This is a genomic window from Streptomyces inusitatus (assembly GCF_014651115.1).
In the GTDB taxonomy this organism is placed as follows: Bacteria; Actinomycetota; Actinomycetes; order Streptomycetales; family Streptomycetaceae; genus Streptomyces; species Streptomyces amakusaensis.
The window spans coordinates 184,331-239,373 of record NZ_BMWG01000005.1; the positions used below are offsets into that span (position 1 = coordinate 184,331).

Annotated in this window: 52 protein-coding genes, 2 tRNA genes and 1 riboswitch (1 of these 55 cut by a window edge); of the genes, 22 read left to right on the forward strand and 32 right to left on the reverse strand. The window is 72.5% G+C overall.

What is annotated here, in order from left to right; genetic code table 11:
* Positions 1 to 224 carry the final stretch of a VOC family protein gene (locus IE247_RS11990; protein ID WP_190123007.1) on the forward strand. The gene continues 583 nt to the left of window position 1, outside the view, so 224 of the gene's 807 nt are visible here — the last part of the coding sequence; the start codon falls outside the window, past its left edge; the stop codon is at positions 222 to 224.
* 72 nt (positions 225 to 296) lie between these two features.
* Here the strand turns inward: IE247_RS11990 and IE247_RS11995 are convergent, their stop codons facing one another.
* The 4 genes from IE247_RS11995 to IE247_RS12010 all read right to left on the reverse strand — a co-directional run bounded on the left by IE247_RS11995 (position 297) and on the right by IE247_RS12010 (position 3,122).
* The gene (locus IE247_RS11995; protein WP_190123008.1) at positions 297 to 470 is read right to left on the reverse strand and encodes a hypothetical protein; all 174 of its coding nucleotides are present in this window, start codon (positions 468 to 470) and stop codon (positions 297 to 299) included.
* Positions 471 to 563: 93 nt separating this feature from the next.
* Complete coding sequence (locus IE247_RS12000) at positions 564 to 1,049, reverse strand: ATP-binding protein (RefSeq protein WP_308433220.1); 486 nt, start codon at positions 1,047 to 1,049, stop codon at positions 564 to 566.
* Positions 1,050 to 1,141: 92 nt separating this feature from the next.
* Positions 1,142 to 2,386, reverse strand: a complete 1,245-nt coding sequence (locus tag IE247_RS12005) for an FUSC family protein (protein ID WP_373305543.1) — start codon at positions 2,384 to 2,386, stop codon at positions 1,142 to 1,144.
* Entirely contained in the window at positions 2,379 to 3,122 is a 744-nt protein-coding gene (locus IE247_RS12010; protein WP_190123009.1) for a GvpL/GvpF family gas vesicle protein, read from the reverse strand. Before IE247_RS12010 ends, IE247_RS12005 begins: the two co-directional genes overlap by 8 nt.
* A gap of 119 nt (positions 3,123 to 3,241) precedes the next feature.
* On the opposite strand from IE247_RS12010, the gene IE247_RS12015 reads away from it, so the two are divergent.
* Together IE247_RS12015 and IE247_RS12020 are read left to right on the forward strand one after the other, a co-directional pair.
* Positions 3,242 to 4,336, forward strand: a complete 1,095-nt coding sequence (locus tag IE247_RS12015) for a PHP domain-containing protein (RefSeq protein WP_190123010.1) — start codon at positions 3,242 to 3,244, stop codon at positions 4,334 to 4,336.
* 10 nt (positions 4,337 to 4,346) lie between these two features.
* A complete protein-coding gene (locus tag IE247_RS12020; protein WP_190123011.1) occupies positions 4,347 to 4,742 on the forward strand; it encodes a VOC family protein in 396 nt (131 codons plus the stop codon).
* Positions 4,743 to 4,757: 15 nt separating this feature from the next.
* On the opposite strand, the gene IE247_RS12025 is transcribed toward IE247_RS12020, so the two are convergent.
* The 3 genes from IE247_RS12025 to IE247_RS12035 form a co-directional block, all read right to left on the reverse strand.
* Positions 4,758 to 5,462, reverse strand: coding sequence for a class E sortase (locus IE247_RS12025; RefSeq protein ID WP_190123012.1), 705 nt, complete (start codon positions 5,460 to 5,462; stop codon positions 4,758 to 4,760).
* Positions 5,463 to 5,677: 215 nt separating this feature from the next.
* Positions 5,678 to 6,307, reverse strand: a complete 630-nt coding sequence (locus tag IE247_RS12030; RefSeq protein ID WP_190123013.1) for a LysE family translocator — start codon at positions 6,305 to 6,307, stop codon at positions 5,678 to 5,680.
* A gap of 46 nt (positions 6,308 to 6,353) precedes the next feature.
* Positions 6,354 to 7,097, reverse strand: coding sequence for a metallophosphoesterase (locus IE247_RS12035; RefSeq protein ID WP_190123130.1), 744 nt, complete (start codon positions 7,095 to 7,097; stop codon positions 6,354 to 6,356).
* 118 nt (positions 7,098 to 7,215) lie between these two features.
* Here IE247_RS12035 and IE247_RS12040 point away from each other — a divergent pair, with 118 nt between their 5' ends.
* Positions 7,216 to 7,812, forward strand: coding sequence for a CGNR zinc finger domain-containing protein (locus IE247_RS12040; RefSeq protein WP_229869066.1), 597 nt, complete (start codon positions 7,216 to 7,218; stop codon positions 7,810 to 7,812).
* Positions 7,813 to 7,836: 24 nt separating this feature from the next.
* On the opposite strand, the gene IE247_RS12045 is transcribed toward IE247_RS12040, so the two are convergent.
* Complete coding sequence (locus tag IE247_RS12045) at positions 7,837 to 9,561, reverse strand: sensor histidine kinase (protein WP_190123015.1); 1,725 nt, start codon at positions 9,559 to 9,561, stop codon at positions 7,837 to 7,839.
* Positions 9,562 to 9,784: 223 nt separating this feature from the next.
* Between IE247_RS12045 and IE247_RS12050 the strand changes: the two genes are divergently transcribed.
* Both IE247_RS12050 and IE247_RS12055 read left to right on the forward strand, forming a co-directional pair.
* Complete coding sequence (locus IE247_RS12050; protein WP_190123016.1) at positions 9,785 to 10,216, forward strand: Crp/Fnr family transcriptional regulator; 432 nt, start codon at positions 9,785 to 9,787, stop codon at positions 10,214 to 10,216.
* Between the two features lie 102 nt (positions 10,217 to 10,318).
* A complete protein-coding gene (locus tag IE247_RS12055; protein ID WP_190123017.1) occupies positions 10,319 to 10,996 on the forward strand; it encodes a response regulator in 678 nt (225 codons plus the stop codon).
* Between the two features lie 51 nt (positions 10,997 to 11,047).
* Here IE247_RS12055 and IE247_RS12060 read toward each other — a convergent pair whose 3' ends face one another.
* On the reverse strand, positions 11,048 to 11,593 hold the full coding sequence (locus tag IE247_RS12060) for an MOSC domain-containing protein (RefSeq protein WP_190123018.1): 546 nt from the start codon (positions 11,591 to 11,593) through the stop codon (positions 11,048 to 11,050).
* Positions 11,594 to 11,836: 243 nt separating this feature from the next.
* Here IE247_RS12060 and IE247_RS12065 point away from each other — a divergent pair, with 243 nt between their 5' ends.
* Positions 11,837 to 12,583 (forward strand): nucleotidyltransferase domain-containing protein, encoded by a 747-nt coding sequence (locus IE247_RS12065; protein ID WP_190123019.1) that lies wholly within the window; start codon positions 11,837 to 11,839, stop codon positions 12,581 to 12,583.
* A gap of 27 nt (positions 12,584 to 12,610) precedes the next feature.
* Here IE247_RS12065 and IE247_RS12070 read toward each other — a convergent pair.
* From IE247_RS12070 to IE247_RS12095, 6 genes are all read right to left on the reverse strand, one after another.
* Positions 12,611 to 12,684, reverse strand: a tRNA-OTHER gene (locus IE247_RS12070).
* 13 nt (positions 12,685 to 12,697) lie between these two features.
* Positions 12,698 to 12,769: transfer RNA gene (locus tag IE247_RS12075), tRNA-Arg, on the reverse strand.
* Between the two features lie 64 nt (positions 12,770 to 12,833).
* Positions 12,834 to 14,189, reverse strand: a complete 1,356-nt coding sequence (locus IE247_RS12080; protein ID WP_190123020.1) for a hypothetical protein — start codon at positions 14,187 to 14,189, stop codon at positions 12,834 to 12,836.
* Between the two features lie 127 nt (positions 14,190 to 14,316).
* Entirely contained in the window at positions 14,317 to 15,561 is a 1,245-nt protein-coding gene (locus tag IE247_RS12085) for a cytochrome P450 (protein ID WP_190123021.1), read from the reverse strand.
* On the reverse strand, positions 15,551 to 17,854 hold the full coding sequence (locus IE247_RS12090) for an NACHT domain-containing protein (protein WP_190123022.1): 2,304 nt from the start codon (positions 17,852 to 17,854) through the stop codon (positions 15,551 to 15,553). Before IE247_RS12090 ends, IE247_RS12085 begins: the two co-directional genes overlap by 11 nt.
* Positions 17,855 to 18,033: 179 nt before the next feature.
* Positions 18,034 to 18,522 carry a hypothetical protein gene (locus IE247_RS12095; protein WP_190123023.1) on the reverse strand — a complete coding sequence of 163 codons (489 nt, stop codon included), beginning with the start codon at positions 18,520 to 18,522 and terminating at the stop codon, positions 18,034 to 18,036.
* Between the two features lie 212 nt (positions 18,523 to 18,734).
* Here IE247_RS12095 and IE247_RS12100 point away from each other — a divergent pair, with 212 nt between their 5' ends.
* Both IE247_RS12100 and IE247_RS12105 read left to right on the forward strand, forming a co-directional pair.
* Complete coding sequence (locus IE247_RS12100; RefSeq protein ID WP_190123024.1) at positions 18,735 to 19,829, forward strand: hypothetical protein; 1,095 nt, start codon at positions 18,735 to 18,737, stop codon at positions 19,827 to 19,829.
* A gap of 204 nt (positions 19,830 to 20,033) precedes the next feature.
* Positions 20,034 to 21,458: a S41 family peptidase gene (locus tag IE247_RS12105; protein WP_190123025.1), complete on the forward strand. Its 1,425-nt coding sequence runs from the start codon at positions 20,034 to 20,036 to the stop codon at positions 21,456 to 21,458.
* Here the strand turns inward: IE247_RS12105 and IE247_RS12110 are convergent.
* On the reverse strand, positions 21,429 to 22,316 hold the full coding sequence (locus IE247_RS12110; RefSeq protein WP_190123026.1) for a universal stress protein: 888 nt from the start codon (positions 22,314 to 22,316) through the stop codon (positions 21,429 to 21,431). The genes IE247_RS12105 and IE247_RS12110 overlap by 30 nt on opposite strands.
* 216 nt (positions 22,317 to 22,532) lie before the next feature.
* Here IE247_RS12110 and IE247_RS12115 point away from each other — a divergent pair, with 216 nt between their 5' ends.
* Positions 22,533 to 23,618: a DNA polymerase III subunit beta family protein gene (locus IE247_RS12115; protein WP_190123027.1), complete on the forward strand. Its 1,086-nt coding sequence runs from the start codon at positions 22,533 to 22,535 to the stop codon at positions 23,616 to 23,618.
* Complete coding sequence (locus IE247_RS12120) at positions 23,615 to 24,259, forward strand: hypothetical protein (RefSeq protein WP_190123028.1); 645 nt, start codon at positions 23,615 to 23,617, stop codon at positions 24,257 to 24,259. Before IE247_RS12115 ends, IE247_RS12120 begins: the two co-directional genes overlap by 4 nt.
* 33 nt (positions 24,260 to 24,292) lie before the next feature.
* Here the strand turns inward: IE247_RS12120 and IE247_RS12125 are convergent, their stop codons facing one another.
* Both IE247_RS12125 and IE247_RS12130 read right to left on the reverse strand, forming a co-directional pair.
* Positions 24,293 to 24,967 (reverse strand): class I SAM-dependent methyltransferase, encoded by a 675-nt coding sequence (locus tag IE247_RS12125; protein ID WP_308433221.1) that lies wholly within the window; start codon positions 24,965 to 24,967, stop codon positions 24,293 to 24,295.
* 77 nt (positions 24,968 to 25,044) lie between these two features.
* Complete coding sequence (locus IE247_RS12130; RefSeq protein WP_190123029.1) at positions 25,045 to 25,635, reverse strand: hypothetical protein; 591 nt, start codon at positions 25,633 to 25,635, stop codon at positions 25,045 to 25,047.
* A 483-nt stretch (positions 25,636 to 26,118) separates the two neighbouring features.
* Here IE247_RS12130 and IE247_RS12135 point away from each other — a divergent pair, with 483 nt between their 5' ends.
* The gene (locus IE247_RS12135; protein WP_190123030.1) at positions 26,119 to 27,282 is read left to right on the forward strand and encodes an NAD(P)-dependent alcohol dehydrogenase; all 1,164 of its coding nucleotides are present in this window, start codon (positions 26,119 to 26,121) and stop codon (positions 27,280 to 27,282) included.
* 18 nt (positions 27,283 to 27,300) lie between these two features.
* On the opposite strand, the gene msuE is transcribed toward IE247_RS12135, so the two are convergent.
* Entirely contained in the window at positions 27,301 to 27,870 is a 570-nt protein-coding gene (gene msuE / locus IE247_RS12140; RefSeq protein WP_190123031.1) for an FMN reductase, read from the reverse strand.
* The gene (locus IE247_RS12145; protein ID WP_190123032.1) at positions 27,867 to 28,937 is read right to left on the reverse strand and encodes an LLM class flavin-dependent oxidoreductase; all 1,071 of its coding nucleotides are present in this window, start codon (positions 28,935 to 28,937) and stop codon (positions 27,867 to 27,869) included. The genes msuE and IE247_RS12145 overlap by 4 nt, the downstream gene beginning before the upstream one ends.
* A gap of 140 nt (positions 28,938 to 29,077) precedes the next feature.
* Between IE247_RS12145 and IE247_RS12150 the strand changes: the two genes are divergently transcribed.
* From IE247_RS12150 to IE247_RS12160, 3 genes are all read left to right on the forward strand, one after another.
* Positions 29,078 to 29,731: a TetR/AcrR family transcriptional regulator gene (locus IE247_RS12150; protein WP_190123033.1), complete on the forward strand. Its 654-nt coding sequence runs from the start codon at positions 29,078 to 29,080 to the stop codon at positions 29,729 to 29,731.
* Positions 29,732 to 29,835: 104 nt separating this feature from the next.
* Entirely contained in the window at positions 29,836 to 31,704 is a 1,869-nt protein-coding gene (locus tag IE247_RS12155; RefSeq protein ID WP_190123034.1) for an ABC transporter ATP-binding protein, read from the forward strand.
* Positions 31,701 to 33,458, forward strand: a complete 1,758-nt coding sequence (locus IE247_RS12160) for an ABC transporter ATP-binding protein (protein WP_190123035.1) — start codon at positions 31,701 to 31,703, stop codon at positions 33,456 to 33,458. The genes IE247_RS12155 and IE247_RS12160 overlap by 4 nt, the downstream gene beginning before the upstream one ends.
* 37 nt (positions 33,459 to 33,495) lie before the next feature.
* On the opposite strand, the gene IE247_RS12165 is transcribed toward IE247_RS12160, so the two are convergent.
* Complete coding sequence (locus IE247_RS12165; protein ID WP_190123036.1) at positions 33,496 to 36,072, reverse strand: DUF4118 domain-containing protein; 2,577 nt, start codon at positions 36,070 to 36,072, stop codon at positions 33,496 to 33,498.
* A gap of 81 nt (positions 36,073 to 36,153) precedes the next feature.
* A complete protein-coding gene (locus tag IE247_RS12170; protein ID WP_190123037.1) occupies positions 36,154 to 36,837 on the reverse strand; it encodes a response regulator in 684 nt (227 codons plus the stop codon).
* Between the two features lie 531 nt (positions 36,838 to 37,368).
* On the opposite strand from IE247_RS12170, the gene kdpB reads away from it, so the two are divergent.
* From kdpB to IE247_RS12190, 4 genes are all read left to right on the forward strand, one after another.
* The gene (kdpB, locus tag IE247_RS12175) at positions 37,369 to 39,528 is read left to right on the forward strand and encodes a potassium-transporting ATPase subunit KdpB (RefSeq protein WP_190123038.1); all 2,160 of its coding nucleotides are present in this window, start codon (positions 37,369 to 37,371) and stop codon (positions 39,526 to 39,528) included.
* Positions 39,529 to 39,627: 99 nt separating this feature from the next.
* On the forward strand, positions 39,628 to 39,879 hold the full coding sequence (locus tag IE247_RS12180) for a DUF6400 family protein (protein ID WP_190123039.1): 252 nt from the start codon (positions 39,628 to 39,630) through the stop codon (positions 39,877 to 39,879).
* Complete coding sequence (locus IE247_RS12185; RefSeq protein WP_190123040.1) at positions 39,863 to 40,138, forward strand: hypothetical protein; 276 nt, start codon at positions 39,863 to 39,865, stop codon at positions 40,136 to 40,138. The genes IE247_RS12180 and IE247_RS12185 overlap by 17 nt, the downstream gene beginning before the upstream one ends.
* A 194-nt stretch (positions 40,139 to 40,332) precedes the next feature.
* Positions 40,333 to 40,536, forward strand: a complete 204-nt coding sequence (locus tag IE247_RS12190) for a cold-shock protein (RefSeq protein WP_190123041.1) — start codon at positions 40,333 to 40,335, stop codon at positions 40,534 to 40,536.
* 90 nt (positions 40,537 to 40,626) lie between these two features.
* On the opposite strand, the gene IE247_RS12195 is transcribed toward IE247_RS12190, so the two are convergent.
* The 9 genes from IE247_RS12195 to IE247_RS12235 all read right to left on the reverse strand — a co-directional run bounded on the left by IE247_RS12195 (position 40,627) and on the right by IE247_RS12235 (position 51,587).
* On the reverse strand, positions 40,627 to 41,382 hold the full coding sequence (locus IE247_RS12195) for a DUF1838 family protein (RefSeq protein ID WP_190123042.1): 756 nt from the start codon (positions 41,380 to 41,382) through the stop codon (positions 40,627 to 40,629).
* A 91-nt stretch (positions 41,383 to 41,473) separates the two neighbouring features.
* On the reverse strand, positions 41,474 to 42,775 hold the full coding sequence (locus IE247_RS12200) for a phosphatase PAP2 family protein (RefSeq protein WP_190123043.1): 1,302 nt from the start codon (positions 42,773 to 42,775) through the stop codon (positions 41,474 to 41,476).
* A gap of 270 nt (positions 42,776 to 43,045) precedes the next feature.
* On the reverse strand, positions 43,046 to 43,609 hold the full coding sequence (locus IE247_RS12205) for a tellurite resistance TerB family protein (RefSeq protein WP_190123044.1): 564 nt from the start codon (positions 43,607 to 43,609) through the stop codon (positions 43,046 to 43,048).
* A gap of 136 nt (positions 43,610 to 43,745) precedes the next feature.
* Entirely contained in the window at positions 43,746 to 46,280 is a 2,535-nt protein-coding gene (locus IE247_RS12210; RefSeq protein WP_190123045.1) for a PEP/pyruvate-binding domain-containing protein, read from the reverse strand.
* A gap of 138 nt (positions 46,281 to 46,418) precedes the next feature.
* Positions 46,419 to 47,294, reverse strand: coding sequence for a bifunctional 5,10-methylenetetrahydrofolate dehydrogenase/5,10-methenyltetrahydrofolate cyclohydrolase (locus IE247_RS12215; protein WP_190123046.1), 876 nt, complete (start codon positions 47,292 to 47,294; stop codon positions 46,419 to 46,421).
* 22 nt (positions 47,295 to 47,316) lie between these two features.
* Positions 47,317 to 47,403, reverse strand: a riboswitch (ZMP/ZTP riboswitch).
* Positions 47,404 to 47,487: 84 nt separating this feature from the next.
* Positions 47,488 to 48,744, reverse strand: a complete 1,257-nt coding sequence (locus tag IE247_RS12220) for an MFS transporter (RefSeq protein ID WP_190123047.1) — start codon at positions 48,742 to 48,744, stop codon at positions 47,488 to 47,490.
* The gene (locus tag IE247_RS12225) at positions 48,741 to 49,232 is read right to left on the reverse strand and encodes a MarR family winged helix-turn-helix transcriptional regulator (RefSeq protein ID WP_229869067.1); all 492 of its coding nucleotides are present in this window, start codon (positions 49,230 to 49,232) and stop codon (positions 48,741 to 48,743) included. Before IE247_RS12225 ends, IE247_RS12220 begins: the two co-directional genes overlap by 4 nt.
* Positions 49,233 to 49,297: 65 nt before the next feature.
* Entirely contained in the window at positions 49,298 to 49,984 is a 687-nt protein-coding gene (locus IE247_RS12230; protein ID WP_190123048.1) for a flavin reductase family protein, read from the reverse strand.
* 136 nt (positions 49,985 to 50,120) lie between these two features.
* A complete protein-coding gene (locus IE247_RS12235) occupies positions 50,121 to 51,587 on the reverse strand; it encodes an FG-GAP-like repeat-containing protein (protein WP_190123049.1) in 1,467 nt (488 codons plus the stop codon).
* A 649-nt stretch (positions 51,588 to 52,236) separates the two neighbouring features.
* On the opposite strand from IE247_RS12235, the gene IE247_RS12240 reads away from it, so the two are divergent.
* Positions 52,237 to 52,779 carry a hypothetical protein gene (locus IE247_RS12240; protein ID WP_229869068.1) on the forward strand — a complete coding sequence of 181 codons (543 nt, stop codon included), beginning with the start codon at positions 52,237 to 52,239 and terminating at the stop codon, positions 52,777 to 52,779.
* Positions 52,780 to 53,082: 303 nt separating this feature from the next.
* Positions 53,083 to 53,745 carry an HAD family hydrolase gene (locus tag IE247_RS12245; protein WP_190123051.1) on the forward strand — a complete coding sequence of 221 codons (663 nt, stop codon included), beginning with the start codon at positions 53,083 to 53,085 and terminating at the stop codon, positions 53,743 to 53,745.
* A gap of 9 nt (positions 53,746 to 53,754) precedes the next feature.
* On the opposite strand, the gene IE247_RS12250 is transcribed toward IE247_RS12245, so the two are convergent.
* Positions 53,755 to 54,519, reverse strand: coding sequence for a class I SAM-dependent methyltransferase (locus IE247_RS12250; protein ID WP_190123052.1), 765 nt, complete (start codon positions 54,517 to 54,519; stop codon positions 53,755 to 53,757).
* A gap of 172 nt (positions 54,520 to 54,691) precedes the next feature.
* On the opposite strand from IE247_RS12250, the gene IE247_RS12255 reads away from it, so the two are divergent.
* Positions 54,692 to 55,039: a PRC-barrel domain containing protein gene (locus IE247_RS12255; RefSeq protein ID WP_190123053.1), complete on the forward strand. Its 348-nt coding sequence runs from the start codon at positions 54,692 to 54,694 to the stop codon at positions 55,037 to 55,039.
* Positions 55,040 to 55,043: the final 4 nt, after the last annotated feature.

A 55,043-nucleotide genomic window follows, 5' to 3' on the forward strand; every position in this document is an offset into this window, starting at 1 on the left:
ATGTGCTCGCCCGGCTCGGCTCGGGGGCGCGGGGCGCGGCCCCCGACCCGATGGCGCGCCCGCGCTGGGATGTCCATTTCCCGGTCTCCGACGTGGACGCCACCTGCCGGGCGGCGCGCGACGGGGGCGGCACGGTGTTCGGCCGGTGGACGACCGACGCGGATGTGGACGAGGCGGCCCTCGCCGATCCGGACGGCGCGCTGTTCACGATCACCGGCCGCTGACGGGCGGGCGGGGCGCGGCCCGGCCGGTCCGGTCCGGTCCGGTCCGGTCCGCGTGGCGCTGTCCGCGTGGCGTTACCGGCCCTCCTGCCTGCGGCGGCGGGCCTCCTTCAGCGCGGCCTCCTCGCTCCGGCCGCTCTCCTTCTCGCGCAGCCCCTCGGCCCGCAGCCGCTCATTGTGCAGCGCGATGCCGTCGGCCTCCTTCTTGCGGCCTTTCACCTGCTTCAGCTTCGCCTTCACCCAGCCCATGGCCCGGCCTCCCTCGTACATCCGGTGGTGTGCCGTACCCCCAGTGTGGCCCGAGCCGTTCCGTAACGCCGGGTGGCCCGGCCGGGCCGCCCGTCAGCGGGGCGGGGTGATCTCCGCCCAGACGACCTTGCCGCCGTCGACGGGCTCCGCCCCCCACTTCAGGGAGAGCCGGTCGAGCACGATCAGTCCGTGGCCGCCGGGCTGCGAGACCGCGCGGGGGCGGCGGCGCGGGAGGTCGGGGCTGGGGTCGGACAGCTCGATCCGGAGGCGGTCGGGGGTGTGGCGCAGGACCAGCTCTGTCGGGCCGCCTGCGTGCAGACAGGCGTTGGTGACCAGTTCGGAGACGAGGAGGAGGACGTCCTCGGTCCGTTCGGCCCGCCCGCCGCTCTCCGGGGTCCAGCCCCAGTCGGCGAGCGCGCGCTCGGTGAAGTCGCGGCAGCGGCTGACCACCCGGGCCGTTCCGGACAGCGGCAGCCGTCTGGTCTGGCTCTGGCTCTGCCGCTGCTGCTGTCGCTGCTGTCGCTGCTGTCGCTGCTGTCGCTGCTGTCGCCCGGAACGAGCCGGGTGGTCCGTGCTCATCGGTCTCCTCCGGCCGTCGCTCTGTCGAGACTGGCAGGGCGGGGTCCGTACCGCCAGTGGGACCCGGGCGTCCGCCGGGGCGGGGCGGCGGTTCAGTGCCGTGCGGTACGGCGGTGCTTCCGCTCCTCGGCCCTCCGGCGGAGGGCGTCCAGCCTCGGATGCTTCTCGCGCTGTTCCCTCGCGCCCCGGTCCAGCTCCTCCAGCAGCCGCCGGGAGCGGTGCCCGGGGTCGAGTTCGTCCAGGATCCGGTCGATCTCGGTGAGCAGCGCGCCGTGGAGCTGCCAGTGGCGCGGATCGCGGCGGACGCCGTCGAGGAGCAGTTCCGCCGTGCGCTCGCGGGCGGCCGAGGCGGAGGCCAGCTCTCCCGCCAGCCGCCGCTCCGCCGCCTCGGCGCTGGCGCTGACCTGGCTGGTGACCAGGACCGCGAAGCTCACCAGGGCGTCGGCGACATGGGCGAGCAGCTCTTCGAGGGCGCGCCCCACCTCCGTCGGGAAGAGCCGCTCCTCGCGGCGCTGCACGGCGAGGTCGGTCATGGTCCGGGCCATCACCCGCAGCACCACCGCGCAGATCTCCAGCGTGTCCAGGCCGGTGCGGAGCACCACCCGGTTGAGCAGCCCTTCCCTCACCCTGGGGTTGAGCCTGAGACTGTCCTCGGCCTGCCGCAGGGCGGCGTCCACCTCGGCGATGTCGTCGTCGATCCGGCGTGCCTCGTGGAGCCGGGCGGCGGCGGTCTCCACGGTGGTGGGGCTGCTCAGCTCCTCGCCCATGCTGAGCAGCAGTCCGCGCATCCGGCGCGACAGGCCCGCCAGGGACTCCCCCGCGCTGCCCACCCACACGGGCGGCAGCAGCACATTGAACAGCAGCCCCACCACCGCGCCGATGAGCGTTTCGAGGACCCGGTCCCACGCGGTGTCCGCCACTCGGGTGACTCCGAGGACGAGCATCGCGCTGATGGCGACCTCGGGGACGAACTCGCCGACGCGGACCGTGTATCCGACGGCCAGCGAGGCCAGGATGATCAGCCCGAGGCTCCACCAGGAGAGCCCGACGAGCACGCTGAAGGCGCTGGCGATGAGCACGCCCGCGACCACGGAGTTCACCCGGCGGATACCGGTGGTGAGCGTCGAGTACAGCGTCACCTGGACCACCAGCAGGGCGGTCAGGGGCGCGGTGAGCGGGGCGGGTTCGCTGCTCAGCCAGAGGGCGACGGCGTACGCGATGGTCGCGGCGGCGGTGGCGCGCAGGGTCTGGACCACGGCGGGCTCGCCTCGGCACCTTCTGATGAAGGTGGCGATCCGCTCGATCCGCCCGCCCGCCGGCTTTCGCGTCTCAGCCAATGCCGCCACCCGGGTGCCTCGGGGAGCCGGCCGGGCTCCCCCCGCCCGCCAGGGTCACGAAGGAGTACGGGGCCCGGGGGCCCGAAAGCACGACGCGCACGCCCGGCGCGCGGGGGATCAGCCGGTTGAACTCCTCCACGAACGCGGCGCAGGCCGCCCGCCGTACGAGATAGGCGGCGTCCAGGAGTACGGGACCGGACTCGCCGGACTCACCAGGCTCACCGGTCTCACCGGGCCGGGGCGTTCCGGGGCCCGTGCGGACGGCCTCGGCGTGCCGGGCGAGCCGCTCGTGAAGCAGCCTCGGCACCGCGCCGACGGGCTCCCCGGTACGCCGTCCGAACCCCTCCGGGTAGACCGTCACTCCCCATTCGAGCCGCCCTTCGAGCCGCTCCAGCGTGGGGACGAACCGGGCGCGGCCGTAGGCGAGCAGCTCGCGCACGGCGTCGTCGTCCGGGCGGACGGTGGCGAGCCGCAGCGGCAGCGGGGAGGTGACGGAGACCAGGGCGGCCACCACGTTGTCGTGGGCGCGGGTCAGTTCGGCGAGCCGGACGGGGTCGTCGAGGCGCCGCCGCAGCGGGACCTCCGCGAAGTCGGCCTCGGGTACGGAGGACACCACGGCGACCAGGCCGCCCTCCGCGACGGTGTGGGCCGGGGCCCCGGCGACGCCGGTGAGGGCGACGGGCAGCGGCGCGCGGAAGGGGCGCGTCACGGCGTACACATAGCGCACGGTGCTCATGCCGGACTCCCATCCGTTCCACGTCCCCCTCGGGGTCCTTCCAGTGTGCCGGTGGCCGCCCGGGGCGCGCCGGGTGAGAGTGGGAGAGGACGGTGGGCGGGCGGCGGGAAGGAGCGGCCATGGATCCCCGGGAGGCACTGGACCGGATCGCGTTCCTGCTGGAGCGCTCGCTCGCGAAGACCTATCGGGTACGGGCGTTTCGCGGCGCTTCGGCGGCGCTCGCCCCGCTGTCCGACGAGGAGATCGCGGCACGCGCCGCCGACGGGACCCTGGAGGCGGTCAAGGGCGTCGGGCCCAGGACGGCCGGGGTCGTACGGGAGGCGCTGGCCGGGGAGGTGCCCGAGTATCTCCGGCGGCTCATGGAGGAGGCGTCCGTGCCGCCGGCCGAGGGCGGGCGGGAGCTGCGCGCGCTGCTGCGCGGGGACTGCCATCTGCACTCGGACTGGTCGGACGGCGGCAGTCCGGTCGAGGAGATGGGCCGGACGGCGATCGCGCTGGGGCACGAGTGGGCCGTGCTCACCGACCACTCGCCCCGGCTGACGGTCGCGAACGGCCTGTCGGCGGCCCGGCTGCGCGAGCAGTTGGAGACGGTGGCGGAGCTGAACCGGGGGTGGGCCCCGTTCCGGCTGCTGACCGGCATCGAGTGCGACATCCTGGCGGACGGTTCGCTGGACCAGGACCCGGAGCTGCTGGACGAGCTGGATCTGGTGGTCGCCTCGGTCCACTCCGAGCTGCGGATGGAGCCGGTGAAGATGACCCGCCGGATGGTCCGGGCGGTGAGCAGTCCGCTGGTGGATGTGCTGGGGCACTGCACCGGGCGGCTGCTGATCGGCCGTGAGCGGACGGGCCGGGGCCGGTCGGGGACCAGCGGCACCCGCCCGGAGTCGCGCTTCGACGCGGCGGCGGTCTTCGAGGCGTGCGCGGCCCACGGCACCGCCGTGGAGATCAACTGCCGTCCGGAGCGGCTGGATCCGCCGATGCGGCTGCTGGACACGGCGCTGGCGGCGGGGGTGTTCTTCGCCGTGGACACCGACGCGCACGCGCCGGGGCAGCTCGACTGGCAGCTCATCGGCTGCGACCGGGCGGAGCGCGCCGGGGTGGAACCGGAGCGGGTGATCAACACCTGGAGCGCCGGGGAGCTGCTCGACTGGACCCGGGGCCGACGGCCCTCACCGGACGGGCGGCCGGGGTCTGGTCCCGGCGGCCGGGGGTAGACGAGCCGGTATGACGGTCGCGAAGACAAGTGTGCTCGTACTGGACAGTGCCGAGCCGATGCAGCTGGCGGAGTTCTACGCCGCGCTGCTCGGCGCGGACCTTCATCGCGGGGACGACCCCGAATTCATCGAGATCATCGGCCAGCGCGGGGTCCATCTGGCCATCCGCCGGGATGCCGGCCACGCCCCGCCGAGCTGGCCCCGCCCCGAGGGCTCCCACCAGGCCCATCTGCGGATCCTGGTGGACAGCGACGACATGGACGAGGCGGAGCGGGAGGCGGTCGGGCTGGGTGCGCGGCCGGTGGACGCGAAGGAGAACAGCGGACCGCGCGAGGTCAGAATCTACGCCGACCCGGCGGGCCACTCGTTCTCGCTGGCGGTCTCCCCGCCGCCGCTGCCAATCTGACGGCGGACGGCGGGACTACGGGGTGCCCGGCTCGCGGAGCACGCCGATCTTGTCGATGCGGTGTTCGGGGTTGCCGTGCTCGTCGCGCCAGAAGTTCCCGGCGGCGTCGTCCTCCGGAGTGGCGCAGGTCGAGATGGTGATCATGGCTTGGGTGGGCCGCTCGCCGGGGTGCCCGGGGACCGGGGCGCGCTGTTCGGCGAGGGAGCGGGCGGACCGGAAGGAGGTCTGCCGGGTCTCGGTGATCTCGTACGTATGGCTCCGGCCGCCCGCCGTGACGGTGACGGTGTCGCCCGCGCGGAGTTCCGGCAGATCGCGCAGCGGGCCGCCGGCGGTGAGCCGGTGCGCGGTCACCAGGTAGTTCCCCTTCTCACCGGGGCCGACTCCGCCGTGTTCCCCGTAGGGGCTGGCGGCGTCGCCCCGGTTCTGGATGCGGGTGCCCTCGGTGTCGTCGGTGGTGCCCTCGTAGGGGACCACGGGCAGATCGTGGAGACCGATCGCGGGGATGGACAGCTTGGCGGTCAGCGTCCGGGCCTCGCTCTCCCGCCGCTCGGGCGAGGAGGAGGAGGAGGCCGAGGACGACGGTGTGGGTGTGGGTGTGACCGCCCGCGCGCTGGTCGCGGCGGCCTCCGCAGGTCTCGCGTCCGCCACGGTTCCGCAGCCCGCGATCAGCGCCAGCAGTGCGGAGGCGAGGGCGAGCGGCAGGGCTCGGGGTGCGGCCATGGGCGGTCCGGAGGGTCGGCCGGCGGGGGCCGGGCACATGTCGGCGGGAGCCGTGGCGACGGGTCGGTCAAGTGTTCCCGTACTCACTCCACCATGCCGAACCCGGCAGGCCACGGCAACGCCGGAAGCGGGGAGCCGGGCCGGACCCCGGACCGGGCCCGCCCGGGAAAGCCGCCCGCGTGGCGCGACACCTTCCGAGAGCCCGGCCGTGGACGTCACACGAGGGCGGTGCGGACCCCGAGGGCGAGGAGCACCACGGCGGTGACCCGGGCGATCGCGCGTTTGAAGCCGGGTTCGCGCACCAGGCGCGAGGCCCGGCGGACCAGGAGGGTCCAGAGCAGCAGCCAGAGGGCGATCAGCAGCACGTGCGCGGTGGCCAGGGTGAGGATCTGGCCACCGAGGCCAAGAGAGTGCTGACGCACGACGAACTGCGGGGCCAGGGTCAAGTAGACCGACGCGGCCTTCGGGTTGAGGACATTGGCGAACAGCGCCTGGACGTAGACGGAGTCCGAGCCCTTCGGCGTACTCCGGCGGGAGGGGGCGGGCGCCGCCCTCCGGGTGGCGGACCGCCAAGTCCACAGGCCCAGGCAGATCAGATAGGCGGCGCCGATGAGCTTGACGGCGGTGAAGGCCCGGGCGGAGTTCGTGACCAGGGCCGACAGACCGACGGCGGCGAGGGTCGCGTGGATGTACAGGCCCGTGGCGGTGCCGAGGACGACGGGCAGCGCCCGGCGGCGGCCCCCGTCGGTGACGTGCTGGATCAGCAGGGCGAGACTGGCCCCGGGGGTGACGGTCAGGGGAAGGACAGCCGCCAGGAACCCGGCGGCGGCGTAGAGGGTGACCACGGCGTCTTCTCCGGGGCTCGGGCAGTGGGCTCGGACTCGGGGCGGGTCAGGGCACGACGCGGTAGTGCGTGGTCAGCCGCCGGTCGTCGCCCAGGAGATGGAAGGCGAGGCCGGGCGGCTGGTCGCGGTCCGCCGGGTTCTCGCCCTCCCAGGGCATCCGCAGGGTCCAGGTGACGGCCGGTGCGACGATCAGCGGACGCCCGGCGAAGGTCGTGGCGGCGGCGGTGTGGGCATGGCCGGTGAGGACGGCGGCGACCCGTGGATGCGCTTCGAGCAGGGCCGCCAGTTCCTCGGGCCGCTGGAGCCGGCAGGAGTCGGGCAGCGGATGGTGGAGTTCCACGGGCGGCTGGTGAAAGGCGATCAGCGCCGGGGCGTCCCCGGGCAGTCCGGAGAGGGTGGCGTCCATCCAGGCGAGCGTCTCCGCGTCGAGGAGCCCCTCGTCGCGGCCCGGGATGGTGGAGTCGCACATCAGGATGGCGGTGCCGCCGATGTGGTGGACCGTGTTGACCGGGCCGTCACCGGCGGGCGCGCCCAGCAGCGCCTTGCGGTAGGCCGGGCGCGTGTCGTGGTTGCCGGGGCAGCTGAGCACCGGGAAGGGCACGTCGAGTATCCGGGCCGCCTCCTCGTACTCGGACTCCTCGCCGTGGTCGGCGATGTCCCCGGTGACCAGGAGTGCGTCGACCGGGCGGGGCAGGGCGCGCAGATGGTCCACGACCCGGACGGCACGCCGGGTCGACCTCTCGTCGCCGTCCAGATGCAGATCACTGATGTGCGCGAGCAGCAGCGTCATCGTTCCGTCCACCCCATTCTCTAATGGAAGTTCTCGGTTATCCATTAGGAACTGTAGGGTCTGTGGACGGAGTTGGCCAGACGGGCCGATGATTCGGCGAGTGGGAAGGGGGCGTTCTGTGGAGCACAGGCCGGTGCTGGAACTGGTGAGCACGATCCGCCACGACGGGGACGGCGGTGTCGCCGACGACCTGGCCACGGTCGGGGGGACGGCCCGCTGGGTCGGGCGGCGGGACCCGGCGGGAGAGGTCGCGGCGGACGAGGAGCTGCGGCTTCGGCTCGTCGAACTGCGGCGGGCGGTAAGGGCCCTGTTCGCCGAGGCGGTGCGTCCCGCTCCCCCCAGCCCGGCGGACGCCCATCGGCTGATGCCCCTCGACCGGGCGCTGGCGCATCTCAACGCGGAGGCGGCGCGGGAGCCCGTCGCCCCCCGGCTGGAGTGGCCGGACGGCCGGGCGCCCTCGGTGCGGACGCTGTCGGCGGAGCCGGATCCGGGCGTCCGGCTGGTCGCCGCCCTGGCGAGGGACGCCATCGACTTTCTGGGCGGGCCCGCGCGCGAGGGGCTGCGGGCCTGCACCGCGCCCCGCTGTGTGCGGTATTTCCTCAAGAGCCACGGGCGGCAGGAGTGGTGCAAGCCCGCCTGCGGGAACCGCGCCCGGGTCGCCCGTCACTACCGGCGGCGCGGCGGGGACGGGGAAGCGACGCCGAATACGCCTTGAGCCCTCGTACGGTCGGCGCGGACCCTACAGCGGGACCCGCCACACCAGGCGGGCGCCGCCGGTCTCACCCGGCGCCGTCGTCATCGTGCCGCCGAGGCGCTCCGCGCGCTCGGCCAGATTGCGCAGACCGCCGCGCCGACCGCCCCCGCTCGCGTTCCCGTCCCCGCTCGCACTCGGGTCGAGGCCCACGCCGTCGTCGGTGATCTCGGCGGTCAGCGTGCCGGTGCGTACCACGAGCGAGACCTCGGCCCTGGAGGCGCGGGCGTGCCGGGCCACATTGGTGAGGGCCTCCCCGAGGACCGCGAGAACCTCGTCGGCGACCGGGCGGGGCACATCGGTGTCGATCAGGCCCTCCATCCGCAGCCCGGGGGCGAATCCGAGAGTGCGGGCCGCCTGTTCGAGGGCGCGGACGGTACGCACCCGCAGGCCGGGCGAGGCCTGGGGGTTCTCCCGCTCGCGGAGCCCGAAGATGGTGGATCGGATGATCTTGATGGTGTCGTCCAGGTCGTCGATCGCCCGGACCAGCCGCTCGGTGGCCTGGGGGTGCTCGACGAAGCGGCGGGCGCTCTGGAGCGTCATCCCGGTCGCGAACAGCCGCTGAATGGCGAGGTCGTGAAGGTCGCGGGCGATCCGGTCGCGGTCCGCGAGCAGTGCCATCTGCTCGGAGTCCCGCCGCCGGTCCTCCAGTTCGAGCGCGAGCGCTGCCTGTCCCGCGAAGCCCGGCAGCGGTGCGGTCTCCGCCTCGGTGAACGCGGGCTCGCCCGCCCGGCGGGCGAGCACCAGTACGCCCCTGGCCCGTCCCGTACCGCCCACGGGGACGGCGACGGCGGGTCCGGAGCCGGGCCGGCGGGCCGGGCCGCCGGGCGTCTCCCCCTCCGGGGGGGGGGTCCGCGCGCCCCCCGCCCCCGCGGCGGGCCCCCGGCCCCCCCCGTCCCCCCGGCCCCGGGCCCTGGGGGGTCGCTCGCCTTTCTCCCCGAGCGCGAGCGCCTCGCGCAGCTCTCCGCCGGGCCCTGTGAGATAGACGACGCCCAGCCCGGAGGAGGTGATCCGGCGGGCCCGGTCGGTCATCATCTCCAGGACCTCGATCTCGGAGGATCCGGCGAGCAGCGCGCTGGTGAAGTCGGCGCTCGCGGTCAGCCAGCGCTCCCTGAGCCGGACCTTCTCGAAGAGCCGGGCGTTCTCGATGGCGATGCCGGCCGCGACCGCGAGGGTGGTGAGGACCGACTCGTCCTCGGCGTCGAACTCGCCGCCGCCGCGCTTCTCGGTCAGATAGAGATTGCCGAAGACCTCGTCCCGGACCCGGACGGGCACACCGAGGAAGGAGTGCATCGGCGGATGGTGGGCGGGGAAACCGGCGGACGAGGGGTGTTCGGACAGCTCCGCGAGCCTCAGTGTCTCGGGGTGCCGGATCAGCTCGCCGAGCAGTCCGTGGCCGGACGGCAGCTCGCCGATCCGCCGCCGGTCCTCCTCGCTGACACCGGCCGTCAGAAAGCTGGTGAGGTTCCGCTCCTCGCCGACGACGCCGAGCGCGCCGTACTCGGCGTCCACCAGGACGACCGCCGCCTCCACGATCCCGCGCAGCACCTGCGGCAGATCGAGTCCGCGTCCCACCGACAGCACGGCCTCCAGCAGGCCGTTGAGCCGGTCGCGGCTGCCGCGCACCTCTTCGACGCGCGAACGGAGTTCGCCGAGCAGTTCATCCAGCCCGAGGCGCGCGATGTCGCCCGCGCCGCCCTCGTCCGCACCCATGAGCCCTCCGAGACTCTCCACCCGACCCGGCCTGCCAGGAGCGCTTTCACCGTATCGCCCGTGCCCGCGACCCTCGCGGGCAGGGCCGTTCGGCCCTGTGGCCCGGTCCCGCCCGGCCCGCGCGGCGCGGGGGTCGCCCGCAGGATCCTCGAAAGCGTCAACCGGCCGCCGGAGGGCGGGTTCCCGGAGGCGGGATCGAGTACGGAGAGGGACGGTGGGCACCATGAGGACCACGATGAGCGCTCTGTCGACGGAGCATCGCGGCCGGCTGCTGGACATCGCGCGGGAGGTCCGCTTCGAGCAGGGGGCGAGGATTCTGGACGAGGGCGGTGTGCCGGACCGGTTCTGGATCGTACGGACCGGGCTCGTCACCCTCGATTTACGGGTCCCCGGCCGCCGAGCGGCGGTGGTCGATTCGCTCTCCCACGGGGAACTCGTGGGCTGGTCCTGGCTGTTCCCGCCCTCGGGGTGGCAGCTGGGCGCGGAGGCCATGACTCCGGTGCGGGCCCTGGAGTTCGACGCGGCCCGGGCCCGGCGGCTGTGCGAGGCGGACCCCTGGCTGGGCCGCGAGGTCGCGATGTGGGTCGGCTCGGTCCTCGCCCACCGGCTGCGCGCGGCGCGGACCCGGCTCCCGGCGATGTACGCCCCGCACTGAAACGGAGCCTTCCAGGACACACAGGGCCGAACGGCCCCTGTCGCCCACGCCGGTGACCAGGCACTCTCGTAACGTACAGTCAAGATCCAGGGAGCCACTCACGTGACCGCGACACCCGCCTTCTCTCCAGAGCGCCCCATCCGGGTCTTCCTCCTCGACGATCACGAGGTGGTACGGCGGGGTGTGCACGATCTGCTCGGCTCCGAGCCGGACATCGAGGTCGTCGGCGAGGCGAGCACGGGCGAACAGGCGCTGGTACGGGGTCCGGCGCTGCGCCCGGACGTGGCGGTGCTCGACATCCGGCTGCCGGACGGCGACGGGATCACGGTCTGCCGGGAGCTGCGGTCGCGGCTGCCGGGCACCGTCTGTCTGATGCTGACCTCGTTCGACGACGACGACGCCCTGCTCGACGCGATCATGGCGGGCGCGGCGGGGTACGTCCTCAAGCAGATCAAGGGCTCGGACCTGGTGACGGCGGTCCGTACCGTCGCGGCCGGGCAGTCGATGCTGGACCCGGCCACCACGGCCCGGCTGATGAACAGCCTCCGCGCGCCGGAGGAGCCGCCCGCCGGGGAGTCGCAGCTCGGCCATCTCTCCGCCCGGGAGCGGGAGATCCTGGCCCTCATCGGCGAGGGGCTGACCAACCGGCAGATCGGCGAGCGGCTCTATCTCGCCGAGAAGACCGTCAAGAACCACATCTCCCGGCTGCTGGCCAAGCTCGGCGTGGAGCGCCGGATCCAGGCGGCCGTCCTCGCCACGCAGTTCGGCCACCCGTCGTAGCGCGGCGGCCGATCCCGGGGACGGGCCCGCCGGTGACCGCGGGAGAAGGGTTCAGACCCGTTCCAGCGGGCGGTGGGGAAGGGGCGGGGCCTCGACCCGGACCGCATCACCGGGGCGGACGGTCCCGCCGTGGCGGACCACCGCCATGACACCGGACTTGAAGGTGAACCCGCCGGACACGGGGTCCATGGCGAAGACCTCCCCGAGGAGCCCCTTCCGGAAGTCGTTGATCTTCGCGCAGGGGTTGCGCAGCCCCGTCACCTCCAGCACCGCCCGCTCTCCGAGGTGGAGCAGGGCTCCGGTGGGCAGGCCCAGCAGATCCACCTCGCGTGTGGTGATGTTCTCGCCGAGCTGCCCGGCGGAGACCTCGAAGCCCTTGCGGGCGAGTTCGTCGAAGAGTTCCTCGTGCATCAGATGGACCTGGCGCAGATTGGGCAGGTCCGGCTCATAGGTCATGCGGAACTGATGGCGGATCGTCTTACCCGCGTGGACGTCCCCTTCCACCCCGAGTCCCGCGAGCAGCGTGATGGAATCCCGATTGGTCTTGCTGAACGTGTACGTCTCATCACGGCTCACAGCGGTTATCCGACCAGTCATCGCCTTCTCCTGCCTGTCGTCGTTCCCCCGGTCGATCCCGACGATACGGCGGCGCGGGGAAGCGTAGGGGCGTACGGAAAACCGGTTTCGCGACCAATCCCCGGGGCGGTACGTTGCCGATCATGAAGTAACGCATCACGCAGGCAACTCGGCCCCGCCGAACGCCGTCCGAGCCCTCGCTCCGGCGTTCGTCCGCCGTGCCCCGAGCGCGTCCGTACGTCACTTCACACGATCAGGATCCTTATGAACGACGCTGTTTTTGTCTCCCGTGTCGCCGAACGGCTCGCCGCGCTGCCCTCCGTGGAGGCGGTCGCCCTCGGCGGCTCGCGTGCACAGGGCACGCACACCCCGGAGAGCGACTGGGACTTCGCCGTCTACTACCGGGGCGGCTTCGACCCGGACGATCTGCGGGCCGTCGGCTGGAAGGGCGAGGTCTCCGAAGTGGGCGGCTGGGGTGGCGGGGTCTTCAACGGCGGGGCGTGGCTCACGGTCGAGGGGCGGCGGGTCGATGTGCACTACCGGGATCTCGACGAGGTCGAGCACGAGTGGGCCGAGGCGCGGGCCGGGCGGTTCCGCTGGGAGCCGCTGATGTTCCATCTGGCGGGCATCCCGAGCTATCTGGTGGTCGCCGAACTCGCCCTCAACCAGGTGGTGCACGGCGCTCTGCCCCGGCCCTCCTATCCCGGGGCGCTGCGCGCGGCGGCCCCGGGTGTGTGGCGCGAGCGGGCGGAGCTGACGCTCGGCCACGCGCGGGACGCCCATGCTCCGCACGGTCGGACGGCCGAGGTAGCGGGGGCGCTGGCGACGGCCGCGATGCTGACGGCGCACGCGGTGCTGGCGGCGCGCGGGGAGTGGGTCACCAATGAGAAGCGGCTGCTGGAGCGGGCGGGGCTGCGGGGGATCGACGCGATCGTGACCGGGCTGCGGCCGGGGGCGAAGGCTCTGGCGGAGGCGATCGGGGAGGCGGAGAAGCTGTTCCGGGCCGGGTGACCGGGCCCCGGAGGGGGAGGCGTGCCATGGACACCGGAGCAGGATTCGAACCTGCGTCCACCCGGGTACAGCCGGGCGCTCCACCGCAGAGCTTCCCGGTGTCCATGAGCCGTACGACGGGGGCAGGGCTCGAACCTGCGTCCAACCGGTCCGCAGCCGGCCGCTCCACCGCTGAGCTTCCCCGTCACGGGCAATCCTGCCCGCCGGGCCCGGAGGGCGTCAAAACAATTGACCGGTCGCGGATCGCGGATCAGGGGTTCGGGGACTTCCCGCCGCGCCCGGAGAAGAATCCGGCGGAGCACAGCAGGGTCGCGAGCATCGGATTGGCCACGGTCACCCCGTGGACCAGCTCGGGGGTCGGCCGGAACGGGACCGGGCGCACGGATCCGCGGGCGCGGGTCCAGCCGTCGCGCTCCGGGTCGACGCCGTGGCGGCGGCAGACCTCGGCGACGAGGGACTCGGGGCACTCCTCGCGGCCGTGCAGCACCTCCCAGGGCAGCGGGAGTTCGGCCCACACCGCGGTGTCCACGTGCAGTCCGCCGCCGGTGGAGCGGTGCCAGGCCGCCACGTCCGCCGCGACGAGCATCAGCACCTTGCCGGGGCAGATCCGCTCGACGACGTCCTCGGCCCCCATCGCCCGCAACAGGGAGAGCCAGTGGCCGCGCGCCTGATTCCAGGCCCGGGCCGCCTGGTTCCAGGTGGTGGAGTCGTCGCCATGCCGGACGATCATGCTCGTACGCTCCAGCGGCCCGCGCCGCCAGACGGCTTCGAGCTGTTCGGCGACGTCGAGCAGGATCCGGTGCCAGCGGCCGAGCAGCAGCCCGCGCTGTTCGTCGGTGAGCTGCTTCAGCACCTGCTCGGTGGGGTGGACATGGGCGATCGCGAACCATCCGGCCGTCCGCGGATCCAGCCGGTCGAACAGGGCGGCGGCGACCTTGTCGTACGGCTGCTGCTGGCCGAAGACGGTGAACTCGCTGCGGAGATTGGCCCGTGCGGTGAGGTAGGCGACGAACGCCGCCGTGCCGTGGTCGGCCGCGAACTCCTCGTACGACAGCCGGGTCGCCAGCCCGCTCTTGCCGACCATCGTGATCTCGCGCTTGCGCTGCTCGGCGATGATCCGGGCGAGTTTGGCCTCCATCCGGCGCAGCAGCCGGAACCGCTTGTTGTACTGCCGCTTGGACATCTCGCCGAGTCCGGCCTCGGCGCGCTGTTCCCGGTTGAGCCGGTCGGCGTGGAAGTCGCTGTGCCCGTACTCCTTGCGTATCTCCTCGCCGGCGGTCCTGATCACGGCCTCGATCCGCTCCGGGTCGTCGCCGCAGGACTCCGGGAGGGCCGGGACGGCGCGGAACAGCCCGGCGGAGGTGGCGAGCTGGCGCTGTGCGCCGACCGGCCGGGCGAAGTCCTCCATCATCGAGGTGTATCCGTGCCACAGATTCCGCAGCGAGGTGCGGGTGGCCCTGTCGAGGGCCTTGCCCGTCGGCCGGTCGAGCGCGCCGGGGGTCGCTTCGAAGAGGTCGCGGATCAGCTGGGCCACGTCCTCGGGGCGCTTGCGCAGACCGAGCGAGGCATGCAGCTCCCGCAGGAGCTGCTCGGTGTTCGGGGACATGCGGGCAATCTTGACATCCGGGACCGGTCGGCTCCAGCGGATATGGTCCGCCGCCGCCCGGCCCCGGGGGCTTCGAGGGGTGTACGGCGGGGCAGGGCGGGGCTTCGAGGGCACGGCGGGGCGGGGCTCAGCCGCCGTCCCCCGTGTTCACCTCCAGCACGCAGTGGCGCAGTTCGTAACTGCCGATGGCCTCGATGAAGCCGACCGTCGGCGGGCTCGCCATCCGCACCCCGGGCAGGGCGAACAGCCGGCTGAGGAAGACATCCGTCTCCAGGAGCGCGATGTGCAGCCCCGGGCACTTGTGCGGACCGTCGCCGAAGGCCAGCCCCGGCACCCCGGCGCCCTTCATGGCGCGCCCGGGACGCAGACAGCCCGGCCGCGCCCCGACGGTCCGCTCGTCGGCGTTGGCCCGGTCGAGCAGGATGTCGATCCGGTCGCCGGCCGGGACGGTGAGTCTCCCGCCGTCGGCGCCGGGCAGCTCCAGGGGTTCGGTGGTACGGCGGCTGAGACGGCCCACCACCGGTTCGAGCCGCAGGATCTCCCCGAGCACCGCGAGTCTGCCGGGCTCGTCCGCCGCCCGGTAGTGCGCCAGCAGACCGGCGTCGGAGAACAGATGCCAGGCCGCCGCGCCGATGAACTCCCGGGTGGTGACCATGCCCGCCGCCGCGAAGGTGAGGCACTCCCCGAGGATCTCCGTGTTCGAACAGCCGTCGTCGATGAGGTGGGAGATCAGATCGTCCCGCCGGACGCGGCGGCGGGCCCGCACGGCGGGGCGCACATCGCCCAGGTACACCCGCAGCCAGTTGGTGTTCTGCCGCAGCGTCCAGTGGAGACCGTGCCAGCTCGTCAGTCCCGGTGTGCCGAACCGCTCCGGGAAGAAGCGCTCCAGCCGTTCCTTGATGCCGGGTCTGCCGTCCGTCAGACCGATGACCGCGCAGGCCACCTCGATCGCGAGATCGAAGCTGAGGTCGGACAGCCGCGCCCGGCCGTCGGCCCGGAGCCGGTCGATCCGCGCCTGTGCGACACGGACCATGATCTCGCGGTAGTGCTCGTCGACGCGGCGCGGGGTGAAGAACCGCGCGGTCTGACGGCGGTGTTCGCGATGCTCGGGACCGTCCCGGTAGAGCACCGGCCGCCGAACGCCCTTCGGCAGCTTCTCCACCATCTCGATCCCGAGCCCCGCCTGCACGGTCGCCGTACTGCGCAGCACGGTCCGCGCCTCCTCGTACCCGCGTATCTCCCACACCCCGTCGTCGCCCCGCACGACGGGACACTCCCCCGCCGTCCCGTCCCGCTCGATCCTGCGGAACCCGAACCCCTCGTCCGCCCCCGCCCCGGCCCCGGCCCCGAATTCACCCGGCTCACCGCCCATGTGCGGCACCTCCCTCTCCCGGGTGGTTCCTTCCCGCCGCGACGGCGCGGGAAGCGGGTGACGGCGGGGGCAGGGGGACCCGGGCCAGATGATGCTGGAGCCGGGCGTGGCGGAACTGGTAGAAGGCTCCGTTGCGGCGCAGTACGCCCCGTTGGCGGGCGTCCTTCAGGAAGGCGCTCACGGCCCATGGCAGCCGGCCGGTCAGCGGCAGCCAGCCGCGCGCCAGGATCACCCAGCGGCCCCAGGCGGTCAGCGCGAGCGCGGCCCCGAGCGCGCCCCCGAATCCGGCCAGGGCCCCGTTCCGCAGCCCCAGGGCGGGGGTCCACACCATGGGGCTGCCCCAGAGGTACTGGGGCAGCAGACCCGCCATGATCCAGCTCCCGAGCAGGATGAGAAGCCCGAACACCGCTCCGAGCACCAGCGCCTGACGGAGCACCGTCGCGCGGTTGGTCCTCAGCAGACCGGTGGGGCTGGTGGCCTCCTCCGTGTCGATGGGCTCCTCGAACCAGGCCGTGGAGCCGAGGACGAGCGCGGCCGCGATGCCGACCACCAGGCCCCAGAATCCCGCGTTCAGCACCCTCTCCAGTATCCAGAACGGCTCCTGGCGGGCGACCGCGTCCACCGCTCCGGAGAACAGATGGCTGGTGGCCGGAGCCGTCATCCCCGCCCCGAAGCCCGCCATGAACCGGGGCAGGGCCCTCGGGCGGACCCGCCCGGTCCGCCGGCCGCGGAGGCTCAGCCGTACGCGGGACGGCTGGAAGATGCCGCCGGTGAACCTGGTCGCGGCCCCGTGCGCGAGGCCGAGGGGCAGCCCGGTCACGGCCCCATTGACCAGCCCGCTCACCAGGATGGCCAGGAGTCCGTACCCGCCCACCCCGTTGACCAGGCAGGACAGCAGTCCGTACACCAGCGCGGTGGCGGTCCCGACCAGCACCATGCGCGAGGCGAGGGACATGGTGGTGCCGAGCTGCCACCAGGCCAGATCCTGGGTACGGAGCTCGTCGAGATGCCGGGCGAGGAAACTCAGCCAGCGGTGGGCCTCCTCGCCGCTCCATCTCCGGGGGTCCTCGGGAAGATCCCGGGAGTACACGGCCGGGACGAGGCGTCGCAGCAGGTGTTCCTCCACCGCCGTCCGGTCGGCGAAGCGGCGGACCCCTCCCTGTTCGGCGAGGAGTTCCGCGGGATCGGCCGCGGTGTCCGCGTAGGCGGTACGGGCGAGCCATGCCATCAGCGGGGTGGACAGCGCCTGGGCCACCGGTCCGCCGGGGGCGCTCTCCATCTCGGCGAACAGGGGATCCCAGCCGGCGGTTCGGGCGGGGATCGTGCTCACCCGCAGATAGGCCCGCAGCTCGGCCGGGTCCAGCGGGCACAGCTCGACCACCGCGGCGGCCTTGAGCACCGCGCCCTCCACTGTCCGCTGGTACTCGTCGGCCCGGCAGGTCAGCACCAGCGGCTCGCCCCGCCCCAACTGCCGGCCCAGGGCCGCCAACGCCTCCAGCCGCACCTGCGGGGGCATCTCGTCCAGCCCGTCCAGCACCGGCAGCACCCGTCCGGAGGCGATCAGCTCCCGGCCGAGGGTCGCTCCCGAACCCGACCGGGTGCGCAGCGCGGGGTCGTCCTCGGCCAGCCGGCGGGCCATCCAGGAGTACAGGGTCTCCCGGGCCGGGTGCCAGGACCCCAGCGAGAGGAGAACGGGCACCCGGTCCCCCTCCTGGCGGTGGTCGAGGAGGTGCAGCACCAGATTCAGGGCGAGGACGGTCTTGCCCGCTCCCGGTGCGCCGAGGATCACGAGCCGCTGTGAGGCCACCCGGTGGAAGACGGCCGCGATGCCGTCGTCGTCCGTCCGGCCGTCCCCGTGCAGCCGTCCGGACAGATCCACCGGTTCGCCCCGGTCGGGGGCGCCGTTGATCGCCTCCCAGTGGTCCATCACCGGCCGTGCGGTGTTCTCCCATCGCAGCGGGAGCGGCCAGGGCGCCTGGAGCTGGAGGGCCGTCTCCTCCCTGCGCCACTGCTCGGCCACCGCGGTGGCCAGTGTCTCGGCCAGCTCCGCCACCGGCCGCGGTCCGTTCGGCTGTCCGGCCATGGAGCCCAGTACGACGAGGGCCGTGGCCGCCATCAAGAGGAGGACCGCGAGGGTGGTGCGCTGTTCCATCCAGGCGATGAACGGCGGCGGGCGCTCCTCCATCCACTCGCTGAGAGGGCCGAAGTAGATCGGCAGCCACATGCCCAGCACCGCCGTCGCGATGAGCAGTCGGCGTCGCCCCCGTGGACGGCCGGGACGGTTTCTACGCACCCGCTGCTCCGGCCCGTCCGCCGGAGCCGTCCGCCTCACGCACAGTCAACCGCGCCCCCGTCTCTCCGCTCCGGGCGATGGCGCCCGGCCCGCCGACTCCCCATCGGCTTTCTCATTCTGTCCGGCCGCCGGTACCGGAAGGACGGGAATGCCTGATTCGTTATACGGAGGCCGGACTGTCAGGGTTTCGCGGGGTCTCCGTCCCCCATGGCGACCCACCAGATTCCGTCGTCGCGGGTCAGCTCGACGACCTGCCGACCGCCTCCGCCGAAGCGGAGTTCCACCTGGGCCAGGTGAGGGACGACAGGCTCCCGCACGACGGCCCGCACGGGGTGTTCGGCGGCCTCCCCGTATTTTTTGATCCAGTCGCGGGCCTGCGCCTCGCGACCCGTGAACCAGGGCGCGCCGACTTCGGCCAGCTGATCGCCGTCACCGGTGAGCAGTCGCTGAACGTAGACCCTGACCAACTCGCCGACGTCCTCGGCGGTTTCCCGGGTGTCGGGGTAGCGGGAGTCCTCGGCGCGGACCTCGACCCGTACCGCCGGACTGTCCCGGAGGCCGTAGGGCGTGGTGTCCCTCGCGACCCACCAGAGGCCACCGGCGGTGCCGATGCCCGCGAAGGCGACCGCGACGGCGGCCCGGCGGCGGGCGGGAGTAGTCAGTAACATGCCGGCTTCACTCTCACGATCATTTCTTGGGGGCCTTTGCCGCACGGGGAGATGCGCTCGCCGGACAACTGGTTCGGACGACCGGCATCACGGATCGGTGTCATCGCCGACCTGGTGTCGTTCGGCGCGGGTCCCCGGAGGGCGCCATGAGACGATATGTCTGATGATCTTGAGAGAGGCGCCGTGACCGTGGGCGGCGTGAGGAGTCGGGTGTGAGTGCGGGTGGGGGGCCGGGCGGTTCGTCCGTGTCCGACGAGGAGTGGGAGCGATTCCTGCGGGAATCGGTGGACGGCGCTCCGGGCGCGCCCGAGGAGCCGTCGGCGCGGGCCAGGCTGGTGACACGGCGGCTGCGGGAGAACCCCGGGAAGCCGGAGGCGTGGCGTGCGTACACTCCGGCCCGGCCGAGGCGGAGGCTGAGGCTGAGGACGGCGTCGTACGCGGCCGGGCTGGTGTGCGCGATCGCCCTGCTCGTGGTGGCTCTGGCACCGGGGCGGGTGGCGGGCTGGTTCGGCGGTGACGGAGCCGGGGCCGGAGCCGGGGAGCCCCCGGCCGCGGAGGCGGAGGCGGCTCCGCGGCCTTCGGTCGAGGAGCCGTTCAGGGGGTCACCGGCGGCGCGCTGGGCGAGCGGCACGGCCGGGATCACGGTGCCCGCGGCCCGGGCCACCGGATGGATGAGCGCGGCACAGGTCGAGCGGGCCCTCGGCCGGAGCCTGGACTTCCTCGCCGCGTCCAGCCTGGATCCGGCGGTACTGCGCGGCGAGCGCCCCGAGCGGGCGATCGCCCTGATCAACCCGCGTCAGCAGGACGTCAAAAGCTATCTGTCGACCGCGTTCCGGGCCCCGGACGAGAAGAACGACCCGCTCCTGCTCTTCAGCCGGTTCGACGACACCCGCGTCCGCCTCGTCGGCGACGAGGTCAGAACCCGCGGCCGCATCACCTATCGGGAGGGCGAGCGCGGCGCCCTCCGGGTGACCGCCGACGTCACCTATGTGTACCCGGTCGGACCGGCCGCGGGCGGCGACGAGGTCACCCGTACGATCGTGCGGCGCGAAACGGTGCTGAGCTGGGACGACCCCGCCAAAGTGCGCACCGGTCCCGGGACTTTCTCCCTCGTCTCGTACTCGGCCGACATGACCAACGGCGGCTGCGGCCCCACCACCGGCTACCTCACCCCGCGGTTCGGCGCCGACCGACCGGCCGAGGCCGGGGCAGGTCCCGAGGTCGACCCGTACGACCGCGGTACGCCCATGGCCGAGCGGATGCGTGAGTCCGACGGCGGGGAGTGCGGGATCGCCACACGGTCCTGAGCGTGCGGCGAACGCGATCCCGATCCCGACTCCGGCGGGCGCCATGCCGTGCACCGCTCCGGTCGGCGACATGCCTCCCGAGTACTGCCGGTAGCGGGGGCCGGCCCCACACCCGATCGACCGGACAGCCGGATGGCCGGGAGAGCGCCGTGTCGGCGACGGTGAGGGCTGTCCCGGTAAATCGCCCACAGTAAAGGTGAGATCGTGCGCATTCTCACGGCCGCCGCCGTCGCACTGGCCCTCGTCGGCGGAGCCGCGCCGACCGTGACCGCGGCCGCCCCGCACCCGACCGCCGACGGAATCTGGCGCATGGACGGCTACGGCACAGTGCTGTCAATCCGGAACGGAACACTCCAGGAGTACCAGACCACCGCCGTCGGCTGTCTTGAGGGCGACTCCGCGCAGCGGACCGGTCCCGGCGCCTACACCACGCCCGACGGCACGGTCCTCACGGTGCGGACCCGAGGGGATCGCGACCGCGGGTCCGTGCGGGCGGACGGCTCCGTCGGCGACCGGAACCTGCGCCGGATACCGGAGTTGCCTGACGTCTGCACCCGTCCGGCCCCCAAGGGGCCACTCGCCGCCTTCGACGTCTTCTGGCAGTCCTTCGAGGAGAACTACCCCTTCTTCTCCGCCAAGGGCATCGACTGGCACGCCGTCCGCGACCGATACCGGCCCACCGTGCACACGAGGACGACCAGGGACGAGCTGTACGCCGTCTTCAGCGAGATGGTCAAGCCGCTCCACGACTCCCATGTCGCCGTTCAGGACGGCGACCGCGTCTTCGCACAGGGCCGCCCCGGCACCGTCCTGCCCACCCCGGAGTTGGACGCCAAGGTCAAGACGTTCATCGTGACGCACAGTCTCAAGAACGCGCGGAACCTCCAGGACTTCGCCAACGGACGCATCACCTACGCCGACCTGCCCGGCGGGCAGGGCTACTTGCGGATCTCCGGCTTCGGCGGATACGCGGGCGCGGGCGCCCCCTACGCCGCCCAGCTGGCCGAGCTCGACAGGGCGCTGGACACGATCCTCAGCCATGAGCGCACCCGGCGTCTGAAGGGCCTCGTCATCGACCAGCGGGTCAATGGCGGCGGCTCCGACGCCCTGGGCATCCGCATCGCCGGACGTCTCACCGACACCCCCTACCTCGCCTACTCCAAACGAGCCCGCAACAACCCCACCGACCCCACCCGGCACACCCGGCCCCAGCCCGTATATGTCACACCCGCCCAAGGTCCCCGTTACACCGGGCCGGTCGCCATGCTGACCAGCGGCTCGACCGTCAGCGCGGGAGAGACCTTCACCCAGGCCCTCATGGACCGGCCCGGCGGAACGGTCCGGATCGGGCAGCCCACACAGGGCGTCTTCTCGGACGTCATGATGCGGAGGCTCCCCAACGGCATGTCCGCCTGGCTGCCGAACGAGGAATTCCTGACCCGGTCGGGCAGGACCTTCGACGGCACGGGCATTCCACCGCACCTCACTGAGCCGGTCTTCACCGAGGAAGAGTTCGACAAGAAGCGGGACTCGGCCTTCTCCAGGGCTCTCGACGTCCTGCGGACGCCCCGGCGTGTGGACCCCGAGCGCCCGGGTCCGTCACTGGTGGGGGATCACCGCGACGGGTGAGGCCGCGTGGTGGAGGGCGGCGTGGGCGACGGATCCGATGCGGCCGCCGAAGGGGGTGGCCCGGCGGATGCGGCGGCCGACGATCAGGAGGGAGGCTTGGCCGGAGGCGTCGACGAGTTGGTCGACGGCTTTGCCGGGGAGGGCCTGTTCGACGACCTCGACCGAGGGGTGGCGCCGCCGCCAGGGGTCCAGGACGGTGCTGAGGGTGCGGGACTCGATGTCGCCGAGCTGGGCGTTCAGCTCGGGGTCCGGGGGCAGTCCGTAGGCGAAGTAGGGCGGGAGGTTCCAGCTGTGGACGACATGGAGAGGGGATCCGGCGCGTACGGCGGCCTCGAAGGCGAAGTCGATCAGGGCCTCGTCGGGGGCGTTGGCGTCGAGACCGAGCACGACGGGGCCCTCGGCCCGCTCGGCGGCCGGCTCCTCCTCGCCCTGGGGTGCGCGGACCAGGACCACCGGCCGCTCGGCGCGGGCCACGACCGCCTGGCCCACGGATCCGAGGAGGAAGCCGCCGAGGCCGCCGAGCCCCCGGGAGCCCAGGACCAGCAGCTCGGACTCCTCGGCCGCCTCGGTGAGGATCTCGGCGGGACGGCCCGCGACCTGCTCCCAGGTGACATCGAGTTCGGGGTGGCGGCGCAGCAGCAGCTCGGCCGTCTCCCGGGGGATCCGCTCGGTCACGGACGCCTCGGGCCACGGCTGGGTCTCGCCGCCGATGAAGGGCGCCTGGAGCAGGGGGGTCGTCTCGCGCACATGGATCAGTCTCAGCGGCAGCCCGCGCAGCTTCGCCTCGTGGGCCGCCCATACGGCGGCGGCCAGGCTCTCTCGGGAGCCGTCGAGACCGGCGGTGACGGTGCGGGACATGGTGCACACCTCCTGGAACGATGGGATCCGTCGCTCGATCCCCTCTTCTTCCAGCATGCGGGCACCGCCGCACCGCTGCGAGGGCCACAGGTCCCCGTACGGCGGACGCGGGTCCCGGGCCAGGGACCGGACGGCCCGTCCGAAGGGCCCCGGAGAGGCTGCGGGCGGGCGGCGGAGCTTGACCTTCAAGTCGGCTGAAGGCCCAGAATCGCGGGCATGGACGGCACCACCGAACGACTGACCATCAGCGCCTTCGCCCGACGCGTCGGCCTCGCGCCGAGCGCGCTGCGCTTCTACGACGACTGCCGGGTCCTCCCGCCGGTGTCCGTGGACGAGACGACCGGCTACCGCTACTACAGCCCGGACCAGGAGGAACGCGCCGTGCTGCTGCGCGGGCTGCGCGGCGCCGGGCTGCCGCTGGCCGAGGTCTCCCTCGTCCTGGACGGTGATCCGGCGCGGGCCCGTGCCGTGCTGGAGCACCACCGGGAACGGGAGCGGGAGCGGACCCGGGCGGCCGATGCCACGATCGCTTCGGTGCTGCGCGCGCTGGGCGGGGCCGGGGAGCGGACCTGGGCGACGCTCGGCGGCGCGGAGCTGGCGAGCGCGGCCCGTCAGGTCGCGCCGGCGGCGGGGCGGGATCCGGAGCGTCCCGTCCTCGGATGCGTACTGGTCGAGATCGACGACGGCGAGGTGCGGTTCGCCGCCACCGACCGCTACCGGCTGTCCCTGCGCACGCTGCGGCCCTCGGCGGTACGGGGACCCTCGCGGCGGCTGCTGCTGACGGCCGCCGACCTCGTGGCGCTGGGGGTCTGGGCGGCCCGGGCCGCCGATGTGACCCTGGAGGCGGGCCCGGACGGGATCGTCGCCCACGGCGGCGGCCGAAGTCGCGAACTCGAACCCGCGGAGGGCGGGTTCCCCGCGTACCGCGAGATGCTGGCGGCGCTGGCCCCGCCCGCGCACCGGCTGATCGTGGACCGGGCCGCGCTCCTCGGCGCCGTCGAGGGCAGCGGCGATGCCCGTGCCGTCGTGCTGCGGCCGGGGCCCGACCGGCTGTCCGTGGGGCTGCCGGACGGATCCCGTACGACCGTGCTGCCCGCCGTGCGCCAGGACGGGGGAGCCCCCCGGGTCGCCTTCGACCCCGCCGTGCTGGGGCCCGCCCTGGAGGCGGGCGTCGGCCCCGACGCTCTGCTGGAGATCGCCGCCCCCGATCGGCCCGTCGTGGTGCGCTCCGCCGACCAGGGCGATTTCACCGCCCTGGTCATGCCCGTCGCGCTCGACACCCCCGGAAGGACTCGCTCGTGAACCCGGAGAACCCCGTCGTCCGGCTGTGCGCGCGAGGCATGCGGGCGGAGGCGGAGGGCCGCGCCGACGAGGCCGCCGGACTGTTCCTGCGGGCCTGGGAGGCGGCCGAGGACGACTACGAGGCCTGTGTCGCCGCGCACTATCTCGCCCGGCACCAACCCACGGCGGAGGAGACCCTGCGCTGGAACCAGGAGTGCCTGGACCGGGCCGACCGGGTGGGCGACGAACGGGTCCGGCCGTTCTACCCCTCGCTGCACGGCACGATGGGCAGGGCCTGGCTCGATCTGGGCGACGCGGTGCGCGCCCGGGCGCACTTCGAGGCGGCGGCGGCCCGGCTGGACGATCTGCCGCCGGGGCAGTACGCGGAGTGGCTGCGGCTGTGCGTCGCCCGGGGGCTGCGCGCCACCGCCTGGGAGACGGCGGCGGACGAGCCGCTGAGGGCGCTGCTGGAGCGGCTGTGCGCCCGGGCCGATCTCGATTCGCTGGGGCTGCTGCTCCCGGCGTATCTGGGTGGTCTGGGCCGGCCGGAGGACGCGGAACGGCTGACCGCCGCGCTGCGCATGCTCCACTCGGAGCGCCGGCTTCCGGAGGCCGAGCAGTCCGCGCTGGGCGAGGCGATCGCCCAGCGGGAGGCCGGCTGAGCCCCGCGAGCGGGACGGGCCCGTGCCCGGAGGTCACTCTCCGGGCGCGGTCTCCGGGGCTTCCGGGGTCTCCGGGGTCTCCGCGGCCTTCTCGAAGACGAGCCGGCTCCAGCGCACCCCGCTCCGGCCCAGCCGGTCGTCGCCGCCGGACCGGTGTATCCGCCGCAGCCCGTGCTGGGCGGCGAGCGCCTCCGTCTCGTCGGCCGAGACGTCGAACATCCGCCGGTCGCGCGGCGGTTCCCCGTGCCGGAGGGTCATGAGCAGCCGGCCGCCGCCGGTCAGCAGCCCGGCGACGCGCTCCATGGCGAACGGCCGCTCGTCCTCGTCGAGATGCATCCACACCGCGGAGAGCAGCAGCAGCTCGAACGGCCCCTCGACCCGGCTCAGTCCGGGCAGCGCGTCGGCCACCCACTCCACCGGCTGCTGATGCAGCCGGGCCGCGACCGCCCTCATCTCGCGCACGGGCTCCACCGCCGTCACCCGGTATCCCCGCCGGGCGAGCGCCGCCGCGTCCCTCCCGGTCCCCGCGCCGATGTCCGCCGCCCTGGCGGGCGCGCCCGGCAGGAACGACAGCATCCCTTCGTACAGCCCGTCAAAGGTGAGCGCCTCATACCGGTCCGCCAGCGCCTGCGCGTACTGCTCGTAGTACCACTGCACGCCGGGCTGCGCCTCTGTGTACGTCCCGCCCGTCTCCCCCATGCTGTTCATACCCCCAACCCTACGAGCCCCCACCGACACCGGCCAGGCCCGGCCCCCCGGGGGGCCGGTCACGGCGGCGGCGGAATTCACGACGTCGCGCCGGAGCGCCCTCCGGGCCAGACCGTGATGTCGAACGTGACGAACTTGCCATCGTTACGCGTCTGCGGGGCCTCCCGGACGGTCACGAGAGCCACATGCTCGTTCCTCTGCACACAGATGCGGGTCCCGCCGGTCAGTGCGGAGTTTCTGATGACATCGGTGTACCTCGTGTCGGCCCGGCATTCCTCCAGCGTGCCTTTCTGTCCCGGGTCGAGTTTGACCATCTGCCCCCTGGACCGGAGCCCGACACCGCTGTTGTAGGAGAGGTCGCTGTTTCCCCCCTCGCGCAGTTGGATCGGGTTGTCCGAGAGCAGCAGGTAGTAGCCGGTGGGCATCCTGATGTCCGTCTTGGTGACTGGGGCGGCGCCCCCCGCCGACGATCCGTCCGAGCCGGAAGAGGCGGTTCCGGCAGAGCCGGTGGGAGATGAGGCGGGAGGCTCGGCCTCGATCGTCCGGGTCACCGTGACCGTGGGCTGGGCCGTCGGCGCGAGAGCCCGGGCGGTCGGCGAGTTGACGACCACCGGAAGCCCGAAGAACCCGAACAGCAGACCGGCCACGCCGGTGAGTGCGGAGAGCACGGCCGCCCACTCTCCGATACGCCGGGCCGGAGGCTGCCCGTGGGCAGCCGGCGGCGGACTGCCCGGCGGCGGCGAGGCAGGAGGTGACCCGGGGCCGCCGGCACTTGATCCGCTCATCCACGTTCTCCTTCGGTAGAGTTACACCATTCGATGACACAACTTGGCTGCACAATGGCCCAGTTGAACTCTATTGAGACAGTCGCCCTCCCGGCACGGTTTCACTCACCCCGGCCGAGGGAGATCACCCCGCGACACGGAGCAACACGGTCCGGGCGAAAGCCTCCGCCTCGGGCCGACGACACCCCGGGCTCGTGGACGGCCGAGCGGCGCGCACACGGAGGCACTCCCCCGGTCGGGTGATTCGCCCCTCGTCCGGGAGGCCGCCGGGATGCGGTGCCGGACGGCGGGAGGGACCGTGGTCACCAAAGGCCGCCCGCCGCCCCGCCCGGGGCGGCGTCCGACGGGGAGATGGGGAGATGGAACATGGCGACAGCACAGGCCGCGCCCGCGCCGCACGCACCGGGGGGCCCCGGCCCGGCGGCCGTCCCCGTCAGGGCCGCGGTGGTACGGGGGAAGGGGGAGCCCTTCGCACTGGAGGATCTCGAACTCGACGCGCGGATGCGGCCCGACGAGGTGCTGGTCAGGGTGGTCGCCACGGGCGTGTGCCAGACCGATCTGCACGCGCGCGACCAGCGGCCTCCCGTCCCGCTGCCCGCGGTCCTGGGGCACGAGGGCGCGGGGTTCGTGGAGCGGGTGGGCGACGCGGTCACCGCGGTCGCGGCGGGTGACCGGGTGGTGATGTCGTACCAGGCGTGCGGCCACTGCCGGTCCTGTCTGAGCGGGGCTCCCGCCTACTGTGTGCGGGCCTTCCCGCTCAACTTCGGCGGCTCCCGGCCGGACCGTACCAACGCGCTCAGCCGCGCGGGCGGCGAGCCGGTCCACGGCCACTTCTTCGGGCAGTCCTCGTTCTCGACCCATGCCCTCGCCACCGAGCGCAATGTGGTGAAGGTGGGCGACGAGGTGCCGCTGGAGCTGCTCGGCCCGCTCGGCTGCGGTCTCCAGACCGGCGCGGGCGCGGTGCTGAACTCGCTGAAGGTGCCCGCCGGGGCGTCCCTGGTCGTCCTCGGCTCCGGGGCGGTCGGACTGGCCGCCGTGATGGCGGCGCGGATCGCGGGCGCGGGGAAGATCGTGGCGGTGGACATCGTCCCGGGGCGGCTCGATCTCGCGCGGGAGCTGGGGGCCACCCACACGGTCCACGCCGGGGAGGAGGACACCGCCGCCCGGATCGCGGAGATCACCGGCGGCGGCGCGGACTTCGTCCTGGAGATCACGGCCCGCCCCGAGATGCTCACGCTCGCCGTCGACGCGCTCGCCCCGCTGGGCACGGCCGCCCTGATCGGCGGAGCGCCCCCCGGCACGCACGCGCCCGTCAATATGAGCGCGCTGCTGGGCGGGCGCTCCGTGCGCGGCATCGCGCAGGGCGACTCGGTGCCCCGGCTGTTCATCCCCCGGCTCATCGACCTCCACCGGGCCGGGCGGTTCCCCTTCGACCGGCTGATCTCCTTCTACGGCTTCGAGGAGATCAACCGGGCCGTCGCCGACGCCCGGAGCGGGGCCGTGGTCAAACCCGTGCTGCGCATCGGCTGAGGTGAGGAAGGCGCGCGGTCAGGGAACGGGCACGCCCGCCCTGACCGCGCTCAGCGCCCTGGCGACCGGCAGGACGTCGTCCACGGCCATCTCGATCCGCTCGTACACCTCCGGGTTGAGGATGGTGGTGCCGTCGAAGTCCCCCGAGCCGAGATACACCCCGGCGGGCGCGGTCCATGCCTGGAGGAAGGCGAACAGCGGCCGCATCGCGTGCTCGATCACCAGGGCGTGCCGGTCGCTGCCCCCGGTGGCGGCGAGCAGCACCGGTTTGGCGGCGAGGCCGTACTGGTCGACGAGGTCGAAGAAATGTTTGAACAGTCCGGTGTAGGAGCCCCGGAAGACCGGGGTGGCCGCGATGACGAGATCGGCCGTCTCCACCGCGCGCAGCGCGTCCTCGACCCCGGCGTCGAGCCCCTCGCGCTCGGCGACGCCGGTGAAGGCGGGGCCGAGGGTGTGGAGTTCGATGAGCCGTGCTTCGACCTCGGTCCGCGCGGCCAGGGTCTGGAGCATCAGCTCCGCGAGCGCGGTGGTTCTGGACGGGCTCCGTACGCTGCCGACCACCGCGACCACGCGCAGCGGCCCGGTCATGACGTCGCCTCCGCGCCGGAGGTGCTCAGGGCGGCGATCTCCTTGCGTACGACGGGGGCGACCTCGGAGCCCAGCAGCTCGATCGCCTTGAGCGCCTCCTTCTGGGGCAGGGTGCCGAAGCCGAGCTGGATCATCATGCGGTCGTGGCGGAAGAGCCGGTACTGGGCGAGAATCTTGTCGATGACCTCCTGGGCGCTGCCCAGGAAGAAGGCTCCCCCGGGGGTGGCCTGGGCCTCGTACGCGCGCCGGGGCATGGGCACGCCCTTGCCGCGCTGGTGGTGGTTGGCCATCCAGCCGGCCTGGAAGTAGGGGTGCGAGACCTCGATGGCCTCCTGGTGGCCGGCGGCGACGAAGCCCGGCGAGTTGATCGAGACCTTCAGTGCCGCCGGGTCGTGTCCGGCCTCGGCCCCGGCCTGCCGGTAGAGGTCGACGAAGGGCGCGAACTGGCGGTAGCCGCCGCCGATGATCGCCAGCGAGAGCGGCAGCCCGAGCCGGCCCGCCCGTACGACGGAGGCGGGGGTGCCGCCCACCGCCACCCATACCGGAAGCTCGCGCTCCGGCCTCGGGGTGATGTCGGCGTCGTGCAGCGAGGGCCGCAGCGAGCCCTGCCAGGTGATCGGGTTCTGCTCGCGCAGCCGCAGCAGGAGGTCGAGCTTCTCGGCGAAGAGCTGGGCGTAGTCGTCGAGGTCGTGGCCGAAGACCGGGAAGGACTCGATGTACGAGCCGCGCCCGGCGATGATCTCCGCCCGGCCGCCGGAGAGCAGATCGACGGTGGCGAACTGCTGGAAGACCCGGACGGGGTCGTCCGAGCCGAGCACGGTGACGGCGCTGGAGAGCTTGATCCTGCGGGTGTTCTCGGCCATCGCGGCCAGGACGACAGCGGGGCTGGAGACGGCGAAGTCGGTACGGTGGTGCTCGCCCACGGCGAAGACGTCGAGCCCCGCCTCGTCCGCCGCCCTCGCCTGCTCCACCAGCTCTCTCAGCCGGGGCCCGGGCGCGGGCGTGATCCCGGTCGTGGGGTCCGGAGTCAGCTCACCGAAGTGGTAGATACCGAGTTCAAAGGCCATGAGAAAGCCCCGTCCAAGAGATTTCGATGGTTGCGCAACGAACAACTTGGTGGGTCTCCGGACTATTCCCCCGAAGCGGTGCACCCGGGCCGCGGTGGGTGATTTGACGGACCGGTGAGCGCCTCGCCGACAATGGCGCCATGCCGACTCGCCCCGCCCGCCCTCGCCGCACCACCCCGCTGACCTCGGATTCGGTGGTCGCCACCGCGCTCCGGGTGGCGCGGGACGAGGGGCTCGCGGCGGTGAGCATGCGCAGGCTCGCCGAGGAGTCCGGGGTGTCGGCGATGGCGCTGTACCGGCATGTGACCGACCGCGAGGATCTGCTGATCCGGATGCTGGACGCGGTGGCCGGGTCCATCCCCGCTCCCCCGGCGGAGGGGACCCCCCGGGAGCGGCTGACGGCGATCATGCACGGGATGTACGAGGCGTTCCGCCGCGACCCCTGGGTGGTGCAGGTGCTGGTGACCGAGGGGCTGGCGAGCACCCGGGTGCTGCCGGTGCTGGAGGCCGTGTTCGCGGCGTTCGCGGACGCCGGGCTCGAACCGGCGCGGGGCCGTGACGCGTACGCGCTGCTCTTCAGCTTCCTCTTCGGCGAGACGCTGGTCGCGCACCACGACCGGGCGGACACCCAGGCGCGCCGGATGATGCTGGGCGTCGACCCGGAGCGCTTCCCCCGGCTGCGGGAGGCGATCGCGGCCGGGTACCGGGCCGGGGACCTCGCCGGACCGCGCGACCGGGAGCGTTTCGCGGCCAATCTGGATCGCGTGCTGGACGGCGTGCTCGGCCCCCGCTGACCCCGCCCGCGCCACCCCTCCCCCTTCCGCGCCGTCTTGACAGGACACCTCTACTTAGTACAGCCTCACCTAAGTATACGCCGTATACAACGCACGGAGGCGGTATGCCCGGAACCACGGACCAGCAGCAGCGGCCGGCGGAGCACGATCCACCCGGCAGCGGTGCCGGGACCACCGAGAAAGCGCCCGTCGCCATCGGGCTCGGCGAACTCCTCGCGCCCGTCCGGGGCCGGCTCGTCCTCGCGGCGACCCTCCAGGCCCTCGCCTCCGTCGCCTCGGTCGTGCCGTTCATCGCGGTCGCCGAACTCGGCGTGGTCCTCCTCGCGGAGGGCCCCGACGGCTTCGACCGGGAACGCGCCTGGTGGGTGGCCGGCATCGCGGCCGCGACCATGCTCGCCGGGCTCGGGCTCACCCTCGCGGCCGGCGCCCTCGCCCATCTCGCCGACAACGACATCAGCCTCGATCTGCGCCGCCGGCTCGCCGCCCATCTGGGCCGCGTACCGCTGGGGTGGTTCACCGAGCGCAACTCGGGACTGGTGCGCACATCGGTCGGCGACGACGTCTCCGCCATGCACCACCTGGTCGGCCACACCGTCACCGACCTCACCCGCGCCATCGTCGTCCCCCTGGTCTCCCTGGGCTGGCTGTTCGCCACCGACTGGCGGCTCACCCTGGTCACCCTGATTCCGATCTGCGCCGGGCTGGCCCTGTACGCGCGGATGACGGGCAGCGCCTCGGCCCGGGCGGGCTTCGAGGAGTACGGCCGCGCCCTGGCCCGGATCGGCAGCGCGTCCGTGGAGTTCACCCACGGCATCACCGTCGTCAAGACCTTCGGCCGCAGCGGCCGGGCCCACCGGCGCTACACCGAGGCGGCCGACGATCTGTCCTCGTTCTTCCTCCGCTACGTACGGAGCATGTTCCGCACCTCGGCCGCGTCCGAACTGGTGCTCTCCCCCGTCTTCCTGCTGCTGTGGATCCTCGGGGTCGGCGGCGCGTTCGTCTCCCGGGGCTGGGCGGACGCGGTGGATCTGCTGCCCTTCGCCCTGCTGGGCCTCGGCCTCACCGCGCCCGTGCTCGGCCTCGGCTACTCCTTCGACGAGATACGCAAGGCCAGGTCGGCGGCCGAACGGGTCGCCGCCGTCCTCGCCACCGAGCCGCTGCCCGAGCCCGCACCCGGCACGGAGAGTGAACCCCTGGGCACCACGGTCGAGTTCGACCGGGTCCGCTTCGGATACGACGACCGGAGCAACGCCCTGGAGGAGGTGAGCCTGACCCTGGAGCCCGGGACGGTGACCGCGCTCGTCGGCCCCTCCGGCTCCGGGAAGACCACCCTGGCCCGGCTGCTCCCCCGCTTCTACGACGTGACCGGCGGCGCGATCCGCATCGGCGGCACCGATCTGCGCCGGCTGCCCGCCGAACGGCTCTACCGGCTGGTGTCCTTCGTCTTCCAGGACGTGCAGCTGCTGCGCGCCTCCGTGCGCGACAACATCGCGCTCGCCCGGCCGGACGCCACCGACGAGGAGGTCCACGCCGCCGCGCGGGCCGCCCAGATCCACGACCGGGTACGCGAACTGCCCGGCGGATACGACGCGATCGTCGGCGAGGAGGCGCGCTTCTCCGGCGGCGAGGCCCAGCGTCTGTCGATCGCCCGGGCGCTGCTGGCCGACACCCCCGTACTCGTCCTGGACGAGGCCACCGCCTTCGCCGACCCGGAGTCCGAGGCCGCGATCCAGGACGCCCTCTCCCGGCTGGCCGCCGGGCGCACCCTGCTGGTCATCGCCCACCGGCTGTCCACCGTCGCCGACGCCGACAAGATCGCCGTCCTGGAGAACGGCCGGATCGTCGAGAGCGGACGGCACGCCGAACTCCTCGCGGCGGGCGGCCGGTACGCCCGCTCGTGGGCGATCGACGAACGCTCCGGCCGCTGGGCCCCCACGGCCGCCGCCCCTCTCACCCCGGAGGCCGCCCAGTGATCCGCCGGCTCCTCACCGTCCTCGAACCGCCCGAAGCCGCGCTGCTGCGCCGGACGGTCGCCGGGCTGCTGATCTGCGCGGTCCTCCAGGGGATCGCGTTCGCCCTCCTCGTACCCCTGCTGCGGGAACTCCTCGGCGACGGCGGGATCTCCGGGGCGCTCCCCTGGCTGGGCGCGCTCGCGGCGGTGTTCGCCGGGTACGCGGTGGCCTACTGGTCGAGCACCGTGTCCGGCTACCGGACGGGCGCGGGGCTCTCCAGGACGCTGTACCACCGGCTCGGGGACCATGTCTCCACGCTGCCGCTCGGCTGGTTCACCGCCGAGCGCACCGGAGGGCTCGCGCAGCTCAGCTCCAAGGGCGTCATCGCTGTGATGGGCGTCCCCGCGCATCTGCTGCGGCCCGTGATCACCGCGTTCGTCACCCCGCTGGTCGTGGTGGCGCTGATGTTCGCCTTCGACTGGCGGCTCGCGCTGGCCTCGCTGGTGACGCTGCCGCTGGCGGCGGCCGCCTACCGGGTGACCGGCCGGGCGATCGACGGACAGGAGCGGGCGCACGAAGCGGCCTCGGCCGAGGCGGGCGGCCGGGTGATCGAGTTCGCGCGGGCCCAGCCGGTGCTGCGGGCCTTCGGCCGTACGGTGCACGGGCACCGGGAGCTCGACGACGCCCTCGCCGCCCAGCGGGCGAGCGGCCGGCGGCTGCTGCTGCGCGCGGTGCCCGGCTTCGCCGCCTTCGTCTTCTCGGTGCAGTTCGGCTTCACCTCCGTGCTGATGGTGGGCACGGTGCTGGCGCTGGGCGGTTCGGTGGACGCGCCGGAGCTGATCGCGCTGCTGGTGCTGGCCGCCCGGTTCGTCGAACCGCTGATCGTGGCCGCCGATCTGGGGGCGACGCTGCGGATCGCCGACGGGGCGCTGAACCGCGTTCAGACGGTGCTCACCACCGAGCCGCTGCCGGAGCCCGCTGTTCCGGCGGTGCCCTCCGACCCGGCGGACACCTCGGTGGAGCTGGCGGGGGTGTCGTTCGGCTACCGGCCGGGGTCGCCGGTGCTCAGCGGATTCTCGCTGCGGGTCCCGGCGCGCACCATGACCGCGCTGGTCGGTCCGTCCGGTTCGGGCAAGACCACGGTCACCCGGCTGGTCGCCCGCTTCTTCGACGCCGAGGAGGGGCAGGTGCGGGTCGCCGGGGTCGATGTGCGCGAGCTGGGCACCGAGGCGCTGATGTCCCGGGTGTCGCTGGTCTTCCAGGACGTCTATCTCTTCGACGCCACGATCGCCGAGAACATCCGGCTGGCCAGGCCGGAGGCGAGCGAGGCGGAGTTCCACCGGGCGGCGCGGCTGGCCCGGGTGGACGAGATCGCGGCGCGGCTGCCCGACGGCTGGGACACCCGGGTCGGCGAGGGCGGCACGGCCCTGTCGGGCGGGGAGCGGCAGCGGGTCTCCATCGCCCGGGCCATCCTCAAGGACGCCCCGATCGTGCTGCTGGACGAGGCGACCGCCGCGCTCGACCCGGAGAACGAGCACGCGGTGCAGGACGCCCTGGCCGCGCTGGCGGCGGACCGTACGCTGCTGGTGATCGCCCACCGGCTCCAGACGATCGCGTCGGCCGACCGGATCGCGGTGCTGGACGAGGGGCGGGTGGCCGAACTGGGCACCCATGACGAGCTGCTGGCCCTCGACGGCCGGTACGCCCGCTACTGGGCCGAGCGCTCCCGGGCGGGCGGCTGGCGGCTGACCGCCGCACCGGAGACGGCTCCCTGACCCTCCGCCGGCCGCCACGGCCCGCCGCACCGTGATGTCACGGCGCGGCGGGCCGTACCTCATGGGTCTTCGGGGCCGGAGCGGCCCCGGCGGGCGGACGGCGCGCGCCCGGGCGGAGGGTGAGCACCATGGTGAGGCCGCCGCCGGGGGTGTCCTCCGCGTTGAGGGTGGCCCCCACGGCCTCGGCGAACCCCCGGGCGACGGCGAGTCCGAGACCCACTCCGGCTCGGCGCGGGCCGTCCCCGTACCGCTGGAAGGGGGCGAAGATGCGCTCCTTGGCCTCGTCGGGGACGCCGGGCCCCCGGTCCACCACGCGTACTTCGACCCGGTCGGCGATCGCGCTGGCCGCGACGAGCACGGTGGCGCCCTCGGGGCTGTGGCCGACGGCGTTCTCCACGACATTGGCGACGGCGCGCTCCAGCAGGCCGGGGTCGGCGGAGACCATGGGGAGGTTCTCCGGAATGTCGAGGATCACACTGCCCTCCGGGACCCCGCCGAGCGCCATCGGCACGACCTCGTCGAGATCGACCTCGCGGATGAGCGGGTTGACCGCGCCGGTCTGGAGCCGGGACATGTCCAGCAGGTTGCCGATCAGATGGTCGAGGCGGTCGGCCCCGCTCTCGATCCCGGCGAGCAGCTCGGCCCGGTCGGCCTCGGACCACTCGATGTCGTCGGAGCGCAGCGAGGTCACCGACGCCTTGATGCTCGACAGCGGGGTGCGCAGATCGTGGCTGACGGCGGCCAGCAGGGCGGTGCGGATGCGGTTGCTCTCGCCGAGTTCGCGGGCCTGCTCGGCCTGGCCGAGAAGCCTGCGGCGGTCGAGCACGACGGCGGCCTGGGCGGCGAAGGCGGAGAGGACCCGGCGGTCCTCGGCGGGGAGGACCCGGCCGAAGAGGGCGAGGGCCATACGGTCGCCGACCGGCATGTCCACGTCCGCGTCCTCGGGCCGGGCGAGCGGCCGGCCGGGCGGGCGGGCCTCGCCGACGCTGCTGACGCAGGTCCACGGGCCGGTGTCGCTCTCCCTCTCCAGCAGCGCCACGAACTCCATGCCGAAGGTCTCCCGTACCCGCTCCAGCAGGGCGTCCAGGCTGGTCTCGCCGCGCAGCACGCTCCCCGCGAGGAAGGAGAGGACCTCGGACTCGGCGCGCAGCCGGGCCGCCTGATGGGTGCGCCGGGCGGCGAGATCGACGACGGAGGCCACCGCGACCGCCACCCCGATGAAGATCACCAGGGCGACGACATTCTCGGGATCCGCGATGGTCAGCTCGTGCAGGGGCGGGGTGAAGTAGTAGTTCAGCAGCAGCGATCCGAAGGCGGCCGACGCCAGGGCCGGGATCAGTCCGCCGATCAGCGCGGCGGCCACCGTCAGTGTCAGGAACAGCAGTACGTCGTTGGCGAGCCCGACGTCGGGGGCCGCGCCGTCGAGCAGCAGGGTGAGGAGCACCGGGCCCGCCACTCCGACCAGCCAGCCCCAGACGGCCCGTGAGCGGCTCAGCCGCGCGCCGCGCGCCATGGGCAGGCCCCGGCCCTTGGCCGCCTCGTCGTGGGTGACGATGTGGACGTCGAGATCCGGGCCCGACTCACGGGCGACGATGGCGCTGACCCCGGGCCCGAAGGCGTACTGCCAGGTCCGGCGGCGGCTGACGCCGAGCACTATCTGGGTCGCGTTGACGCCGCGCGCGAAGTCGAGCAGGGCGGCGGGGATGTCGTCGCCCAGGACGTGGTGGAAGGTGCCGCCGAGATCCTCCACCAGGGTCCGCTGCACGGTCAGTTCCCCCGGCGAGGCCGAGGTGAGGCCGTCGCTGCGGGTGATGTAGACGGCCAGCACCTCGCCGCCCGCGCCCTTCTCGGCCAGCCGGGTGGCGCGCCGGATGAGCGCGCGGCCCTCGGGGCCGCCGGTGATGCCGACGACGATGCGCTCGCGCGCCTGCCAGGTGGCCCGGATGTCGTGCTCCACCCGGTACTCGCGGAGGTGTTCGTCGACCCGGTCGGCGACCCAGAGCAGGGCCAGCTCCCGCAGCGCGGTGAGATTGCCCGGGCGGAAGTAGTTGGAGAGCGCCGCGTCTACCTTGTCCGGTTTGTAGATGTTGCCGTGCGCCATCCGTCTGCGCAGCGCCTGCGGCGACATGTCGACCAGCTCGATCTGATCGGCCCGGCGGACCACCTCGTCGGGCACGGTCTCCCGCTGGCGCACCCCGGTGATGGTGGCGACGACATCGCCCAGGGACTCCAGATGCTGGATGTTCACATTGGTGACGACGTCGATCCCGGCTTCGAGGAGTTCCTCGATGTCCTGCCAGCGCTTGGCGTTGCGGGAGCCGGGGATGTTGGTGTGCGCGAGTTCGTCGACGAGGGCGACGGCGGGTCTCCGTATCAGTACGGCGTCCACGTCCATCTCGGGGAAGACGGTGCCCCGGTACTCGATCTCGCGGCGCGGAATGTGTTCCAGGCCGTGCAGCATCACCTCGGTGCGAGGGCGTTTGTGGTGCTCCACGAAGGCGATCACGCAGTCGGTGCCGCGTTCGACGCGCCGGTGCGCCTCGGCGAGCATCGCGTAGGTCTTTCCGACGCCCGGTGCGGCGCCGAGGTAGATCCGAAGCTTGCCGCGTCCCATGTTCCGTTCCCTGTGGTCGAGTGGCTGACGCCGTGGGCCCCGCGCGTGCGTCCCTGGGACGCGCGGAAGCGGTGGAGCGCCTCACATCTCGAAGCGATAGCCCATTCCGGGGAGAGTGATGAAGTGCCGGGGGTGCGAGGGGTCGCCCTCAAGTTTGCGCCTCAACTGGGCCATGTAGACACGGAGATAATTGGTCTGTGTGCTGAAGGAAGCGCCCCACACCTCGTGGAGGAGTTCCTTCTGGCTGACGAGCCGTCCCCGGCTGCGGATCAGCGCCTCCAGCAGATGCCACTCGGTGGGGGTGAGCCGTACGTCGCGCCCCCGGCGTCTGACCTTCTTCGCGAGCAGGTCCACCGTGAAGTCCTCGGTCGCGATGAGATGGACGTCGTCGGCGGGCGCGGCGGACTCGACCCGGCGGACCGCCGCGCGGACCCTGGCGACCAGCTCGTCCATGCCGAACGGCTTGGTGAGATAGTCGTCGGCCCCCGCGTCGAGCGCCTCGATCTTCTCCTCGGAGGTGCGCCGGGCCGAGACGACGACGATCGGGACCCGGCTCCAGCGGCGGAGACGTCTGATCACCTCCACCCCGTCGATGTCGGGCAGTCCGAGGTCCAGCAGGACGATGTCCGGGCGGGCCTCGGCGGCGATCCGCAGAGCGGTGAATCCGTCGGGCGCGGCGTCCACCTCGTACCGGCGCGCTCTGAGATTGATCTCAAGAGCCCGCACCAGCTGGGGTTCGTCGTCCACGACCAGCACCCGGGTCACCGGTGTACCGCCTTTCTGGGGATGGTTTACGGGAACTCCCGGCTGTTCCGGGGCGGTTCCGCGGGTCTCGCCGGGTCCGGCGCTTCTCCGGTACTTCTCCAGTACGTCTCCGGCATGTCTCCGGGCGACGGATCAAGGCTCCGCCGCGCCGCCCCCAACCGCCCGCGTTACGGGGAGGTTTGACGTCTTCCTGACGCGCTCCGGCCACCTCTTGACAGGTGCTTGACGCCCGGCGGACAGCCGCTGTCAGAGGGCCGTAAATTCCTCGCGGCCTCCCGGGCACGGCGGGACACGCGGGCCTAGATTCCCCTTCGGCCGCTCCAGGATTTCCCTTTCGGCCGCTCCAGGTCGCGCACGCCAGTTGTGGGTCGCCGGCCGGCGCTCCCGTCCGGCGCCCGGCCGGGCGCCCGGCGGTTCTTCCCCGGTCGCGTCCGCCCGCGGCCGTGCCGTCACCGCTCCCCCGGCGGCGGCACGGCCCGAAACGCCCGCACCGGAACACCGGTGACCGGACTTCTCATCAGAAGGTGCGCGATGCCTCCCGCGACTCGCCCGCAGACCCCGACCGTCCCCCTCGACCGCCCGCCCGGCGGCGAGGACCGCCCCCGGCCGGGCGGGCACGGCCGGTCCAGTGGACTCTTCGACCCCTTGCAACTGCTGAAGGCGTTCCCCGAGGCCGTCCACAAACTGCATCCCCGCGCGCTGGCGAGGAACCCGGTGCTGTTCGTCGTCGCCGCCGGATCGGCGCTCACCACCCTCTCGGCGCTGGTCCACCCCTCCCTCTTCACCTGGGTGATCAGCGTCTGGCTCTGGCTGACGGTGATCTTCGCCAATCTCGCCGAGGCCGTCGCGGAGGGCCGCGGCAAGGCCCAGGCCGATTCGCTGCGCCGGGCGCGCACGGACACCGTCGCGGTGCGACTGCGCGACAACTGGCGGATCGGTACGCATCTCCCCTCGGCGGAGACGGAACTCGTCGCCGCGACCGACCTCCAGCCCTTCGACTTCGTGGTGGTGGCGGCGGGCGAGGTGATCCCGGCGGACGGCGATGTCGTGGACGGCGTCGCGGCGGTCGACGAGTCGGCCGTCACCGGGGAGTCCGCGCCCGTCGTCCGGGAGGCGGGCGGCGACCGCTCGGGCGTCACGGGCGGCACGACCGTGCTCTCCGACCGGCTCGTCGTACGCGTCACCTCACGGCCGGGACACTCCTTCATCGACCGGATGATCGCCCTGGTCGAGGGCGCGTCCCGGCAGAAGACCCCGAACGAGGTAGCTCTCAACATCCTGCTGGCCGCCCTCACCACCGCCTTCGTCCTGGTGGTCCTCGCCCTCCAGCCGATGGCCGCCTACGCGGACGCCGACCAGTCCACGACCGTCCTCGTCGCGCTGCTCGTGACCCTGATCCCGACCACGATCGGGGCGCTCCTCTCGGCCATCGGCATCGCGGGCATGGACCGGCTCGTACAGCGCAATGTGCTGGCCATGTCGGGCCGGGCCGTCGAGGCGGCCGGCGACATCAGCACCCTGCTGCTCGACAAGACGGGCACCATCACCCTGGGCGATCGCGAGGCCGCCGACTTTGTCCCGCTGCCCGGTGTCGGGGAATCGGTCCTGGCCGAGGCCGCGCAGCTCTCCTCGCTCTCGGACGAGACCCCCGAGGGCCGGTCGGTGGTCGCCCTCGCCCGGCGCAAGCACGGGCTCCAGGAGCCCGCCGAGGGCGAGTTGGGCGAGGCCCGGTTCGTGGCGTTCAGCGCGCGGACCCGGATGAGCGGGATCGATCTGCGGTGGGACGACAGCGCCGTACGGCACATCCGCAAGGGCGCGGCGGCCCAGGTGATCGAGTGGGTGCGGCTCCGCGGCGGCGAGGTGCCGCCCGAGGCGCGGTGGTTCTCCGACGCGATCGCCGCCTCGGGCGGCACCCCGCTGCTCGTCGCCGTGGACGACTGGGACGGGCCCCGGGTGCTGGGGGCCGTCTACCTCAAGGACGTGGTGAAGGAGGGCATCCGGGAACGGTTCGCGGAGCTGCGGCGGATGGGCATCCGTACGGTCATGGTCACCGGCGACAATCCGCTGACCGCGCGGGCGATCGCCCAGGAGGCCGGGGTGGACGACTTCCTCGCCGAGGCCACCCCCGAGGAGAAACTCGCCCTCATCAAGCGGGAGCAGGAGGGCGGCCGACTGGTCGCGATGACCGGCGACGGCACCAACGACGCCCCGGCGCTCGCCCAGGCCGACGTCGGCGTGGCGATGAACACCGGCACCTCGGCCGCCAAGGAAGCCGGGAACATGGTCGACCTCGACTCCAACCCGACCAAACTCATCGAGATCGTGGAGATCGGCAAGCAGCTCCTCATCACCCGGGGCGCGCTCACCACGTTCTCCATCACCAACGACGTCGCGAAGTACTTCGCGATCATCCCCGCCATGTTCACCGGCGCCTATCCCGGCCTGGAGGCGCTCAACATCATGGGCCTGCACAGCCCGACGTCCGCGATCACCTCGGCGATCATCTTCAACGCCCTGATCATCGTCGCGCTGATCCCGCTCGCCCTGCGGGGCGTGCGCTACACCCCCGCGTCGGCCCACGATCTGCTGGTCCGCAATCTCACCGTCTACGGCCTCGGAGGGCTCGTCCTGCCCTTCGTCGGCATCAAGCTGATCGATCTGCTCGTCTCCACGGTCCCCGGCCTGGGCTGAGCCCCCATGAGGTACATCACAAGGTGAGGCAAGCCTTCCCTGCGGCGATTCCGCTCTGGTACAGGTGGACAGACCCTTCGGCATACCGGAAGAAACGCCATGAACCCAGCTGAAACAGTCGATCACATACCGTTCATGATCGACCTCTCCCTGGAGGAGACCCGCCGCCGGGCCTCCGTCATGGCCGCACTCGGTCCGGAGTGGGACCCGGCGGCCGTCCTCCGGGGCGAGGACGAGGCGTACGCCCTGCTCTACTCGGGCCTCGACGCCGAGCAGCGGCGCGTCTACGAGCGGCTGGTCGCGGCCGGTGTGCTGCCCGGAGAGGAGCCGGGCCGTGCGGCTGCCCATTGACCCCCAGGCGGACGACGCCCGCCGCGCCTGGGTGGCCTGCCCCGGCTGCGACGACGCCCGTACCTGCGCGACCTGCGCCGACCGGCGCAACTGCCGCGAGCACTGGCGCTATCTGATCTCCAACAACGGCCCGGTCGTCCACCTCCAGTGCCCCGGCTGCGCCCACACCTGGTCGCTCGACACCCGGCCCGGCGTCACCCGCCGGGAGGACGACACCGCCTTCTTCCGGCCGCTCTCGGCGGACACTCCGCCCTCATGACTCCGCAGCCTGTAGCCATGCGGTCACGAATAGGCTAACTTTTCCCGCAGTAGTCGTGGTTCCGAAGTCTCAGCGCCCGCGGTTCGCACCCGTGGGCGCTGTGCTGTGCGGCAGTGCCCGAGGACCAGGGCGATCACCTCACCCAGGGGCGCTGAACAAGCCGGCGCCCCACGACCCTGGACAAGGGGAACACCATGGCCACCGGATCCGTGAAGTGGTTCAACGCCGAAAAGGGCTTCGGCTTCATCGCCCAGGACGGCGGCGGACCTGACGTCTTCGTGCACTACTCCGCGATCAACGCGTCGGGCTTCCGCTCGCTTGAGGAGAACCAGCAGGTGACCTTCGACATCACCCAGGGCCCGAAGGGCCCGCAGGCGGAGAACGTCATCCCCGCCTGACCCGACTCCCCGGTGACGTCCGCGCACCGGAAGTCCTACCGGGGGCCGGGACGCTGAGCGTCCCGGCCCCCGGCCGGTTCACGAGACGCCTCAGAGACCCTGTTCCGCCGTGTCCCCGGACCGCCCGGCGAGCTTGCGGAACCAGGTCCAGCTGGTCTCGTTCGGCTCGCTCCACGCCTCGGGGGCCGTGGCGAACTCCGGGTGCCGCGCGGCGATGTACGCCCGGGTGCGCTCGGGCACCTCGGACCACGACGCCAGCTTTCGGCCCCGGCCGTGGAAGGCGAGGCCGCCGGGCCGCTGTCCCTGTTCCATCCAGGGCAGCCAGGGTGACATCCGCGTCCACGACATCGTGCTCGGCACGCTCGGCTCCCCGGTGCTCAGGACGTCGGCCGGGGCGAAGAACTGGAACATCTCCAGGGCCCGGTAGGTGTCGTCCGCCGAGTTCTCGGGGAACTCGGCCACCGGCAGTGGCGACGGGTACGCCAGCGGTATCTCCATGCTGAAACAGACCTGGTCGCCGAGGTCCGTCAGGGGAATCGGGAAGGGCCGCCACTTCTGGTTCGCCGGATCGTTCCAGACATGGATCACCGGCTTGTCCTCCCAGGTCTCCAGGATCTCCCGGGTCCGGGGGTCGAGGTAGAACGCGGCCTCCCGCGAGAGCATCAGATATCCGTCGCCGCCCTTCACCAGCCGTGCGACATTGACCCCCTCGAAGCCGAAGACGCGCCGATAGGGCTCGCCCGGGCCCCAGGTGTGGACGTCACCGGTCCAGTGGAAGGTCACCTCGGAGCCGTCGAGCGAGGCGCGGGTGCGGGCGAAGGCCCGGAGGAGTTCGGCGGGTGTCATGGGAGCGAGTCTGCTGCACGGTACCGTCCCCGTCGAATCCCGCCCCGGGGGCTCCCTGGGGCGGATTCGACGCGGACGGTGCCGGCGGGCCTCAGACCAGTTCGGGCTGCGGCTTCAGCCGCGGGGCCGGTACGGGCTCCGCGTCCCACAGCTTGGCGGTCCGCACATAGGCGTAGATCACCGAGACCATCGCCAGAATGAGCAGGGGGCCGAACAGCCACGGGTACTCGGCCATCCGCATCGGCAGATAGCGGTACGACACCAGGAACGCGGTGAAGACCGTCGCGCCGTGGGCGACCAGCAGGACTCCCGGCCGGTCCCAGCCCCGGTCGTACGAGCGCAGCGCCGCCTCGATGGTGAGGGTGAACACCACACCGGCGATGATGTCGACGCCGTAGTGGTAGCCGAATCCCAGCGTCGCGCCGAGGGTGGCGATCAGCCAGAAGGTGCCTCCGAGCCGCAGCAGGCGCGGGGCTTTCCGGGAATGGATGAAGATCGCGGTGGCCCACGCCGTGTGCAGGCTGGGCATGCAGTTGCGCGGGGTGATCTCGTCGAAGGGCATCCACTGCGGGGCGCCGATCGTGGGCGCCGTCTCCGGCCATATGTCGGCCACCGCCCAGTTCCCGCCGTCGGGGCCGTACGCGAAGATCGGCCCGACCACGGGGAAGATCATGTAGATGCCCGGCCCGAGCAGACCGATGACCAGGAAGGTGCGCACCAGGTGGTGGCGGGGGAAGCGGCGCTCGGTGGCCACGTGGCGGAGCTGGTACACGGCGAAGACGACCGCGGCCACCGCGAGTTTGACATAGACCCAGTCGAGAACGTGGGCGCCGACCGATCCGGTGGCCTCGACCATGCGGCCCACCACCCATGACGGGTTGCCCAGCGCCTGATCGGCGGTGACCAGATACTGGTCGAGGACGTCCGGGCGGGTCTTCGAGGTGATCAGCAGCCAGGTGTCGCCCGTCTTACGGCCGGCCACCAGCAGCAGGCCCAGTCCGACGCCCTTCAGCAGCAGGACGCGTTCCCGGCCGGTGCGGCGGGTGAGAGCGATGACCGCGCAGCCGAGGATCACCCACAACGCGCCGTTGCCGTAGGTCAGCTCCGCGCCGATCGCCCAGCGCACCAGCAGGATGGCGAGGTCGATGCCGATCGCGGCGCCGAGGGCGATGAATCGCTGCCGCCAGGTGAGCACCACCATCATCAGGGCCATGCTGGCGTACAGCAGGGGGCCCGAGGCGGGGACGAATATCGCCTCTTTCGCCTGGTTGGTGATCGGCCCCGGCAGGCCGTAGTGACGCGCGGCGATCTCCAGGGCGATGAAGAATCCGAGGGCCACGACAACCGCCGTGGCCCACAGTATCGCCCTCGACCGGCTCCATCCGGCGAACATGGTGCTGTTTCTTATTCGCGAAATAAATGTCAATTTTTTGGCCGATTTGCTTGCTTTTGATTAAAAGAAGGAAGGATGATCATGATGATTCGGATTGAATCCGATCATCCTATCGAAGGACATGCGGGAGTTTCACCGGTCGCGGGCGGGCAAGCTCCTCGAACCCCAGAGCAAAGCCCTGTCCACCCCCGCGCAGGGGGTGGACAGGGCTTTCGACTTCAGGCCCGGCGGCGGCCGGTCGTCCGGCCGGGCGGCGGCCTCAGAACCTGATCAGAGGCCGAACTCGTGCGGGGGCACTCCGAGCGCCGCGCACGCCTCCCGCAGAACCTGCTCCTCGGCGGGGGCGATGTATCCGTCCGCCCCGGCGACGACGAAGCCGGTCTGCACGACCGCCCTGGCCTCCGTCGGCTTCTTCGCCGCCTTGGCGATCTCCTGCATGACTTCGGCCCGGCCCTGCTGGAAGTTGAACGCCAACTGGTCGACGTGCTTGTTGAACCGCTGCCGCAGCTGGTCGGCCGGGAAGTTCTGCAAGACGTCGTTCTGGAGGATCAGCGACTCCACATGCTGCCGCTCAGCCGGGTCGACCGACCCGTCGGCGGCGGCGACCAGGGCGCACATGGCCATGCTGGCGTCCCGGTAGGAGCCGCTCTTCAGCTCGGTCTTGAGGGAGGTGAGCTGGGTCTTGAGCAGCCCCACGAGCTGAGCCTTCGATCCCCCGCCGGCTCCCGATCCCGATCCCGACCCCGGCTGTCCGTGGCCGCCGGAGCCACGGGCCCCCTGCGACTGCTGCTGCAGCCCCTTCGCCTGGTCCTTGATCCGGTCCCACATCGCCATCCGTGCCACCTCGGCTACCCGTTACTCGTCCGCGTGCGTGTCGCGCGTACACCGTGGGAACGCTTCCGGGCCCTCCGCAGTTCCCGATTGACTCGCACACACGTACGGCGGCGGCCCTGGCACCCTCAACCAGCCCTCAACCAGCGGTACGGAGCGACACCGTGCCCGCGCTCCCGTCCACGGTGACGACCTCCCCCGTCCCGATGTCCTCCGTCGCCCCGCGCACTCCCACCACCGCGGGGATCCCGTACTCCCTCGCCACCACCGCCCCGTGCGAGTTGGCCCCGCCCATCTCCATCACCAGACCGCCCGCGGTGAGGAAGAGGGGCGTCCAGCCGGGGTCGGTGGACGGAACCACCAGGATCTCGCCCGGTTCCAGCCGGGCTCCGACCGGGTCCATGACCACCCGGGCCGGCGCGGTGACCGTCCCCGCCGACGCCGGAGTGCCCGTCAGGGAGCCGGGGGCGACCGGCGGACGGGGAGCCTCCGGGGCCGTGCCGTCCGAGAGCAGGACCCGGGGGACCGGGCGGCGGCGCAGCTCCCGGGCGTAACTCTCCCCGCGTTCGGCGACGATGCGGCGGAGGTCCCCCCGCTCCGATTCCATCTCGGTGAAGTCGAGGAAGAACACGTCCCGGGGTTCGTCGATCCGGCCCCGCGCGTGGAGGAGCGCACCGCGCTCGGCGACGCGCTCACGCACCACGGCGAACAGTGTGACCGCGAGGTACTTCGGGTACTCGCGGAGGCCCGCGAGCAGCCGGGTCCTGCGCAGCGCGAAGCGCACCAGCGGGCCCCGCGCCCCGGCGCGGCGGGCGAGGCGCTCGACCATGGCCTCGGCCTCGGCCCGGGAGCGCGCGAACACCGCGTCCGGCCGGGCCGCCGGGTCGTCGGCGCGCAGAAGGTTGGCGATGACGCCGATGATGTGCGAGGGGTCCTCGGACCAGCGGGGCAGACCGATGTCGATCTCGGCGACAGCCCGGTGGCCCCAGCGGTCCAGGAACGCTGTGAGACCGCGCTGGGCAGTATCCGGAAGCTCGCCGTCCAGATATGCGCGGGTCAGCTCGTCGGCTCCGCGCCCCGGGTCCTGGAACGCGCGGGCCGCGAGGGGGTCGGCGCGGACGGTGTCCGCGAGGTCTCCCAGGGCCAGATCCATCTCGGTGGTGACGTTGTGAGGCAGTCCGCGCAGCACCGTCTGGAGCTCGCCCGGTTCCGTGCGGACGAGCCGGCCGGTGAGCGCCAGCATCGCGAATCCGACGAGCGCGGCCGGGGCGAGCGCGGGCAGGACGGGGACGACGTGGTCGCGCAGCGCGCCCCGGGCGGTCGTGGACCGGGCCGCCGCGACGATGCCCGGCTCCAGCCGACACGCCTCGCGCACCACCGCCTCGGGGCGGACCAACGCGCGTACCGCCGTGGCCGGGACATGGAACCGGCGGGCGAGGCGCAGCGCGCGCCAAAGGGCGGGCCGGAGTGAGGTGCTGGTGAGGGCCAGGCGCGGGTCCCGTGCGCAGAGGTCGGCGAGCACCTCGGCCGAGCGGGCCTCCATGAGGCCGAGCAGTCTCAGGACGAACGCCCGGCCGACCCTGTCGCGCAGCGCGCCGGTGAGGTCGAGGAAGATCCGCTCGCCCGCCTCGGTGTAACCGGTCGACGCCGGGTCGCCGATGACGATCTCGTTGACGGACCGGGCGATCTCGCGGAAGGCGGCGCGCCCTGCCGGGGTGATCGGGCGCTGGAGGCCCTGGGCGAGGCTGAAGCAGAAGTAGACGTGGAAGCCGTCCCGCTCCGGTACGGGGAAGAGGGTGGTGATCGGCCGGGCCTGGGTCAGCCGGAGCGCGCCTTCCTCGTCGATCGCCCACTCGATGTCCTGGGGGGTGCCGTAGTGGTCCTGTACCGCATCGCCGAGGGCGGCGAGCCGCCGGATCTGGTCGTCCGTCAGACAGGGTGTCTCGTCCGCCTCGGCCTCGACGCGTTCGGTGCCGCCGCCCGGGAGGGGACGGACGATCAGCCTCTTGTCGCCCGGTCGCCGTTCCACGATCGTGTCTCCCTCGACGACGAAGCGGTCGGGGTCGACCGCGCCGGAGACGACGGCCTCGCCGAGTCCGGGGCTCGCGTCGACGACGGTCTGCCGCCGGTCGCCGGTCACCGGGTTCGCGGTGAACAGCACGCCGGAGACCGCGGACCGGACCATCGTCTGCACGACGACGGCGAGGTACACGGAGTCGTGGGCGATGCCGTTGGTCTCGCGGTAGGCGACCGCCCGGTCGGTCCACAGCGATGCCCAGCAGCGCCGTACCGCATCGACCACCCGGTCCGCACCGATGACGTTGAGATATGTGTCCTGCTGACCGGCGAAGCTCGCGAACGGCAGATCCTCCGCCGTGGCACTGGACCGCACCGCGACCGGCACCCCGTCGCCGAGTCGGCGGCAGGCGGCCACGACCGCTTCGTACACCTCTCGTGGCACCGGCGCGTCGAGCAGCCGCCGCCGGGCCGGGTCCGGGGCGAGGCCCGTCAGTTCGCGGGTGGCAGGCACCGACCGGTAGGCGTCCGTGGTCACGCAGAACCCCGGGGGCACGGGCAGCCCGGCGCGGATCAGCTCCCCCAGGTTCGCGGCCTTCCCGCCGACGAGCGCGGACATCGTGGCATCGACGTCGCCGAGGTCGATCACCAGCGGCATGGCGGCCCTCCAAGGGGGTGGCTCCTGCCAGGCTAAGAGCAGGTGTACGGGCACACCACCGGGCGCGGCTCGACCGGGCCCGGGGTGCCGGGCCCGGGGTGCCGGGCCCGGTGTGCCGGGCCCGCCCCTGCCCGCCTTTCACCCCGTGTTCTCGCCGGCCGTCCCGAGCTGTCGCGACGCCGCGTCGACGGTCTGGGCCAGCAGGACCGCGATGGTCATGGGCCCCACCCCGCCGGGGACCGGGGTGATCAGACGGGCTCGGGTGCGGGCGGTGTCGAAGTCGACGTCTCCGACGTTGCCTGGGTTGTATCCGGCGTCGATCACGACGGCTCCGGGCTTGATGTCCTCGCCGTTGATGAGACGGGGGCGTCCCACGGCCGCCACGACCACGTCCGCCTCGCGGACGATCGCGGAGAGGTCCCTCGTACGGGAGTGGCAGTAGGTGACCGTGGCGTCCCGGGCGAGCAGGAGCATGCCCGCGGGCTTGCCGAGGATCGCGCTGCGGCCCACCACCACGGCGTGGCGTCCGGCGAGTTCGACGTCGTACTCGTCCAGCAGCCGCATGATCCCGCCCGGTGTGCACGAGGTGAAGCCGGGCAGTCCGAAGCTCATCGCCCCGAAGGAGCTGATCGTGACCCCGTCGACGTCCTTCTCCGGTGCGATGGCCTCGAAGGCCGCGCGTTCGTCGATGTGGGGGCCCGCGGGGTGCTGGAGCAGGATGCCGTGCACACCGGCGTCCAGGGAGAGGGAGCGCAGTGTCTCCGTCAGCTCGGCGGTCGTGGTGGTGGCGGGCAGGCTGATCTGCCGGGACTCGATGCCCGCCTTCGCGCAACGGGCCCGCTTCATGCGTACATAGGTCACCGAGGCGGGGTCCTCGCCCACCAGGACGGTCGCGAGGCAGGGGCGCACGCCGGTGCGCCGTGTGATCTCCGCCGCCCTGTGCGCGGTCTCCTCGACGACGCGCCGGGCGAGGCCGGTGCCGTCCATGAGTCGGGCTGTCTGTATCCGGGACATGGGTCGCCTCCAGGCGTCGCTGAACACTCGCCCAGGCGCACGGCATCGACCGATTCGTCGGGCCGCTCCCCGGTGGTGCTCCACCTCAGCGCCAGTCACGGCCCGCGCACCACTGTAGTGGGCACCTGTTCGCAGCGGCCGGGTCGGACCGGTCGGGTCGGGCCGGTCGGATCGGGCCGGTCGGATCGTCGGGTCAGGAGGGGTTCGCCTGCTCGCGGTCCGGGGGCGGTGTCCGGTAGGCGCGCAGCGGGGCGTTGGCCGCCGCCACGGCGGCGACCGCCAGGGTGGCGGAGAGGCCCCCGGCGACCAGGGCGAAGGGTGCGGAGGTGGCGGAGGCCAGCAGGCCGCCCCGGAAGTTGCCGAGTTCGGGGCCCGCGACGCCGATGACGTGTTCCACGGAGGAGACCCGGCCCCGGTAGGCATCGGGGGTCTCCAGCTGGACCAGGGCGCTGCGGGTGATCACCGAGACGGTGTCGGCCGCGCCTGCCACGGCCAGACAGCAGAGCGCCGTCCACAGCGGCCCGGCCACTCCGAAGCCGGCGAGCGCCAGGCCCCAGACGCCCGCGGCGGTCAACTGCACGAGACCTGAGCGGCGTTGGCGTGTCACCGTGCCGGAGAAGAGACCGGCTGTGATGCCCCCGACCGCGACGGCCGAGAGGAAGAGGCCGAGAGGCTGTGGGTCGCCGTCGAAGCGGGCCTCGTTGACCAGGGGGAAGAGCGCGATCGGCATGGCGAGCAGCGTCGCGGACAGATCGGCGGCCAGCGAGCCCCACAGCGTCGGGCGGCGCAGGACGAATCGCCAGCCGCCGCGTTCCGCGCGGCGTCCGGGGCCCGCCGGGCCGCTTCCCTCGGGCCTCATGGGCGGGAGGCGGGTCATCGCGAGCGCCGAGATCGCCATGGCCGCGGCCTGGGCGGCGTAGGCGGCCGGGAGATCCCATCGGGCGATGATCAGCCCGGCCGTCGCGGGCCCGGCCAGCATCGCCGCCTGGAAGGAGACATTGGTCAGCGCGAGCCCGGCGGCGACCTGACCGGCCGGCAGCAGCCGTACGGGAAGGGTGCGCCGGGCGGGGGCTCCGAGGGCCCCGCACGCGGCCCCGGCGGCGACCAGGGCGAGCAGCAGCGGTACCTCGCGATTTCCGGCCAGGGCCTGGGCCGACAGCCCGGCGGCGGACAGCAGTTGGCCGACGGTGGCGGCCCGTACCACCGAACGCCGGTCGACGGTGTCGGCCAAGGTGCCGCCGAGCAGCCCGAAGAACACCATCGGCAGTCCGGTGGCGAGCCCGATGGCACCGGTGGCCGCCGGGCTTCCGGTCAGCTCCCAGACCTGGGCCAGCACCGCCACGGTGGCTATCTGGCCGCCGAGCTGGGAGGCCGCCGAGCCGATCCACAGCTCGCGGAACGGGCGGCTGTCGCGCAGCGGGCGGAGGTCGAGTAACCGGACGCCGCTCATCGCGGCGGCTCGACGAGGTGGCGGAGGATCCGCTGCCGCATCGACCGCTGTTCCAGCGCCCGCCGGACCTCCTCGACGGCTGCGGTCAGCGCGTACGGGATCTCGCCGTCCAACTCGGCGACCGTCGCGTGGGTGGCGCGCCACTCCGCCTCCAGGAACGGCACCAGTGACCGGCCGCGCTCGGTCAGATCGATTCGCCGGGTGCGGGCGTCGGGCCCCGGCTCGGAGGTGACCAGCCCCTCCTTGCGCAGGGCGGCGACGGTCTGACTGATCGCGGAGTGCGAGCGGTTCAGCGACCGGGCGAGTTCCCGGATGGTCAGCGGTCCGGTGTGGGCGAGCCGGATCAGCGGATAGGCGAACCGGGGCCGCACCCCTTCGATACCGCGCTCGACGTAGACCTGCTCGATCTCGGCGTCCATGGCGGCCAACAGCTCGTGCAGCGCCTGCCAGGGGTCGGGCAGCGCCGTGGGGTCGTCGGAAATTGTCACAGCGCTAATATAACAGCGCTGTGACAGTTTCTCGCGTCCGTCTGTCCGTCTGCCTGTCTATCCGTCTACTCGTCGGCCGCGGCCGTCCGGCGCGGCGTCTCGGAGATGCCGCTGTGGCCGAGTTCGGGGCCGAGGCCGAAGTAGTGGCGGAAGTTGTAGATCAGCGGGCTCCACGCGGCCGGTTCGATGTGCTGCGTCCCGGGCACGACGAGGCGCGGGTCCGCGTGGACCCGCAGCACACGGGCCTCGACGATCAGGAAGTCTCCCGCCAGGTCGGTCCCGACGCGCACGGCCCGGGCCTCCAGCTGGATCGGGCACTCGGCGACACGGGGCGGGCGCACCGACCGCGACGGCCGCGGAGTCAGGCCCGCCGCTTCGAACTTGGCGGGCTCGTAGCGGATCGGGCGGCCGCCGGAGGGGGCGGGCGAGGGGCGACCGGTGAGGCGGCCGAGTCGTTCGACCGCGGGCCACTGGCCGGGCTCGGGGAGGTTGATGACCAGCTCCGGCCGGGCGGCGAGGTTCTGGCCGGTCCGGCCGTCCTTGCCGAGCCCCAGGACCACGACGTCGCCGAGCGCCCAGGCCGATGACATCGGCGCGAGGTTGAACGAGCCGTCGGGGTTCTCGGTGGTCAGCAGGACGACGGGGGTGCCGAAGTAGAGGATGCTCGGGGTGATGGTCAGGTGCTCGGCGGGCTGTGCGGTGCCGGGCCGCTCGGTGCCGGGCTGTGCGGTGCTGGGCTGTGCGGTTCTCATACGGCGACCGTAGGCAGCGGACGGTTCGGCGGCGGCCGAAGCGAGGCGGTGCGACAGTGGGCCGCGAGGCCTCCTGCGGCGGGCCCGGGCCCGGGCCCGCGCGCGGTTCTTCGGTGCGCGGGCCCGGGCCGACGGCTCAGTCGGTGAAGTTCATGCCGTAGCTGGGGTAGCCGGCGGTGGAGATGCCGATCGCGCCCGGGGAGAGCGTGCGCGCCCCGGTGGTGGTGATCTTCTTCCCGTTGGAGCGGAGCAGGACGACCGAACCGTTGTAGTCGTCCTCGCCGTGGACGCCGACGGTCAGATCGCCCCTTCCGTCACCGTCCAGGTCGGAGAGGCTGACATCGCTGCCGAAGTTGTCCGACTTCTCAGGCGCGCCGGGCACACCGGCGCTGTCCTGGGAGAAGGACTGCGCCCCGGCGGTGGAGAGGCCCTTCGACGTGCCGTACAGCACGGTGACGGCACCGGCGAACTGGGTCGAGCCGACCGTCTCGCCGTACGCGCCGATCGCCAGATCGAGATGGCCGTCGCCGTTGACGTCACCGAGGCCCAGCTCGTTGCCGAAGTGGTCCGCCTTCTCGGAGGACCCGGGCACACCGGGGGTGTCCTGGGTGAACGAGTCGGAGATGCCCCGGACCGGGCCGCTCGCGCTGCCGTTGACCACGAGGACCTTGCCGCCCTTGGCGGCGGGCTGCCCGGCGGCGTCCGTGTCCTTGCTGCGGTCCCACTCCAGACCGATGACGATGTCGGCGTACTTGTCGCTGTTGAGCTTGCCGACGACGGTGATGGTGCCCGCGGGCAGCACCCGCGCGCCGCCACCGCTCAGATTGCCGCTGCGGGTGCCGCGCACCCAGTAGTTGGCGTTGAAGTCGGTGGCGGTGCTGTACGCGTTGACGACCAGGTCGGCGACACCGTCGCCGTTCACATCACCGGAGGTGAGGTAGCGGACGCCGTTGTAGGTGCCGGTGTGCACCGGCAGGCTGATGCCGTCGTAACCGCCGGTGCCGCCCGACTTGGTGAAACCGCCCCGGTAGCGGTCGACGGTGGCACCGGTGGAACCCAGGGCTATGTCGATCCTGCCGTCGCCGTCGAAGTCGGCCGTCTCGATCGACTTGGCGAAGTTGTCGTGCTTGCCCGGCGCGGGGTCCTTGATGGTCGTGCCCCCGTTGAGGCCCTTGGCCGAGCCCCAGAGGATGACGGCGGTGCCGCCGTCCTTGTCCTTGCCGACGTCTTCGCCGTAAGCGCCCACGGCGAGGTCGGCGAAGCCGTCCTTGTTGAAGTCGCCGAAGCCGCTGGCGGCGCCGAAGTAGTCGTCGGTCTCGGCACTTCCGGGGACTCCGGGGGAGTTCTGGCTGATCAGAGCGCGGTTGGTGGCGGTGATGCCCTTGGCCGAGCCGTAGTGGACGACGATCTGGCCCGCGCCCTTCTTCCCGGCGACGGCGGCGAACGCCGCGGAGACGGCGATATCGATGTAGCCGTCACCGTTGAAGTCGGCGTGCAGACCGGAGCCGGCCGCCGAAGCGGGGCTCGCGGAGATCGCCACCGTGCCACCGGTCAGCGCGACTGCGACGGCGGCGGCCAGGGCCGTACGGAACTTCTTCTGCATGCGGACGTCTCCTGCGGCATGCGGGGAGGCCGGGTCCCGGCCTCCTCAGTCAATGGGTCGCGTTCCGCCCTGTTCACCCGGGATTGTTCGCGGGTCATCCGTGCGGTCGGCGAACGGAAGACCACCTGCGAGGCAGGAGGGTTGTAGGGGAATCGGGGAAATCTTTGGGTCTTCGGTGGTTTCCGTGAAGGTGGTCGGTACGTGCGGAGTTCCTTGGCGTCGGAGGCGTCCGCCCGGGTGAGCCGTTCAGGAAGCCTGTGGCCGTGGTGCCGGCGGGTGGCCCCGCTCTGCCGCTCGGCCCGGCAGACGATCCACCGGACCACCTCGCGGACCGGCGGCGGCGTGAAGGCAAAGGTCATCGAAGCGCTGCGCCGGGCTTGCCTGCTCGTATCCACGACGACAGGCGGCACCGGCGTCCCGTACGGTGGATGCGTTTGGTGATCCCTGCTGATCGATCGAATGGGGACAGCAGTTGAACGACTCCGCTCGGCCTCGCCAGACCTGGTCGACAGCGTCAACATGGTCCGGTCGTCGGGCCACGAGCGCCGACATCTGGATCGTCTCCGGCAATCAGTGTGCCGGCAAGACAACGACAGCCCGCCTACTCGCGCGAACACTTCCGCTCGCCGCGCACGTTGAAGGCGACGAGATGCAGCGACTGATCGTCTCGGGTTGCCGGTGGGCGGTGCCCGGTGACAACGACCCCGACACCGGACATCTGACCGGCGACGCGGGTGTTCAGTACGGGCTGCGCATCCGCAACGCATGCCTCGTGGCCGCCGCGTTCGCGGATGCCGGCATTACCGCGGTCGTCAGCGACACGATCATCAACGAAGGTTTCGAGTCGCTGATCGAGGTCCTGGAGGGGCGACAGGTCCACTTTGTCACGCTCCGCCCACCCGTCGCGTTGCTACGGCAGCGTGGAATCGACCGGTTGCCCGAGGAGGTCGCGTTCCTGGCGGCCCGCTATGGCGACTCGGATCATCCCGAGGCCGCGACGCTGGCCGAACGAGTCCGCGCCGCCGCCGAGGGCCGCGCCCTCAACGAGTTCGAGGAGGTCGTGGAGCGGGGCCTCGACCGGCTGCCGCCGGTGGGACTCCGGGTTGATCCCAGTGGTCTCGATCCGCAGGATTTGGTGGACCTTCTGCTGAAGCGGCGGGCCGAGGCTGCCTGGGTGGTAAGCGCCGGGTAGATCGCCTTCGAGGGTGAGCCCCCGCCCGCTGCTCGTGGCGGTGGCGCGGCTCGGCCTGGGTGAAGGCGGTACCGACCGGAAGCCCTCGGGTCAGCCGGCGCCGGTGCTCTCCCGCGTCCCTCGCCTACGCCCGGACCGGTAAGGGCGACACCGCACTCGTGGCCCGCGTGGCGACCTCGAACGCCGACACAGCCGCCCGTGTCACCTCGGCGACGGCGAGGGCACTTTCCTGAAGCGGGGCTCGTGGAGGAAGTCCGGCACCCGCGAGGCGACCGCCTCGTGTGGTGGTGACATCCTTGGCCGATGTTCTCATCCGACCCCGTGGGCTGCGTGTTCTTCGATGTCGACGGCACCCTCGTCCCGGGCACGAGTTCCTCGGTCTTCCTGGCCGGATTCCTCGGCCATCGGGACGAGTTGGCCAGGGCCGAGGACGCCTACGCCTCCGGCGACCTCGACAATCGGCAGGTCTCCGAGCTGGATGCCAAGGGCTGGGCGGGCGTCTCCGAAGAGCGAGTCCTTCGACTCCTCGACGGGCTTCCCCTGGTCCCGGGCATCGCGGAGACCGTGAGCTGGTGCAGGCGGAACGGGTTGGTGCCCGTGCTGGCGACTCTCGCCTGGTCGCCGGTCGGCGGCTATCTGGCCGACCGCTTCGGCTTCCACGCGTTCAGCGGACCTCGTCCGGAGACCGTCGGCAACCGGTTCACGGGCCGTGTCGCCCGCCACTTCGACGAGTACGGCAAACGGGATTTCGCCCTCGCGCAGGCCCGGGCGCTGGGTTTGACTCCCGGCGTCTGCGGAGCCGTCGGGGACAGCCGCTCCGACCTGCCCCTGTTCTCTTCCGTCGCACTGAGCGTCGCGTTCAACGCCTCGTCGGGAGCGCGGGCGGCGGCGACCGTCGCGGTCGACGGCGACGACCTGCGAGAGGTGGTTCCCGCGTTGAGCAGCCTGGTCACGGCCCGGCGGTGACGATCACTGTCACGGGCGGGAGAACACGGCCACGTCGTAGCGTTCGAGGACCGGCCGGGGCCTGTCCGTCGCCTCGGCGCGGGCCGCGGCCTCCAGGCGGGCGAGTCCTCGGTGGAACTCCTCGTCGGTGAGCCGGGTGAACTTCGACTGCGGTCGGCCGATCAGCCTGGCGTGGTACGCCGCCAGGCTCGCCGTGACCGGCTGGGCGAAGGAGACGGTCTCCTCCGGGACGAACCCGGCGGAGACGAAGTCGGCGACGACCTCTTCCTCGCCCGGGAAGCGCAGCTCATCGCCGGCTCGAAGCTGCGGCCAGTAGTCGTAGACCACCGCGTCCAGCCGTTCGCGAAACGTGGTGCGGATGACCGCTCTCCCGCCGGCACGCGTCACACGGGCCAGCTCGCGGGCCGCCCGCGCGCGGTCGGGGAGGTGATGGATCACTCGGGACATCAGGGCCAGGTCGAAGACGCCCGCAGCGGCGGGGACGGACTCCGCCTCCCCCCGCAAATACCGCACGGCGGGATGCGCATGGTGGCGTCGGGCCTCGGCGAGCATCGCCTCGGACGCGTCGACCGCCACCACCTCGCTGCTCTCGATCCAGCGAGCCATCGCGGCGGAGAAGACCCCCGTACCGGATCCGATCTCGATGATCCGGGGCGCGGGGCGCCGCACATGGGAAGCGATCAGCCCGACCCAGGCCCGGAGTGACCCCTCGGGCATCTCGTTGCCACGCTCGTAGGCGCCGGCCAGTCGCTCATCGTCATAGACACGGCTCATGGGACCGATCCTGGCACGGATCGGTCCCGGTGCGCCGGTGATGAGTACCGGCCCGAGATCAGGGCAGGCGGTGTTCAGCAACGCTCAAAAACAATTCACCGGAATCGCGGGAGACGGGTGATGGAAAACCGTTGAACGCATCCGGGATCGTCGACAGAAAAGGGAGCATTCCATGTACGCGCACCTGTGGTCCTACGTTCCGACGGCCGGTCACACGGCGGACGACGACCTCACCGGATACGGTGTCGAGGCGGCGGACGGCCATATCGGAAAGGTCGACAAGTATTCCACCGAGGTCGGCTCGCAGTACATCGTCGTCGACACCGGCGTATGGATCTTCGGCAAGGAAGTGATGCTGCCCGCCGGCACCGTCACCAGCGTCGACCACGAGAGCCGGACCGTCCATGTCGCCCGGACGAAGGACGAGATCAAGGCATCCCCGGAATTCGACAAGGACAGGCACCTCGGCGACCCGGCCTACCGCGACCAGCTCGGTGGGTACTACAGCTCCGGTCACTGACCGC

What these genes read in the sequence shown, in the direction of transcription:
- IE247_RS12250 (WP_190123052.1), bottom strand. Translation starts at nt 54,519, where the DNA reads ATGAGCCGTGTCTATGACGATGAGCGACTGGCCGGCGCCTACGAGCGT.
- IE247_RS12015 (WP_190123010.1), top strand. Translation starts at nt 3,242, where the DNA reads ATGGATCCCCGGGAGGCACTGGACCGGATCGCGTTCCTGCTGGAGCGC.
- IE247_RS12010 (WP_190123009.1), bottom strand. Translation starts at nt 3,122, where the DNA reads ATGAGCACCGTGCGCTATGTGTACGCCGTGACGCGCCCCTTCCGCGCG.
- IE247_RS12195 (WP_190123042.1), bottom strand. Translation starts at nt 41,382, where the DNA reads ATGACACCCGCCGAACTCCTCCGGGCCTTCGCCCGCACCCGCGCCTCG.
- IE247_RS12125 (WP_308433221.1), bottom strand. Translation starts at nt 24,967, where the DNA reads ATGAACAGCATGGGGGAGACGGGCGGGACGTACACAGAGGCGCAGCCC.
- IE247_RS12150 (WP_190123033.1), top strand. Translation starts at nt 29,078, where the DNA reads ATGCCGACTCGCCCCGCCCGCCCTCGCCGCACCACCCCGCTGACCTCG.
- IE247_RS12115 (WP_190123027.1), top strand. Translation starts at nt 22,533, where the DNA reads ATGGACGGCACCACCGAACGACTGACCATCAGCGCCTTCGCCCGACGC.
- IE247_RS12025 (WP_190123012.1), bottom strand. Translation starts at nt 5,462, where the DNA reads ATGGCCGCACCCCGAGCCCTGCCGCTCGCCCTCGCCTCCGCACTGCTG.
- IE247_RS12045 (WP_190123015.1), bottom strand. Translation starts at nt 9,561, where the DNA reads ATGGGTGCGGACGAGGGCGGCGCGGGCGACATCGCGCGCCTCGGGCTG.
- IE247_RS12155 (WP_190123034.1), top strand. Translation starts at nt 29,836, where the DNA reads ATGCCCGGAACCACGGACCAGCAGCAGCGGCCGGCGGAGCACGATCCA.
- IE247_RS12000 (WP_308433220.1), bottom strand. Translation starts at nt 1,049, where the DNA reads ATGAGCACGGACCACCCGGCTCGTTCCGGGCGACAGCAGCGACAGCAG.
- IE247_RS12205 (WP_190123044.1), bottom strand. Translation starts at nt 43,609, where the DNA reads ATGGCGATGTGGGACCGGATCAAGGACCAGGCGAAGGGGCTGCAGCAG.
- IE247_RS12135 (WP_190123030.1), top strand. Translation starts at nt 26,119, where the DNA reads ATGGCGACAGCACAGGCCGCGCCCGCGCCGCACGCACCGGGGGGCCCC.
- IE247_RS12065 (WP_190123019.1), top strand. Translation starts at nt 11,837, where the DNA reads ATGAACGACGCTGTTTTTGTCTCCCGTGTCGCCGAACGGCTCGCCGCG.
- IE247_RS12230 (WP_190123048.1), bottom strand. Translation starts at nt 49,984, where the DNA reads ATGAGAACCGCACAGCCCAGCACCGCACAGCCCGGCACCGAGCGGCCC.
- IE247_RS12080 (WP_190123020.1), bottom strand. Translation starts at nt 14,189, where the DNA reads ATGTCCCCGAACACCGAGCAGCTCCTGCGGGAGCTGCATGCCTCGCTC.
- IE247_RS12165 (WP_190123036.1), bottom strand. Translation starts at nt 36,072, where the DNA reads ATGGGACGCGGCAAGCTTCGGATCTACCTCGGCGCCGCACCGGGCGTC.
- IE247_RS12035 (WP_190123130.1), bottom strand. Translation starts at nt 7,097, where the DNA reads ATGACGCTGCTGCTCGCGCACATCAGTGATCTGCATCTGGACGGCGAC.
- IE247_RS12085 (WP_190123021.1), bottom strand. Translation starts at nt 15,561, where the DNA reads ATGGGCGGTGAGCCGGGTGAATTCGGGGCCGGGGCCGGGGCGGGGGCG.
- IE247_RS12200 (WP_190123043.1), bottom strand. Translation starts at nt 42,775, where the DNA reads ATGTTCGCCGGATGGAGCCGGTCGAGGGCGATACTGTGGGCCACGGCG.
- IE247_RS11995 (WP_190123008.1), bottom strand. Translation starts at nt 470, where the DNA reads ATGGGCTGGGTGAAGGCGAAGCTGAAGCAGGTGAAAGGCCGCAAGAAG.
- IE247_RS12215 (WP_190123046.1), bottom strand. Translation starts at nt 47,294, where the DNA reads ATGTCCCGGATACAGACAGCCCGACTCATGGACGGCACCGGCCTCGCC.
- kdpB (WP_190123038.1), top strand. Translation starts at nt 37,369, where the DNA reads ATGCCTCCCGCGACTCGCCCGCAGACCCCGACCGTCCCCCTCGACCGC.
- IE247_RS12210 (WP_190123045.1), bottom strand. Translation starts at nt 46,280, where the DNA reads ATGCCGCTGGTGATCGACCTCGGCGACGTCGATGCCACGATGTCCGCG.
- IE247_RS12220 (WP_190123047.1), bottom strand. Translation starts at nt 48,744, where the DNA reads ATGAGCGGCGTCCGGTTACTCGACCTCCGCCCGCTGCGCGACAGCCGC.
- IE247_RS12050 (WP_190123016.1), top strand. Translation starts at nt 9,785, where the DNA reads ATGAGGACCACGATGAGCGCTCTGTCGACGGAGCATCGCGGCCGGCTG.
- IE247_RS12095 (WP_190123023.1), bottom strand. Translation starts at nt 18,522, where the DNA reads ATGTTACTGACTACTCCCGCCCGCCGCCGGGCCGCCGTCGCGGTCGCC.
- IE247_RS12240 (WP_229869068.1), top strand. Translation starts at nt 52,237, where the DNA reads ATGCAGCGACTGATCGTCTCGGGTTGCCGGTGGGCGGTGCCCGGTGAC.
- IE247_RS12245 (WP_190123051.1), top strand. Translation starts at nt 53,083, where the DNA reads ATGTTCTCATCCGACCCCGTGGGCTGCGTGTTCTTCGATGTCGACGGC.
- IE247_RS12190 (WP_190123041.1), top strand. Translation starts at nt 40,333, where the DNA reads ATGGCCACCGGATCCGTGAAGTGGTTCAACGCCGAAAAGGGCTTCGGC.
- IE247_RS12255 (WP_190123053.1), top strand. Translation starts at nt 54,692, where the DNA reads ATGTACGCGCACCTGTGGTCCTACGTTCCGACGGCCGGTCACACGGCG.
- IE247_RS12145 (WP_190123032.1), bottom strand. Translation starts at nt 28,937, where the DNA reads ATGGCCTTTGAACTCGGTATCTACCACTTCGGTGAGCTGACTCCGGAC.
- IE247_RS12110 (WP_190123026.1), bottom strand. Translation starts at nt 22,316, where the DNA reads ATGTCCCGCACCGTCACCGCCGGTCTCGACGGCTCCCGAGAGAGCCTG.
- IE247_RS12020 (WP_190123011.1), top strand. Translation starts at nt 4,347, where the DNA reads ATGACGGTCGCGAAGACAAGTGTGCTCGTACTGGACAGTGCCGAGCCG.
- IE247_RS12060 (WP_190123018.1), bottom strand. Translation starts at nt 11,593, where the DNA reads ATGACTGGTCGGATAACCGCTGTGAGCCGTGATGAGACGTACACGTTC.
- msuE (WP_190123031.1), bottom strand. Translation starts at nt 27,870, where the DNA reads ATGACCGGGCCGCTGCGCGTGGTCGCGGTGGTCGGCAGCGTACGGAGC.
- IE247_RS12235 (WP_190123049.1), bottom strand. Translation starts at nt 51,587, where the DNA reads ATGCAGAAGAAGTTCCGTACGGCCCTGGCCGCCGCCGTCGCAGTCGCG.
- IE247_RS12180 (WP_190123039.1), top strand. Translation starts at nt 39,628, where the DNA reads ATGAACCCAGCTGAAACAGTCGATCACATACCGTTCATGATCGACCTC.